Annotated in this window: 55 protein-coding genes, 2 pseudogenes and 1 riboswitch; of the genes and pseudogenes, 35 read left to right on the top strand and 22 right to left on the bottom strand. The window is 63.2% G+C overall.

What is annotated here, in order from left to right:
• Nucleotides 1-152 precede the first annotated feature (152 nt).
• Entirely contained in the window at nucleotides 153-1268 is a 1116-nt protein-coding gene (gene aroC, locus FJW08_RS17750) for a chorismate synthase (protein ID WP_140811679.1), read from the top strand.
• 91 nt (nucleotides 1269-1359) lie between these two features.
• Entirely contained in the window at nucleotides 1360-2460 is a 1101-nt protein-coding gene (gene ribB, locus FJW08_RS17745) for a 3,4-dihydroxy-2-butanone-4-phosphate synthase (RefSeq protein ID WP_140661422.1), read from the top strand.
• A 19-nt stretch (nucleotides 2461-2479) separates the two neighbouring features.
• Here the strand turns inward: ribB and FJW08_RS17740 are convergent, their stop codons facing one another.
• Entirely contained in the window at nucleotides 2480-3700 is a 1221-nt protein-coding gene (locus FJW08_RS17740) for an MFS transporter (protein ID WP_140811678.1), read from the bottom strand.
• Between the two features lie 119 nt (nucleotides 3701-3819).
• Between FJW08_RS17740 and FJW08_RS17735 the strand changes: the two genes are divergently transcribed.
• Both FJW08_RS17735 and FJW08_RS17730 read left to right on the top strand, forming a co-directional pair.
• The gene (locus FJW08_RS17735) at nucleotides 3820-4428 is read left to right on the top strand and encodes a TetR/AcrR family transcriptional regulator (protein ID WP_140811677.1); all 609 of its coding nucleotides are present in this window, start codon (nucleotides 3820-3822) and stop codon (nucleotides 4426-4428) included.
• Between the two features lie 90 nt (nucleotides 4429-4518).
• On the top strand, nucleotides 4519-5502 hold the full coding sequence (locus FJW08_RS17730; RefSeq protein WP_246682405.1) for a hypothetical protein: 984 nt from the start codon (nucleotides 4519-4521) through the stop codon (nucleotides 5500-5502).
• A gap of 167 nt (nucleotides 5503-5669) precedes the next feature.
• On the opposite strand, the pseudogene bluB reads toward FJW08_RS17730, so the two are convergent.
• Nucleotides 5670-6176: pseudogene (bluB, locus tag FJW08_RS32950) on the bottom strand (5,6-dimethylbenzimidazole synthase); the annotation flags it as partial.
• Nucleotides 6177-6347: 171 nt separating this feature from the next.
• Nucleotides 6348-6527: riboswitch (cobalamin riboswitch) on the bottom strand.
• A gap of 122 nt (nucleotides 6528-6649) precedes the next feature.
• Between bluB and FJW08_RS17720 the strand changes: the two are divergent.
• From FJW08_RS17720 to FJW08_RS17695, 6 genes are all read left to right on the top strand, one after another.
• Entirely contained in the window at nucleotides 6650-7576 is a 927-nt protein-coding gene (locus tag FJW08_RS17720) for a histone deacetylase family protein (protein WP_140811675.1), read from the top strand.
• A gap of 3 nt (nucleotides 7577-7579) precedes the next feature.
• A complete protein-coding gene (locus FJW08_RS17715; RefSeq protein WP_140760076.1) occupies nucleotides 7580-7831 on the top strand; it encodes an exodeoxyribonuclease VII small subunit in 252 nt (83 codons plus the stop codon).
• A 92-nt stretch (nucleotides 7832-7923) separates the two neighbouring features.
• Complete coding sequence (locus tag FJW08_RS17710) at nucleotides 7924-8190, top strand: DUF2277 domain-containing protein (RefSeq protein ID WP_140760044.1); 267 nt, start codon at nucleotides 7924-7926, stop codon at nucleotides 8188-8190.
• Between the two features lie 40 nt (nucleotides 8191-8230).
• A complete protein-coding gene (locus FJW08_RS17705; protein ID WP_140760047.1) occupies nucleotides 8231-9151 on the top strand; it encodes a pirin family protein in 921 nt (306 codons plus the stop codon).
• A gap of 94 nt (nucleotides 9152-9245) precedes the next feature.
• A complete protein-coding gene (gene dxs, locus FJW08_RS17700; RefSeq protein WP_140811674.1) occupies nucleotides 9246-11159 on the top strand; it encodes a 1-deoxy-D-xylulose-5-phosphate synthase in 1914 nt (637 codons plus the stop codon).
• Nucleotides 11160-11307: 148 nt separating this feature from the next.
• Entirely contained in the window at nucleotides 11308-11601 is a 294-nt protein-coding gene (locus tag FJW08_RS17695) for a hypothetical protein (RefSeq protein WP_140811673.1), read from the top strand.
• Between the two features lie 84 nt (nucleotides 11602-11685).
• On the opposite strand, the gene FJW08_RS17690 is transcribed toward FJW08_RS17695, so the two are convergent.
• The gene (locus FJW08_RS17690) at nucleotides 11686-12087 is read right to left on the bottom strand and encodes a GFA family protein (RefSeq protein WP_140811672.1); all 402 of its coding nucleotides are present in this window, start codon (nucleotides 12085-12087) and stop codon (nucleotides 11686-11688) included.
• Between the two features lie 173 nt (nucleotides 12088-12260).
• On the opposite strand from FJW08_RS17690, the gene FJW08_RS17685 reads away from it, so the two are divergent.
• The 3 genes from FJW08_RS17685 to FJW08_RS17675 all read left to right on the top strand — a co-directional run bounded on the left by FJW08_RS17685 (nucleotide 12261) and on the right by FJW08_RS17675 (nucleotide 16938).
• A complete protein-coding gene (locus FJW08_RS17685) occupies nucleotides 12261-13025 on the top strand; it encodes a TlyA family RNA methyltransferase (RefSeq protein WP_140811671.1) in 765 nt (254 codons plus the stop codon).
• Nucleotides 13022-14263, top strand: coding sequence for a class I SAM-dependent RNA methyltransferase (locus FJW08_RS17680; RefSeq protein WP_140811670.1), 1242 nt, complete (start codon nucleotides 13022-13024; stop codon nucleotides 14261-14263). Before FJW08_RS17685 ends, FJW08_RS17680 begins: the two co-directional genes overlap by 4 nt.
• A gap of 158 nt (nucleotides 14264-14421) precedes the next feature.
• The gene (locus tag FJW08_RS17675; RefSeq protein WP_140811669.1) at nucleotides 14422-16938 is read left to right on the top strand and encodes a caspase domain-containing protein; all 2517 of its coding nucleotides are present in this window, start codon (nucleotides 14422-14424) and stop codon (nucleotides 16936-16938) included.
• A gap of 202 nt (nucleotides 16939-17140) precedes the next feature.
• On the opposite strand, the gene FJW08_RS17670 is transcribed toward FJW08_RS17675, so the two are convergent.
• From FJW08_RS17670 to FJW08_RS17660, 3 genes are all read right to left on the bottom strand, one after another.
• A complete protein-coding gene (locus tag FJW08_RS17670) occupies nucleotides 17141-17812 on the bottom strand; it encodes a transglutaminase-like cysteine peptidase (RefSeq protein ID WP_181182953.1) in 672 nt (223 codons plus the stop codon).
• A gap of 220 nt (nucleotides 17813-18032) precedes the next feature.
• The gene (gene tldD, locus FJW08_RS17665) at nucleotides 18033-19445 is read right to left on the bottom strand and encodes a metalloprotease TldD (protein ID WP_140811668.1); all 1413 of its coding nucleotides are present in this window, start codon (nucleotides 19443-19445) and stop codon (nucleotides 18033-18035) included.
• A 171-nt stretch (nucleotides 19446-19616) separates the two neighbouring features.
• Entirely contained in the window at nucleotides 19617-20177 is a 561-nt protein-coding gene (locus FJW08_RS17660; RefSeq protein WP_140761112.1) for an invasion associated locus B family protein, read from the bottom strand.
• 259 nt (nucleotides 20178-20436) lie between these two features.
• Here FJW08_RS17660 and coxB point away from each other — a divergent pair, with 259 nt between their 5' ends.
• The 15 genes from coxB (at nucleotide 20437) to FJW08_RS17590 (ending at nucleotide 31230) form a co-directional block, all read left to right on the top strand.
• Complete coding sequence (gene coxB / locus FJW08_RS17655) at nucleotides 20437-21453, top strand: cytochrome c oxidase subunit II (RefSeq protein ID WP_181178702.1); 1017 nt, start codon at nucleotides 20437-20439, stop codon at nucleotides 21451-21453.
• Nucleotides 21454-21491: 38 nt separating this feature from the next.
• Nucleotides 21492-23144: a cytochrome c oxidase subunit I gene (gene ctaD / locus FJW08_RS17650; RefSeq protein WP_140761108.1), complete on the top strand. Its 1653-nt coding sequence runs from the start codon at nucleotides 21492-21494 to the stop codon at nucleotides 23142-23144.
• A gap of 75 nt (nucleotides 23145-23219) precedes the next feature.
• On the top strand, nucleotides 23220-24164 hold the full coding sequence (locus FJW08_RS17645; protein WP_140811667.1) for a heme o synthase: 945 nt from the start codon (nucleotides 23220-23222) through the stop codon (nucleotides 24162-24164).
• Nucleotides 24161-24328 (top strand): hypothetical protein, encoded by a 168-nt coding sequence (locus FJW08_RS17640; protein ID WP_181178701.1) that lies wholly within the window; start codon nucleotides 24161-24163, stop codon nucleotides 24326-24328. The genes FJW08_RS17645 and FJW08_RS17640 overlap by 4 nt, the downstream gene beginning before the upstream one ends.
• Entirely contained in the window at nucleotides 24328-24960 is a 633-nt protein-coding gene (locus tag FJW08_RS17635; RefSeq protein ID WP_140761104.1) for a cytochrome c oxidase assembly protein, read from the top strand. The genes FJW08_RS17640 and FJW08_RS17635 overlap by 1 nt, the downstream gene beginning before the upstream one ends.
• 1 nt (nucleotide 24961) lies before the next feature.
• Complete coding sequence (locus FJW08_RS17630; protein ID WP_140761102.1) at nucleotides 24962-25843, top strand: cytochrome c oxidase subunit 3; 882 nt, start codon at nucleotides 24962-24964, stop codon at nucleotides 25841-25843.
• Between the two features lie 168 nt (nucleotides 25844-26011).
• Nucleotides 26012-26161 (top strand): hypothetical protein, encoded by a 150-nt coding sequence (locus FJW08_RS32405; protein WP_181182961.1) that lies wholly within the window; start codon nucleotides 26012-26014, stop codon nucleotides 26159-26161.
• An 18-nt stretch (nucleotides 26162-26179) separates the two neighbouring features.
• A complete protein-coding gene (locus FJW08_RS17625) occupies nucleotides 26180-26566 on the top strand; it encodes a DUF983 domain-containing protein (protein WP_140761098.1) in 387 nt (128 codons plus the stop codon).
• Complete coding sequence (locus tag FJW08_RS17620) at nucleotides 26563-27318, top strand: SURF1 family protein (RefSeq protein WP_181178700.1); 756 nt, start codon at nucleotides 26563-26565, stop codon at nucleotides 27316-27318. The genes FJW08_RS17625 and FJW08_RS17620 overlap by 4 nt, the downstream gene beginning before the upstream one ends.
• Nucleotides 27319-27388: 70 nt before the next feature.
• Entirely contained in the window at nucleotides 27389-28399 is a 1011-nt protein-coding gene (gene ispH, locus FJW08_RS17615) for a 4-hydroxy-3-methylbut-2-enyl diphosphate reductase (RefSeq protein ID WP_140761096.1), read from the top strand.
• A 6-nt stretch (nucleotides 28400-28405) separates the two neighbouring features.
• Nucleotides 28406-29383 (top strand): homoserine kinase, encoded by a 978-nt coding sequence (locus FJW08_RS17610; protein WP_140811666.1) that lies wholly within the window; start codon nucleotides 28406-28408, stop codon nucleotides 29381-29383.
• Nucleotides 29380-29913 carry a ribonuclease HI gene (rnhA, locus tag FJW08_RS17605; RefSeq protein ID WP_140811665.1) on the top strand — a complete coding sequence of 178 codons (534 nt, stop codon included), beginning with the start codon at nucleotides 29380-29382 and terminating at the stop codon, nucleotides 29911-29913. The genes FJW08_RS17610 and rnhA overlap by 4 nt, the downstream gene beginning before the upstream one ends.
• A 38-nt stretch (nucleotides 29914-29951) precedes the next feature.
• Complete coding sequence (locus FJW08_RS17600) at nucleotides 29952-30530, top strand: histidine phosphatase family protein (protein WP_140811664.1); 579 nt, start codon at nucleotides 29952-29954, stop codon at nucleotides 30528-30530.
• 117 nt (nucleotides 30531-30647) lie between these two features.
• Complete coding sequence (locus FJW08_RS17595; RefSeq protein ID WP_140761120.1) at nucleotides 30648-30929, top strand: type II toxin-antitoxin system ParD family antitoxin; 282 nt, start codon at nucleotides 30648-30650, stop codon at nucleotides 30927-30929.
• Nucleotides 30919-31230 (top strand): type II toxin-antitoxin system RelE/ParE family toxin, encoded by a 312-nt coding sequence (locus FJW08_RS17590; RefSeq protein ID WP_140811663.1) that lies wholly within the window; start codon nucleotides 30919-30921, stop codon nucleotides 31228-31230. The genes FJW08_RS17595 and FJW08_RS17590 overlap by 11 nt, the downstream gene beginning before the upstream one ends.
• Before the next feature lie 107 nt (nucleotides 31231-31337).
• On the opposite strand, the pseudogene FJW08_RS17585 reads toward FJW08_RS17590, so the two are convergent.
• The 3 genes and pseudogenes from FJW08_RS17585 to FJW08_RS17575 form a co-directional block, all read right to left on the bottom strand.
• Nucleotides 31338-31815, bottom strand: a pseudogene (locus FJW08_RS17585) (DUF2938 domain-containing protein).
• Between the two features lie 93 nt (nucleotides 31816-31908).
• Nucleotides 31909-32391 carry a peroxiredoxin gene (locus FJW08_RS17580; RefSeq protein WP_140761083.1) on the bottom strand — a complete coding sequence of 161 codons (483 nt, stop codon included), beginning with the start codon at nucleotides 32389-32391 and terminating at the stop codon, nucleotides 31909-31911.
• Between the two features lie 97 nt (nucleotides 32392-32488).
• A complete protein-coding gene (locus FJW08_RS17575) occupies nucleotides 32489-33295 on the bottom strand; it encodes a protein-disulfide reductase DsbD domain-containing protein (RefSeq protein ID WP_140811662.1) in 807 nt (268 codons plus the stop codon).
• A 172-nt stretch (nucleotides 33296-33467) separates the two neighbouring features.
• Here FJW08_RS17575 and FJW08_RS17570 point away from each other — a divergent pair, with 172 nt between their 5' ends.
• Nucleotides 33468-34076 (top strand): YqgE/AlgH family protein, encoded by a 609-nt coding sequence (locus tag FJW08_RS17570; RefSeq protein ID WP_140761079.1) that lies wholly within the window; start codon nucleotides 33468-33470, stop codon nucleotides 34074-34076.
• A gap of 8 nt (nucleotides 34077-34084) precedes the next feature.
• On the opposite strand, the gene FJW08_RS17565 is transcribed toward FJW08_RS17570, so the two are convergent.
• The 4 genes from FJW08_RS17565 to thrC are packed head-to-tail and all read right to left on the bottom strand — an operon-like array spanning nucleotide 34085 to nucleotide 40290.
• Nucleotides 34085-36973, bottom strand: a complete 2889-nt coding sequence (locus FJW08_RS17565) for an EAL domain-containing protein (RefSeq protein ID WP_127873126.1) — start codon at nucleotides 36971-36973, stop codon at nucleotides 34085-34087.
• 3 nt (nucleotides 36974-36976) lie between these two features.
• Nucleotides 36977-37573, bottom strand: a complete 597-nt coding sequence (locus tag FJW08_RS17560) for a GNAT family protein (RefSeq protein ID WP_140761077.1) — start codon at nucleotides 37571-37573, stop codon at nucleotides 36977-36979.
• Between the two features lie 12 nt (nucleotides 37574-37585).
• Entirely contained in the window at nucleotides 37586-38878 is a 1293-nt protein-coding gene (locus FJW08_RS17555; protein WP_140761074.1) for a pitrilysin family protein, read from the bottom strand.
• 14 nt (nucleotides 38879-38892) lie between these two features.
• Nucleotides 38893-40290 (bottom strand): threonine synthase, encoded by a 1398-nt coding sequence (gene thrC / locus FJW08_RS17550; protein WP_140811661.1) that lies wholly within the window; start codon nucleotides 40288-40290, stop codon nucleotides 38893-38895.
• A gap of 130 nt (nucleotides 40291-40420) precedes the next feature.
• Here thrC and FJW08_RS17545 point away from each other — a divergent pair, with 130 nt between their 5' ends.
• Nucleotides 40421-41140, top strand: coding sequence for a hypothetical protein (locus tag FJW08_RS17545; protein ID WP_140761070.1), 720 nt, complete (start codon nucleotides 40421-40423; stop codon nucleotides 41138-41140).
• A 105-nt stretch (nucleotides 41141-41245) separates the two neighbouring features.
• Here the strand turns inward: FJW08_RS17545 and FJW08_RS17540 are convergent, their stop codons facing one another.
• A complete protein-coding gene (locus FJW08_RS17540) occupies nucleotides 41246-42808 on the bottom strand; it encodes a winged helix-turn-helix domain-containing tetratricopeptide repeat protein (protein WP_140811660.1) in 1563 nt (520 codons plus the stop codon).
• A 109-nt stretch (nucleotides 42809-42917) separates the two neighbouring features.
• Here FJW08_RS17540 and FJW08_RS17535 point away from each other — a divergent pair, with 109 nt between their 5' ends.
• On the top strand, nucleotides 42918-43379 hold the full coding sequence (locus FJW08_RS17535) for a cupin domain-containing protein (RefSeq protein ID WP_140761066.1): 462 nt from the start codon (nucleotides 42918-42920) through the stop codon (nucleotides 43377-43379).
• Nucleotides 43380-43643: 264 nt separating this feature from the next.
• Here the strand turns inward: FJW08_RS17535 and FJW08_RS17530 are convergent, their stop codons facing one another.
• Nucleotides 43644-44333, bottom strand: coding sequence for an HAD family phosphatase (locus FJW08_RS17530; RefSeq protein WP_140761118.1), 690 nt, complete (start codon nucleotides 44331-44333; stop codon nucleotides 43644-43646).
• Between the two features lie 176 nt (nucleotides 44334-44509).
• Here FJW08_RS17530 and FJW08_RS17525 point away from each other — a divergent pair, with 176 nt between their 5' ends.
• Nucleotides 44510-45643, top strand: coding sequence for a site-specific DNA-methyltransferase (locus tag FJW08_RS17525; protein ID WP_127278140.1), 1134 nt, complete (start codon nucleotides 44510-44512; stop codon nucleotides 45641-45643).
• Between the two features lie 66 nt (nucleotides 45644-45709).
• On the opposite strand, the gene FJW08_RS17520 is transcribed toward FJW08_RS17525, so the two are convergent.
• Together FJW08_RS17520 and mutY are read right to left on the bottom strand one after the other, a co-directional pair.
• Entirely contained in the window at nucleotides 45710-46321 is a 612-nt protein-coding gene (locus FJW08_RS17520; protein WP_140811659.1) for an HAD family phosphatase, read from the bottom strand.
• Nucleotides 46314-47453 carry an A/G-specific adenine glycosylase gene (gene mutY / locus FJW08_RS17515; RefSeq protein ID WP_140811658.1) on the bottom strand — a complete coding sequence of 380 codons (1140 nt, stop codon included), beginning with the start codon at nucleotides 47451-47453 and terminating at the stop codon, nucleotides 46314-46316. The genes FJW08_RS17520 and mutY overlap by 8 nt, the downstream gene beginning before the upstream one ends.
• 53 nt (nucleotides 47454-47506) lie before the next feature.
• Here mutY and FJW08_RS17510 point away from each other — a divergent pair, with 53 nt between their 5' ends.
• The 3 genes from FJW08_RS17510 to smc all read left to right on the top strand — a co-directional run bounded on the left by FJW08_RS17510 (nucleotide 47507) and on the right by smc (nucleotide 52496).
• Nucleotides 47507-48007 carry a DUF721 domain-containing protein gene (locus tag FJW08_RS17510; protein ID WP_140811657.1) on the top strand — a complete coding sequence of 167 codons (501 nt, stop codon included), beginning with the start codon at nucleotides 47507-47509 and terminating at the stop codon, nucleotides 48005-48007.
• 163 nt (nucleotides 48008-48170) lie between these two features.
• Nucleotides 48171-48914, top strand: coding sequence for a DsbA family protein (locus FJW08_RS17505; RefSeq protein WP_140811656.1), 744 nt, complete (start codon nucleotides 48171-48173; stop codon nucleotides 48912-48914).
• 123 nt (nucleotides 48915-49037) lie between these two features.
• Complete coding sequence (smc, locus tag FJW08_RS17500) at nucleotides 49038-52496, top strand: chromosome segregation protein SMC (RefSeq protein WP_140811655.1); 3459 nt, start codon at nucleotides 49038-49040, stop codon at nucleotides 52494-52496.
• 151 nt (nucleotides 52497-52647) lie between these two features.
• Here smc and FJW08_RS17495 read toward each other — a convergent pair whose 3' ends face one another.
• The 5 genes from FJW08_RS17495 to FJW08_RS17475 all read right to left on the bottom strand — a co-directional run.
• Nucleotides 52648-53499 carry a GGDEF domain-containing protein gene (locus FJW08_RS17495; protein ID WP_246682403.1) on the bottom strand — a complete coding sequence of 284 codons (852 nt, stop codon included), beginning with the start codon at nucleotides 53497-53499 and terminating at the stop codon, nucleotides 52648-52650.
• 51 nt (nucleotides 53500-53550) lie between these two features.
• The gene (locus FJW08_RS17490) at nucleotides 53551-54213 is read right to left on the bottom strand and encodes a thermonuclease family protein (RefSeq protein ID WP_140811654.1); all 663 of its coding nucleotides are present in this window, start codon (nucleotides 54211-54213) and stop codon (nucleotides 53551-53553) included.
• A 45-nt stretch (nucleotides 54214-54258) separates the two neighbouring features.
• A complete protein-coding gene (locus tag FJW08_RS17485; protein WP_348642685.1) occupies nucleotides 54259-55398 on the bottom strand; it encodes an ABC transporter substrate-binding protein in 1140 nt (379 codons plus the stop codon).
• A gap of 89 nt (nucleotides 55399-55487) precedes the next feature.
• Nucleotides 55488-55856, bottom strand: a complete 369-nt coding sequence (locus tag FJW08_RS17480) for a hypothetical protein (protein ID WP_140811653.1) — start codon at nucleotides 55854-55856, stop codon at nucleotides 55488-55490.
• Between the two features lie 73 nt (nucleotides 55857-55929).
• Nucleotides 55930-56416: type I secretion C-terminal target domain-containing protein (locus FJW08_RS17475; protein WP_140811652.1), on the bottom strand; the 487-nt coding region annotated here is incomplete at its 5' end.

Below are 56416 nucleotides of genomic sequence, written 5' to 3'. Positions count from 1 at the left end.
GGTGGCGGCGGATCCTCAACGGCGAATGGAGCAGAGCAGAAACCAACCGAATGTGTCAAAACTAAATCCGCCAGATCACAGTTTGACCACTGTGGAAAACGCCAATAGAAGGCTGGCTTCAGCCGGTTTCGATGCCGGGCAGGGCACTTTCCATGTCTCACAACACGTTCGGTCATCTTTTCCGTGTCACCACCTGGGGCGAGAGCCACGGCGCGGCGCTCGGCTGCGTGGTCGATGGCTGTCCGCCGGGTATCCGTTTCACGCGCGATGAAATCCAGGCCGAACTCGACAAGCGCCGCCCGGGCCAGTCGCGCTTCGTCACCCAGCGCCGCGAGCCGGACGAAGTGAAGATCCTCTCGGGCTTCGTCCTCGACGAGGACGGTGCGACGATGATCACCACCGGCACGCCGGTGTCGATGCTGATCGAGAATGTCGATCAGCGCTCGAAGGACTATGGCGAGATTGCCCGCCAGTTCCGGCCGGGCCATGCCGACTACACCTATGACGTCAAATACGGCATGCGCGACTATCGCGGCGGCGGCCGCTCTTCGGCGCGCGAGACGGCGGCCAGGGTCGCCGCCGGCGCGCTAGCCCGCAAGGTGGTGCCGGGCATGGTGGTGCGCGGCGCGCTCGTGTCTATGGGCGAAAAGTCGATCAACCGCGCCAATTGGAACTGGAATTTCATCGGCGACGCGGAAAATCCGTTCTTCACCCCCGACCCCGCTTCGGTTCCCGTCTTCACGCAATATCTCGACGGCATTCGCAAGGCCGGCTCCTCGGTCGGCGCGGTGATCGAGATCGTCGCCGATGGCGTTCCTCCCGGCCTCGGCGCGCCGATCTATGCCAAGCTCGACCAAGACATTGCCTCCGGCCTGATGTCGATCAACGCCGTCAAGGGCGTCGAGATTGGCAATGGTTTCGAGGCCGCCCGCATTACCGGCGAACAGAATGCCGACGAAATGCGCATGGGCAATGATGGCAAGCCGGTGTTCCTGTCCAACAATGCCGGCGGCATCCTCGGCGGCATCTCCACCGGCCAGGCGATCGTCGCGCGCTTTGCCGTCAAGCCGACCTCGTCGATCCTGACGCCGCGCAAATCGATCGACAAGGACGGCAACGACGTGGAGGTGATGACCAAGGGTCGCCACGACCCTTGCGTGGGAATCCGAGCCGTGCCGATCGGCGAAGCCATGGTTGCCTGCGCCATTGCCGACCACTATCTGCGGCATCGAGGACAGACAGGAAAGGGAATAGGCAGTAGGGATTAGGCAGGAGGCCAGTCTGCCCGCCCGAAAGAGCCAAAATTTCCTTTTCCCTACTGCCTATTGCCTATTCCCTGCGAGCGAAGCGAGCATTTCCATGCCTTACGACCAGAAGAAGATCGTCGAAGCAATCCGGGCTTTCGAACGCGGCGAGATCGTCGTCGTCATGGACGATGACGGGCGTGAGAACGAGGGCGACCTGATCGTCGCCGCCGTTCACTGTACGCCGGAGAAGATGGCCTTCATCGTGCGCAACACGTCGGGCATCGTCTGTACACCAATGCCGCGCGAGGAAGCCAAGCGGCTGAACCTCGCTCCGATGGTGGCCGACAATGATTCGGCCCACACGACCGCCTTCACCGTCAGCGTCGACTTCAAGCATGGCACGACGACAGGCATTTCGGCCGACGACCGCACTCTGACGGTGCGCAACCTTGCCAACGGCAATGTCGGCGCCTCCGATTTCGTCCGCCCTGGCCACATCTTCCCACTGATCGCGCGCGAGGGCGGCGTCTTGATGCGCTCGGGCCATACCGAGGCGGCCGTCGACCTCTGCAAGCTCGCCGGCCTGCCGCCGATCGGTGTCATTTCCGAACTGGTCAATGATGACGGCACCGTCAAGCGCGGCCCGCAAGTCGCGGCCTTCGCCGAGGAGCACGGCCTCAAGCAGGTTTCGGTCGCCGATCTAATCGCCTACCGGCAGCGCAAGGAAACGCTGGTCGAGCGCGTCGCCTGCTCCGACATCGAAACGCTGGGTGGCAAGGCGCAGGTCTTCACCTACACGCTGCCCTGGGACACGATGCATCACGTCGCCATCGTCTTTGGCGACATTCGCGACGGCGAGGAGGTGCCGGTGCGGCTGCATTCGGAGGATGTGGTGACCGACGTGTTCGGCACCAGCCACCGGCTCGATGGCATCATGAAGGCGATGGGCGAGCGCAAGCGCGGTGTCATCGTCTATCTGCGCGAGGGCTCGGTCGGCGTCGCTCACCAGGAGCGCAACCGGCCGGCGCCGGGCGATCGCGAGGATCATGAAGAGGCGCGCCGGCGCGAGAGCGAATGGCGTGAGATCGGCCTTGGTGCACAGATCCTGAAGGATCTCGGCATTTCCTCGATCAATCTGATCGCCTCGCGCGAACGCCATTATGTCGGCCTCGAAGGGTTTGGCATTCACATCGCCAAGACCGAGATTATCTGAGCTCGACAAATCCTGGCTGTCATTCGGCCGGGATTGCCGCCTCGCATCCTTCCAGCTCGCATCCGTGGGTGGCGAGGCTGCGCTGGCCGAGCAGCACCGTGATCAGTGCGATAACGCCTGACGCCACCGAAACCCAGAACCCGCTCTGGGCGCCGAACGCGTCTACCACCGCACCGGCGGCGAAAGAGCCCAGCGCCATACCGATGCCGATGCCGGTCATCACCCAGGTGATGCCTTCGGTCAGCATCGTTTCAGGGACATGCCGTTCGATCAGGCCGAAGGCGGTGATGAAGGTCGGCGAGATCGCCACGCCGCTGATGAAGACAGTCAGCGCGAGCGCAGGCACGGTGCCGGCGGTAAGCGGCAGCAGCGTGCCGAGCGTGACCAAAGCGACCGCGATGGCGAGCTGGCGCTGCAGCGGTGCTTTCAGGTTGAGCGCGCCGATGATGATGCCGAGCACGAAGGACCCCAGCGCATAGACGCCGATGACGAGACTTGCGGCGCCCGGCTGGCCGAATTCCTTGGTGATCGCCACCGTGCTCACCTCCGTCGTCGCGAAAGTCGCGCCGATGAAGATCATGGCGAAGGTGATGATTTGAACCGGCCCCCGGCGGATTGCCGAGCCCGTTGAGCCATGGTCCACCGGTCGCACTTGCGGTTCGGTCGAACGCTGCAGGATGAAGGCTGTCGAGCCAAGGGCGAGGAACAGCGTGCTGACGAGCACGCCCGCTTCCGGGAACAGCGCGGCACTGAGGCCCACCGACAGCGATGCGCCGGCGATATAGACCAGTTCATCCGCCGCCGACTCGAAGGCGAAGGCGGTATTCATCTCGGGCCGGCCCCGGAAAATCTCGGTCCAGCGCGCCCGCACCATGGCCGGCATGCTTGGCATTGCCGCCGCCAGCAGTGCCGACACGAACAGCGTCCATACCGGCCAGTCCCGGTTGGCCGATGCGATCAGGGCCGCGAATGCGAGCACGGAGATGATGGTGGTGGGTACGACAACCCGCGTCTGGCCGAGGCGGTCGACCAACCTCGATATCTGCGGCGCCAGGAAAGCATTGGCCAAGGCGAATGTCGCGGAAACCGCACCCGCCAGCCAGTATTCGCCACGCGTCTGCGACAACATCGCCACGATGCCGATCGGCGCCATGGCGATCGGCAGGCGCGCCATGAAGCCGGCGGCGGCAAAGTCCTTGGCTCCGGGAGTGCGAAAAATTTCCGAATAGGGGTTTTGCATGATCCTGTTCCTCGACAAGGAGCGATTCGACGATTACATACGAGACGTATGAGTGTTAAATAGACCATACGCCCCGTATGTCAATTGGCATACGGGGCGTATGTAGATAAGGCCAGGACATGCATCGACCACGCAAGGAGATGATCGCGGAGACACGCGCCAAGCTGATCGCCGCGGCACGCCAAGCCTTTGGCACCATCGGGTACGCCGAAGCGTCGATGGACGATTTCACCGCGTCGGCCGGACTGACGCGCGGCGCCCTCTATCATCACTTCGGCGACAAGAAGGGACTGCTCGAGGCGGTTGTCGCGCAAATCGATGCTGAAATGGCGGCGCGGGTGAACGAGGTCGCGTCGAGGGCGCCGACCCGCTGGCAGCATTTCGTCGACGAATGCACCACCTATATCGAGATGGCGCTCGAGCCGGAAATCCAGCGCATCATGTTCCGGGACGGTCCGGCGGTGCTGGGCGATCCGGCACAGTGGTCGAATGCCAATGCCTGCGTCGGTTCAATGACCGATCATCTGACCGTGCTGCAAGAGGAGGGGATGGTCGTGCCGGGCCTCGATCCCGAGACCGCGGCGCGGCTGATCAATGGGGCGAGCAGCCAGGCCGCGCAGCGGATCGCCAACTCGAACGATCCCGAAGCGACGTCGAGGAAGGTGGTGGCAGCCTTCAAGCAATTGCTTGAAGGCCTGCTCGAGAAGCCGGAAGCGCGGCCAAACTGAGCCACCGTGGCGCCTCCCGCCGCCGCCTGCAATTGACAATAGCCGGTTTGAGCGCATCCTCCACAGCCATCTCTGAGGGGAGATTCGGGCATGTGGGATTTCGATATCGGCAGGTCGGTGTCCATCATGATGCGGACCTGGCCCTTCATTGTCTTTCGCATGATCGTCTATTTCGGCATCACGCTGGCCTACATCATGGCCACCGGCACGGGCGCCTCCGTCGGCTATGGCATCGGCCATATCTCCACCGATCCTGATGGACCGTTGTCCATCGCCATGTGGGGTGGCGTGGTCGGTTTCGGCCTCGTCTCGATCGCCGTCTATTGGATCCGCGAATATATCCTTTACGTCGTCAAGGCGGGTCACATCGCCGTCATGGTTCATCTGATCGACGGCCATGACGTTCCCGACGGCCAGAACCAGATCGCCTACGCAAGAGAGATTGTGACCGAGCGTTTTGCCGAGGCGAACATCCTTTTCGTCGTCGACCAACTAGTCAAGGGCGCTATCCGCGCCATCACCGGCCTGCTCGGCGGCATCGCGGCTTTCCTGCCCATTCCGGGCCTGAGCGGCCTGGTCTCGTTCCTCAACACGGTGATCCGCCTGTCGCTGACCTATGTCGATGAGATCATTCTCGGCTACAACATCCGCATCAATTCGTCCTCGCCCTTCGAGACCGCGCGGCAAGGCATCGTGCTCTACGCCCAGAACGGCAAGACCATGGTCAAGAACGCCATCTGGCTGGCGGTGATCATGTGGAGCGTCTCCTTCGTCATCTTCCTGCTGATGCTGGCGCCGGCAGCCGCTATTCTTTACGTCATGCCCGGTCAGCTCGCCGGTTGGGCCTTCGTTCTGGCCATCGTCTTTGCCTGGGCTTTCAAGGCGGCCTTCATCGAGCCGTTCGCCATTGCCTGCCTGATGCAGGTCTATTTCAAGACCATCGAGGGCCAGGTCCCCGATGCCGCCTGGGACGCCCGGCTCGCCGAAGCCTCGTCAAAGTTCCGGGAACTCAAGGACAAGGCGCTCTCCACCTTCGACGGTTCGCGCTGGGGTACGGCCGGCGCGACGCGCTGATCGGCGGGGTTTGCCGGCGCAGCGGCGACGGTGTTGAGGCGGGCCACCGTGGATTTGAGCGAGGCCTCACCCTGGCCGCAAAACGTCTCGCTCATGATCAGGTCGGGCAGCGGCAGCCGTCGGCCCCAGCCATGCGTTTCGAGGTCGGGTTTGGGCGCGAACTCGGAAACACGGCCAACGCAGAGATAGGCGATCGGCGTCACGTGGCCGGGGATGGATAGCAGGCTTTTCAGCGCTTGCGTCTCGATGATGCTGACCCAGCCGACTCCAACGCCCTCGGCGCGTGCCGCCAGCCAGAAATTCTGCACCGCGCAGACCGTGCTGTAGAGATCCATTTCCGGATTGTGCCAGCGCCCTAGCGGCGAGCCTTTCGAGCGCTCGCGGTCGCAGGTGATGCAGATGTTCAGCGCGCTTTCGCAGATGCCTTCGAGCTTGAGCTTGCGGTAGAGCGCCCGCCGGTCTGCCTCGATTGCCGGCAGTTCCTGTTCGCGGGCGGCCAAGAACAGGTCGCGCACCTCCCCCCGTCGCGCGGCATCGCGAATGACGATGAAATTCCAGGGCTGCATGAAGCCGACCGACGGCGCGTGATGGGCGGCAAGCAGCAGCCGCGCGAGCACCTCGTCGTCGATCGTCTCCGATGTAAAATGGCTACGCACGTCGCGCCGCGTGAACATGGCGCGGTAAACCGCGTCGCGCGCAATCTGGTCAAATCCATCGCCCATTGCAGCGGTCATGTCTTCCGGCATCGCTTGTCCCCTTGCGATTGCAGCAGTTCAAATTCTCAGAGCGTACTTTGTGCGTCCAAGAAGGCGCACGCCGCTCTGATATCATCCGCCTGACCATGCGGATGACGATGCCTGCCAGGCCGGTCTTCTGGCTCGGAATCAACCCACGTCCGGTGCCTTCCCGTCATCGACAGTGGCACTTACCGGCGCAGTCCCCCTCACAGCGTTGGGCACGCCACGGTATCAAACCGTGTTCCCGATTCTCCCGCTTTCGCGGGCACCAGGCAGTAGCAGCAGTCTTACGCCGAATGGCCGGCGACGCCAATGCCCGCAGCGACATGAATGGACGCAGGTTCGATTTTCCCCAGCGATCAGGCCGCAACGCATGGCCATCGCCGCGCCGGGGCACTAGATAGAGGGACATGGCCACTCGTCTCTACACGCACCCGATCTTTCTCGAACACATCACCCCGCCCGGTCACCCCGAGCGGCCCGACCGCCTGCGCGCCATCGAACGTGTGCTCGACGACGAAGCTTTCGCCGCGCTCGACCGCGTCGAGGCACCGCAAGGCGACGAGGCGACCATCCTTTACGCGCATCCCGCCGATTTCGTCGCGCGTGTCCGCGCCGCCATCCCCGACGAAGGCATTGCCCGCATCGATGCCGACACCACCGCCAGCCCGAAGAGCTGGCAGGCCGCGACCACGGCGATCGGCGCCGCCAACGCCGCCGTCGACGACGTCTTTGCGGGCCGCGCCGACAATGTTTTCGTCGCCGCCCGGCCACCTGGGCACCATGCGGAAAAGACCACGGCCATGGGCTTCTGCTTCTTCAATACGGCGGCAATCGCTGCCCGCTATGCACAGAAGAAGCATGGCGCCGAGCGTGTCGCCGTCGTCGACTGGGACGTGCATCACGGCAACGGCACGCAGGATATTTTCTGGGACGATCCCTCGGTGCTCTATTGCTCGACGCACCAGATGCCGCTCTATCCCGGCACCGGCGCGAAGAGCGAGACCGGCGCCGGCAACATCGTCAACGCGCCGCTGGCGCCGCAGACCGGCAGCGAGGTGTTTCGCGATGCCTTCCTGTCGCGCGTGCTGCCGGCACTCGACAATTTCGCGCCCGACCTGATCATCATTTCGGCTGGCTTCGACGCGCACCATCGCGACCCGCTGGCGGAAATCAATCTGACCGAGGACGATTTCGACTGGGCGACCGGCCAGCTGATGCAGCGCGCCGCACGCCATGGCGGCAACCGGCTCGTCAGCCTGCTCGAGGGCGGCTACGATCTGCAGGGATTGGCATTTTCGGTCGCCGCCCATGTCGGGCGACTGATGAAAGGATGAATGATGACTGGTGAGATCAACGAAGACGTCAAGGCGATGAGCTTCGAACAGGCACTCGACGCTCTGGAGAAGATCGTCGATGATCTGGAGCGTGGCGACGTGCCGCTCGACCAGTCGATCCGGATCTACGAGCGCGGCGAGGCGCTGAAGATGCATTGCGACCGGTTGCTGAAGGCCGCTGAGGACAAGGTCGAGAAGATCAGGCTGTCGCGCGACGGCAAGCCGGTTGGAACCGAGCCGCTCGACGCGGACTAGGGAGCCGAGCAGCTTTACCGATTTTTGGACACGATCATGATCGAGGATACAGTTCGTCCCGATTGAAACGGACAAGAGGAGATACGGAAGCGATGTGCAGAAACATCAAGACCCTGTTCAATTTTGATCCGCCGGCAACCAATGACGAAGTCCGCGACGCGGCACTCCAGTTTGTCCGCAAGCTGAGCGGTACGACGCGGCCTTCCGCCAAGAACCAGCATGCATTTGATCACGCGGTCGACGCCATCGCGGCATCGGCACGCGAGCTTCTCGATTCGCTCGAAACCCACCAGCATCCGCGCAATCGCGAAGAGGTGGCGGCTAAACTAAGAGCAAAGGCGGCGATCCGGTTCGCCTGATATGCCCAAAGCGCCCACTGACCGCTGACCAGGAGAGTTCATGAGCTTCTTCCCGGGGAAAGACCCTGAGGCCGGCGATGCCTTCGCCAGCGACCAGATCGAGCTGATGGTCATCCCGAACGCCAAGGATATTGGCGGCTTCGAGGTGCGCCGCGCCTTGCCGACCGCCAAGCGGCGCCTGGTCGGGCCGTTCATCTTCTTCGATCGAATGGGTCCCGCCATCATGCGCGCCGGCCAGGCGCTCGATGTCCGTCCGCACCCGCATATCGGCCTGTCGACCGTGACCTATCTGTTCGACGGCAAGATCAGGCACCGCGATTCGCTCGGCACCGAAATGGTGATCGAGCCCGGCGACGTGAACCTGATGACCGCAGGCCGCGGCATCGTCCACTCCGAGCGCACGCCGCAGGAATTGCGCGGCGCGCCGATGTCGATCTCCGGCCTGCAGACCTGGTTGGCTCTGCCGGACGGCAAGGAAGAGGTTGCGCCGGTATTCGAGAACACAGCTGCGCTGCGGCTTCCAGAGATCGATGCCGAGGGTGTTAGCGGCCGTGTCGTCATCGGCGATTTCCAAGGATTGCGGTCTCCGGTGCGGGCGGATTCCGAAACGCTCTACGCTGATTTGCGGCTTGCGCCCGGTGCCAGCGTCAAGATCCCGGCCGATGCGGAAGAGCGCGCCATCTACACGCTGGAGGGCGAGGTCTCGATTTCAGGCGACGTCTTTCCGGCGGAACGGCTGCTGGTGTTCCGTCCCGGCGACGAGATCGTCATATCGTCGCCGACGGGTGCGCATTTCATGCTATTCGGCGGTGCCTCGCTCGGTTCGAAGCGCTACATCTGGTGGAATTTCGTCTCCTCGTCCAAGGAGCGCATCGAGCAGGCCAAGCAGGAATGGAAGACCGGCCGCTTCGATATCGTCCCCGGCGATGAGAAAGAATTCATTCCGCTGCCGGAAGGCTGAGCGGTGAGGGACTGACTATCCGCGTTACCGACACGCATTTACTTTCGCCGGCCGGCGGCCTATCCCGCCGAAGAAAAGAAAGTCTGGGCCCAACGTGAACGCAACGCCGCATACGCCGCTTCTCGACAAGGTTCGCGTCCCGGCCGACCTGCGCACGCTGGCCGAGAGCGAATTGCCACAGCTGGCATCCGAGCTTCGGGCCGAACTGGTCGACGCCGTTTCCCGCACCGGGGGCCATCTCGGTGCCGGCCTTGGCGTGGTCGAACTGACGGTGGCGCTGCATTATGTCTTCAACACACCCGATGACCGGCTGATCTGGGATGTCGGCCATCAGGCCTATCCGCACAAGATCCTGACCGGACGCCGGGACCGCATCCGCACCTTGCGCCAGGAAGGCGGCTTGTCGGGCTTCACCCGTCGGGCCGAGAGCGAATACGACCCGTTCGGCGCCGCCCACTCCTCGACATCGATATCGGCGGGTCTCGGCATGGCCGCCGCCCGCGACCTTTCGGGTGGTCGCAACAATGTCATTTCAGTCATCGGCGACGGCGCCATGTCGGCCGGCATGGCCTATGAGGCGATGAACAATGCTGGCGCGCTCGATGCCCGCCTCATCGTCATCCTCAACGACAACGACATGTCGATCGCGCCGCCGACCGGCGCGATGAGCGCCTATCTGGCGCGCCTGGCTTCCGGCAAGGCCTATATCGGCTTGCGCGACTTCGGCAAGAAACTGACCTCCTATCTCGGCAAGCGGGCCGATCGAGCCATCACCCGCGCGGTCGAGCACGCGCGCGGCTACGTCACCGGCGGCACTTTGTTCGAGGAACTCGGCTTCTATCACATTGGCCCCATCGACGGTCACAATCTGGAGCATCTGATTCCGGTCCTGAAAAATGTCCGCGATAACGGCAAGGGTCCGGTGCTGATCCACGTCGTCACCCAGAAGGGCAAAGGCTATGCGCCGGCGGAAGCAGCCGCAGACAAATACCATGGCGTCAACAAATTCGACGTCATCACCGGCGCGCAGGCCAAGGCGCCGGCCAACGCGCCGGCCTATACCAAGGTGTTCGCCGAAAGCCTGATCCAGGAAGGCCGCGAGGACGACCGCATCGTTGCCGTCACCGCCGCCATGCCGAGCGGCACCGGCCTCGACCTCTTCGGCGAGGTGTTCCCTTCGAGGACCTTCGATGTCGGCATCGCCGAGCAGCATGCGGTGACCTTCGCCGCCGGCCTGGCGACGGAGGGCTACAAGCCGTTCGCGGCGATCTATTCGACTTTCCTGCAACGCGCCTACGATCAGGTCGTCCATGACGTCGCGATCCAGAAACTGCCGGTGCGTTTCCCCATCGATCGCGCCGGCTTCGTCGGCGCCGACGGTGCCACCCATTGCGGCGCCTTCGACACCACTTTCCTGGCAAGCCTGCCGGGCTTTGTCGTGATGGCTGCGGCCGACGAAGCGGAACTGCGTCACATGGTGCGCACCGCCGCCAGCTATGACGATGGGCCGATCGCCTTCCGCTATCCGCGCGGCAACGGAGTCGGCGTCGACATGCCCGAGCGCGGCTCGGTTCTCGAGATCGGCAAAGGCCGCATCGTCCGGGAAGGCAGCAAGGTTGCCCTGCTGTCCTTCGGCACGAGGTTGCAGGATTGCCTTGCCGCCGCCGAGGAACTCGGCGCGGCCGGGCTTTCCACCACGGTCGCCGATGCCCGTTTCGCCAAGCCGCTCGACCAGGATCTGATCCGGCGGCTGGCCCGCTCGCACGAGGTTCTGGTGACGGTGGAGGAGGGCGCTATCGGCGGCTTCGCCAGCCATGTGCTGCAGTTCCTTGCCCATGAAGGATTGCTGGAGAGCGGCCTCAAGGTACGCCCGCTGGTTCTGCCCGACGCCTTCACCGACCACGCCAAGCCGGAGAAGATGTATGCCGATGCCGGTCTCGACGCCGCCGGCATCGTGCGCACCGTTTTCACGGCACTCGGTCATACGGTCCGCGCCCAGCGCGCCTGAATCAAAACCTCAACAGCCTGAATCAGTTTGCCGGCTTGATGCCGTAACGCACTGTTAACACTGCCGTTTGGCGTTTTGCTTACCGTGTCCCTTGGCCGTTTTTCAACGGCGCCCTGCTAGATCACTGCCAGGCAGGGAGACAACAACAATGAAGACGCTTCTGTGCGGCGCGGCCCTTTTGGCCGTGATGGTCGTGTCGGCTGCCGCCGAAACGCGCTATGACCGCAATCTCGAAAAGGCGGTGGTCCGCATTGTCGCCGGCAAGATCGGCGATATCCGCGGCGGCTTTTCCTACAGGCAGGTGCCGCAGCTCGTGATGCTGCCGGACCCTTCACCTCAGCCCGCTGTTGCGACCGAGCATCCGCGTCAGCAAGCGTCAGAGGATGGGGACGACGGTTTGTCTCCAGCCGTCGAGCGCCAAGTGTCCCGCACGATCTTCTAGAGAAATTCCAGGAAAAGTGCGTAGCGGTTTTCCCGGGAAAAGCGCGCAGCGCTTTCCCTAGGGAATTGCGTGAAAACAAAGAGTCTAGAACCACATATCGCGCACGCAGCGGCCATCGCGTGGCAGCTCGTCGTAAGAGTCGAGACCGTCGAAATGGTCGATCGGCAAGTCGGCAACGGCTTCGGGCGGCGCCAGCCGCACATTGACGGCGATGCGTATTCGGCCAGAATCGCTGGCGCGCATGCCGCGCCATGCCAGCACGCAGGCGCAGATCGGGCAAAACAGGATTTCAAGCGACGGTTTGTCCTTTTCAGCGCGCGTATAGCTGGCCGTCGGCCCCGAAACGCGAATGCGCTCGTCGACATAATCATAAGCCCAGAGCGCGCCATAGCGACGGCAAAGCGTGCAGTTGCAGGCCGTCACCGGGCCGGGATCGCCTTCCAGCGTCCAGTGGGCTGCACCACAGTGGCAGGTTCCCGTCAGCATGCGTTCTCCCCGGTTCCGACTATGGAGGCTCTACTCGACGACCATTTTGCCGGACCCGATGCGATGCGCGCAAGCTGCGGCTTGGCTCGCTACACCAGCCGCTCACGCACGACGTCACCTTTGTTCCGTGTAATGTCCTTGCCTTCACCGCGGGCTTTCGCCAGAGAAGGCCGATGAATTCGCCTCTGCCAGCCAGCACACGCCAGCGGCTCGACGACCTGCTCGTCCAGCGCGGGCTGTTTGCCAGCCGTTCGCGCGCCCGCGACGCGGTCGAGCGCGGCACGGTGATGGTTGACGGCGCCATTGCCCGCAAGCCCGGCCAGAACGTTTCGCCGCAATGCCTCGTTGTCATCGACGATCCGGCGCGAGGCTATGTTTCGCGCGCGGCGCTCAAACTGATCGGCGGACTGGACCATTTCGGCCTCGATCCCGCCAGCCGCGAAGCCCTCGACCTCGGCGCCTCGACAGGCGGGTTCACCCAGGTGTTGCTCGAACGCGGCGCGTCCCATGTCACGGCCATCGATGTCGGCCACGGCCAGATGCATCCCGATGTCGGCGGCGATCCGCGCGTAACCGTGATCGAAGGCTTGAATGCGCGCGATCTCACGACCGCCGATCTTGCCGGCCGCAGTCCGGATTTCATCGTTTCCGACGTCAGTTTCATCTCGCTTAAACTGGCGCTGCCGCCGGCGCTTGCTCTTGCCAAGCCCGGTGCCGGCGCGGTCTTTCTGGTCAAACCGCAATTCGAGGCCGGTCGCGAGGCGATCGGCAAGGGCGGTCTGTTGAAGGATCCCTTCGATGCCGCCCGTGTCGCGGGCCTGCTACAGGATTGGCTGGATGCCGTTCCCGGCTGGCGCTCGCTCGGCCTGCATCTGTCGCCGATCGAAGGTGGCGACGGCAATCGCGAATTCCTGCTCGGTGGGATCAAGGACCGATGAGCACACGCTTCACGATACGAAAGCTCGGATCGCAGGGTGACGGCATCGCCGAAACCGAAAGCGGCGATCTGTTCATTCCCTTCACGCTGCCGGGCGAGACCGTCACTGCCGCGCGCGAACGGGATCGCGCCACGCTGATGGCGGTGCTGGAGGCCTCGCCGGTGCGCATCGAAGCCGCCTGCCGTCATTTCACCGAATGCGGCGGCTGCGCCCTCCAGCATTTCGAGGCCGAAGCCTATCGCCAGTGGAAACGCGAAAAGGTGGTGCACGCCCTGAAGGGCAAGGGGATCGAGTGCGAAATCGGAGAGTTGGTTGCCTGTGCGCCGCAGTCGCGCCGCCGTGTCGTGCTTGCCGCCCGGCGCACCGAAACAGGCATGTTGCTCGGCTTCAATCGCCATCTGTCGCCGGAAATCATCTCAATATCCGAATGCCCGATCTCGCTGCCCGAGATCGTCGCGGCACTCGGCCAGCTGAGGGCGCTGGCCGAACTGATATGCGCCACCACCAAATCGTTCCGGATGGCGGTCACCGTTACGGGTTCCGGTCTCGACATCGCGGTGCATGACTCCGGCAAGCTCGGCGAACACCAGCGCCGTATCGCCTCCAATTTTGTCATTGCGCAGGGCTTTGCCAGACTGTCCATCGATGACGAGATCGTCATCGAGCCGAGGAAGCCCGTCGTGATGTTCGGCAGCGTCGCTGTCGCCGTGCCGCCGGGCGCCTTCCTGCAGGCGACCGAGGCTGCCGAACGGTCCATGGCCGAGATTGTCGGCGGACATCTGAAGCGCGCCAAGAAGATCGCCGATCTTTTCGCAGGCTGCGGCAGCTTTGCGCTCCGGCTTGCGGCTAAGTCGGAAGTCCACGCGGTCGAAGGCGATGCGGCCGCACTTTCGGCGCTCGACCGGGGATCCCGCTTCGCGACAGGCATCAAGCGGGTGACGGGCGAGCGGCGCGACCTGTTTCGCCGGCCACTGACGTTCAAGGAGTTGAACGCCTTCGACGGCCTGGTCTTCGATCCGCCGCGCGCCGGCGCAGAGGATCAGTCGAAGCAGATCGCCCGCTCGGATGTTCCATTCGTTGCCGCGGTGTCCTGCAACCCGGTGACGCTGGCTCGCGACCTGCGCATCCTCATCGACGGCGGATATGCGTTGAAAAGCGTGACGCCGATCGACCAGTTCCTGTGGTCATCCCATGTCGAGGCCGTCGCGCTGCTGGAGAAGCCGAAGCGGCGGCGGTAGTTCACGACCGCCGGTTCGCAGGAAATTTCTGAAGCCTCTGTTCTTTCGACGAAATTGCGCCCCAAAAGCCGCCTTTGTGCGGGCTCCTAATTTCGCATCTTTGGGAAACATTTCGGCCCATTCGTCGTTACTAATATAAACCGATGGCGACAACGGACATGCAGATGCTTCAGAAATTCACAGGCCTCATAGTCGTTCTTGTCTTTTTCGCGGTCAGCTCCGCGACCGGAGCCCTCGCGCAAGGTGAAAAGCGCTTGGCGTTCGTCATCGGCAATGGCGCGTATCAGTCCGGCGAGCTCGCGACCGCCGCCAATGATGCGGGCCTGATCGCGCAGACGTTGCAGGCGGCCGGGTTCGATGTGGTCGGGGCGCGCGATGTCGATCAGGAATCGCTGCGCGGCGCATTGCGCGATTTCCTCGGCAAGGTCTCCGCCGCCGGCCCAGACGCGATTGTCTTCGTCTATCTTGCCGGCCACGGCGTGCAGTTCGAAGGTGAGAACTATTTCTTGCCGGTCGACGCCCAGATCGCCAGTCCAGCCGACGTGCCGCTGCAGGCCATGCGCCTCTCCGATATCACTAAGTCCCTGGCCGGACTGCCGGCGAAGGTCAATATCGTCGTCCTCGATGCGGCCCGGCCGAATGCCTTCCCAAAAATGAGCCAGCCGCTGGCCGGCGGTCTCGCGCTGGTCGATCCCGACCAGAACATGCTGATTGCGTTCAATGCGGCTCCGGGAACAGTCGCGCCGGAAGGCAAAGGCCCGTACGGCGCCTATGCTCAGGCGCTCGCCGAGATGATACGCGAAGGCGGATTGTCGCTTGACGACGTGTTCGATCGCACACGACTGCGTGTCAACGCGGTGACGCAAGGTGCGGAAGTGCCGTGGAACGCCTCGAAAATCATCACGCCGTTCGTCTTCTTCGACCGTGCTGCGGATGCGCCCGCGCCCAAGGTTTCGGAGGCCGAATCCCGGTCCAATCGGACCAGGGCGATCCGCGATTTCAACGCTCATGACGCCTATGTCGCGGCTCTCGACCGCGACACGATGCGCGGCTACGAGGATTTCCTCGTCACTTATCCACACGATCCGATGGCCAAGCGCGTGCGCGCCATGATAGCCGCGCGGCGCGAGGCGATCACCTGGCGCGAGACCTGGCTGCAGGACACGCCGGAAGCTTACTGGTCTTATCTGCGGCGCTATCCGCATGGTCCGCATGCTTGGGACGGGCGCCGGCGGCTCGAACATTTCGACGCTGCCCTGGAACCCCCGGAGGAGTTCACCGCCTATGAGTATGATTTGCCGCCGCCGCCGGAGGAGGAAATCGTCTACGTCGACAGGCCGGTGCTCTATTTCGACGATCCCGATTTCGACTTCGAGCCGCCACCGCCGATCGCGGTGATCTTCCTGCCGCCGCCGCCGCCGGATTTCGTCGTGCTGGCGGCGCCGCCGCCGCCGGTCGACGTCTTCGTCCTGCCGACGCCGGTGTTCGTGCCGATACCTGCGTTCATCAACCCGCCGCGTCACATCGTGCCGCCGCCGAACGACATCATCTTCAACAACATCCACAACACGACCGTCATCAACAACATCAACAATACGACGATCAACGAGACCGCCAATCAGGCCGGGCAGCCAAGCGGCGGTCTCACCACCGGGCAGAAGATGGCCGTTGGTGCGGGCGCGGCCGCGCTCGCGGCCAAGGTGGCGCTGCCGCCTCTGCTGCAGAAAAAGGCCGTGCTGTCGAAGCAGAGTCAGGGCGGCCAGCCTCTGAAGCCCGGCCAGGCTGCCACGCAAGGCCAGCAGCCGGGTGCGACGCCACAGTCGAAGACGGGCAAGCGCTCTACCGACCACGCCTTGCCGGGGGCCAATGGCAAGAGGCTGCCGCTCGTCAACGGCAAGCCGGTGCTCAACGGCCAGAACGCGCCAAACCGGAAAGTGCCGGGCAAGCAAGGCACGGTGAGCGGCAACCAGCAGCCTACCGGAAATGCCGGTGCCGCCGTTACCGGCAATGGCCAGCAGAACGGAGCTGTCAACGGTCAGGGCAAGAATGGCAAGTTCCGCAAGCCGCCGACCGTCAATGGCGCGCAGGGCGAGAACGGGCAGAACGCCCAGCAGAGGCTCAGGAAGAACAACCCGAATGCGTTGTCCGGCCAGAACGGAGGCAGGCCGAAGAAGCTGACCCGCAAGGATCTTTCGGCAGGCCAGACGGCTGTCGGATCCAGCGATCAAGGCTCGGCCAACGGAAGCGAAAGGGGCAAGAAGCTCCGCAAGCTGCCGACCGTCAATGGCGCGCCGGCCGACAACCGGCCGAGCGCGCAGGAGCGGCTCAGGAAGAACAATCCGAACGCGTTCTCCGGCCAGAATCAGGGTTCGGCCAATGGGAACAGGAGGTTCCGCCGGTTACCGAACGGTCAAGATGGTTCCGCCGGTGCGAGCACCAACGTCCAGCGCAACTTCAAGCAGCAAAGGCCGAACGTGCAGGTGCTGAGGCCGCAAAGACCGGAGTTCCAGGCGCAGCCGAAGCCTCAGGTGCAAGAGAGACGCCTGCAGCAACAGCCGAGGCCTCAGCCTCAGGAGCAGCAACGACGCCTGCCGCAGCAACCCAGGGAGCAGCCGCCACAGGGAAACAAAAAGCCGACCTGCGGGCATCCTGGGGAGCCGCCCTGCAAGCAATAGCCCGGCAGGCTTGCTCGGCCGAGGGCGGCAACGCCCCGTTCATGGGCCGGATTTTCCGGCCCGTGAACTTGCGAGGTAGAGGCATCAGGTTGATGAAGCGTCAGGCGGTCGAAGAAGACCGCTCCGGTCCCGGCGAGAGCAATTCCGGGAAACCGGCGACTTCGCCCTGGCCGCCATTCGCAATTTAAGCAAGCTCCAGCCTTTACGAGTCGGGCAATATTCGCTTCGCGGTGCCGCCTCGCTGGTTGACCGACAGCCAGATATTCGGATTCTGCTGCGATTGACGTTTCAGGAAATAATAGCCGGTCGCGTTCCAGGGCCTGATTTCGTCGACCATATTGTCGAGGATGAGATCGCCCTTGTCCGTCTTCACCGTCAGGATGGTGTGGCCCTCATTGTTCAGATCGCGCACCACCGTCATCAGCAGCGCCTGCCGGGGAAATCCAGCCTCCTGAAGGAGCTTGCGCTTGTAGAGCGCGTAGATCTTGCAGTCGCCCTTGCCGTCCACCGGATAGTCCCAGTGGTCCATCATCGTGCCCCAGTGCTCGTAATTGCTCACGGGTTTGATGGAACTGTTCGCCTTCTGATTTATCCGTTTGAGGATGCGGAGGGTCCGCGCTGTCAGCTTGACGTTCACGGCCGGCAGAGCAGGCACCTTGCATTCTTTTGGTCGGCGATGACAGAAATCGATCCAACCATAGGGGACGCTGGTGCTTCCACCCACGGAGGCCGAGCGCAACCCGTCCATGGCATATTGTGTCGATCGCGACCTGAACAATGTCGACTGCGCCGACGCCGGGCTGGCTAGCAGCGATGTCGCGCCAATCAACGAAACAAGGCCAAGCTGGAGAGCCAGGACAGGGGAGTACCGCATTGCCAAAACCACCACCGCAACGAGGAACTGGTGCTGCGTTCGTGCGCCAAAGGCAGCCCAGGCAGTCAAAGACCTAATAATTTGTTAATGGGATTGTGTTCACTTCAAGGTCCGGCCGCCGAAATGCCCGCACCTGTCAGGACGACGATGGGCATGGTCGAGGGCGCCTGCGTCCGGAAACATCACTCAGCGGGTGATGATACCGGAGCGGCACCGAGCCTCAAACCCGCGTGCCGCCGACCGTCATCTGGTTCATCCTCAGATGCGGCTGGCCGACGCCGACAGGTATGCCCTGGCCGGCCTTGCCGCACATGCCGATGCCATTGTCGAGCTTCATGTCGTTGCCGACCATCGTGACGCGGTGCATGGCGTCAGGCCCGTTGCCGATCAGCATGGCGCCCTTGATCGGCTGCGTCACCTTGCCGTTCTCGATCATGTAGGCCTCGGTGCAGCCGAAGACGAATTTGCCCGACGTGATGTCGACCTGGCCGCCGCCGAAGGAGACGGCGTAGATGCCGTTCTTGACGGAAGCGATGATCTCGTCCGGCTCCATGTCGCCCGAGGTCATGTAGGTGTTGGTCATGCGCGGCATCGGCTGGTGCGCATAGCCTTCGCGCCGGCCGTTGCCGGTGGCTTTCATGCCCATCAGCCGGGCATTCTGCCGGTCCTGCATGTAGCCGACCAGCTTGCCGTCCTCGATCAGCACGTTGCGGGCCGAAGGCGTGCCTTCGTCGTCGACGGTCAGCGACCCTCGCCGTTCGGGGATGGTGCCGTCGTCGACGACCGTAACGCCCTTGGCGGCCACCTGCTGCCCCATCAGGCCGGCGAAGGCCGATGTCTTCTTGCGGTTGAAATCGCCTTCCAGTCCGTGCCCGACGGCTTCGTGCAGCATGACGCCCGGCCAGCCGCTGGACAGCACGATGTCGAAAGTACCGGCCGGGGCCGGGATCGCCTCCAAATTGACCAGCGCCTGCCTGAGTGCCTCCCTGGCGGCGTGCTTCCAGCTATCCTCGATAAGGAAGTCGCCGAACGCCTTGCGTCCGCCCATGCCATAGGAGCCGCTCTCCTGGCGGTCGCCGTCGCCGACGACGACCGAGACGTTGACGCGGACCAGCGGCCTGATATCGCGCACCACCTGGCCGTCGGCGCGAACGATCTCGACATGCTGCCAGGACGCGGCGATCGAGGCCGTCACCTGGCGCACGCGCTGATCCTCGGCGCGCAGCCAGGCGTCGATTTCCTGCAGCAGCTTCGCCTTGGCCTCGAAGGAAGGCGAGGGGATCGGGTTCTCGTCGCCGTAGAGGTGGCGGTTGGTTCGGGCGGGGGCTGCGGCAAGCGTACCGGAATAGCCACCCTTGACTGTCGACACGGCTTCGGCCGCGCGCAGCAGCGATGCCTCGGACAGGTCGCTGGAATGGGCGTAGCCGCTGGCTTCGCCCGCGACCGCACGCAGGCCAAAGCCTTGGTCGGTGTTGAAATTGGCGGTCTTGAGCCGGCCGTTGTCGAACATCAGCGCTTCGCTCTCGCTGTATTCGAGGAAAAGCTCGCCGTCGTCGGCGCCCTTGATGGTGTCGGCGACGATCTGCTTGATGCGGTCGTCTGAAATGTCGAATTGGCCGATCAGGCTGTTCATGGCGCGTCCGTCCGTGGGATGATTGCTTTACCCCGATGTAGGCGTGAAGCCGCGCCCGCACAATCGGCAATGAAGATTGGCGCCGACGAATGACACCGTCCGCTGGATGCAAGGCATGCGTCTGGGGTCGGCAAAAGCCGCGTCCAGGTCTGGTTCAGCGCGAAGCCGCGATCAGGGCAGGGCGGCGAAACCCTCGGCGAAACCCTTGAGGTCGACCGGGATGCCGATGCCTTCCTCAGGCGTCTGGAAGACGATGAACGTTGCCGACGTGCCGGTCTTCAGCGTGTCGAGCAGCGGCTTTTCGAGAATGACCTCGGCATAACAGCCGTCCTGGAAGCAGCGCACGAAATAGGCGCGGCCGATGTCCTTGCCGTCGACGTTGAGGCCGAGGCCGTTCGGCAACAGCACGCCGAGCGGCGCCAGCACGCGCAGGATCTCGGCCTTGTTGTCGGCGGTGCGCAGCACGACGACCGAAAGCCCCATCTCCGGACGGTCCTCGGCGACGACGTTCTGCATCATCACGCATTGTTCCGAGGTGGCTCCGGCCGGCGTGTCGCAGATGATCGACCAGGCGCCATGCGTCGACTTGACCGTGCCACTCGGCTGGGCGGCATCGGCTTGACCAGCGACGAACAGACCGGCCGCGGACAGGACGGCGAGAAACACGGCGTTCGCCAGGGTTCTCGAGAGGCCCGGTCGCGTATGCCTCAGTCTCGAAAGCCAAGAGTTCATGACGGCTCCATTGCGAATCACGGCACTTTAAGCCGCGCCAATGCCAAGTAAAGGACGAGACCGCGGCCGGACTGTCCCGAAACAGGCAATGCAGCGCTTTTCCCTGCCAAATTCGCCTGAATTACGACGCTTTGCCCGCGTCGCCGGCATGGGACGGACAGCCCGCCGAACATACGCGATTCGCCACCATGGCCATTGCCCCGCAAGAGCCGCGTCAGCTCGCGCGCAAAAATGCCGCACGGTTTCGACCGCTCCTTTCTTGCGGAGGGAAAAAGAGTATGGTTTGAACCACCTTGAGACTGTCGGGATTCCCGTCCCGGCATTGTTCGTTATTCTCGTTGGCAAGGCCGCGAGGAACTGGGAGACGAAGAGGGCGATGAGAAATTTCCTAGCTGGCGCCAGGTTTCTAGCAAGTGCCAAGTTTCTGAGTGCTTGTGCCGCCGCCACGATTTTTGCCGGCACATCCGCCCATGCCGATCAGCCCGTGGAGTGGGAGACCACCTTCCAGGCTCCGGCGACCGACATGATGCGGCAGATCGAGTGGTTCGGAAACTACACGATGTGGTTCATCGTTCCGATCACCATCCTGGTGCTCCTTCTCCTCGCCTACTGCATCGTGAGGTTTCGCGCGAGCGCGAACCCGGTTCCCTCCAAGACCAGCCACAACACGCTGATAGAGGTGATCTGGACCGTCGGCCCGGTCGTCGTCCTGCTCTGCCTTGCCATTCCCTCGTTCCAGCTCTTGACCGCGCAATACACGCCGCCGGAGGAGGCCAAGCTGACAGTCAAGGCGACCGGCAACCAGTGGAACTGGGACTACGAGTACCAGACCGACAACACGCTCGCCTTCAACTCCGCGATCCTTCAGGACGGTGACCGCGCCGCCGCCGGCAAGGAAGACCGCAAGGTCTATCCGCGCCTGCTCGCTGTCGACAATGAGCTGGTGGTGCCGGTCAACACCATGACCCGCGTGCTCGTCACCGCGACCGACGTGATCCACTCCTTCGCCATGCCGTCTTTCGGCATCAAGATCGACGCCATTCCGGGCCGTACCAACGAGACCTGGTTCAAGGCGGAGAAGGAAGGCCTTTATTATGGTCAGTGCTCGCAGCTCTGCGGCAAGGACCACGCCTTCATGCCGATCGCCATCCGTGTCGTCTCGGATGCGCAGTTCAAGACCTGGCTGGCGGCAGCCAAGACCAATCTGCCGGGCGCCAACAAGACGCTCATGGCCGAGGTCGATGGCCAGAACAAGGTAGCGGCCGCCGGCAATTGATGCCGCGGGTTAGCAAGATTTAGGGAACGGAGCGGAACATGGCAGACGCTGCAGCTCACGACGGGCATGACCACAAGCCGTATCATGGCTGGGTGCGGTGGGTCTATTCGACCAACCACAAGGACATCGGTACGCTCTACCTGATCTTCGCGATCATGGCCGGTATCATCGGCGGCGCGCTGTCGGTCGCCATCCGCATGGAGCTGCAGGAGCCTGGCATCCAGATCTTCAGCGGCCTGGCGCAGATGGTCTACGGCATGAACGGTGACGCCGCGGTCGATGGCGGCAAGAGCATGTACAATGCCTTCGCCACCGCGCACGCCCTGATCATGATCTTCTTCATGGTCATGCCGGCGCTGATCGGCGGTTTTGCCAACTGGATGGTGCCGATCATGATCGGCGCTCCGGACATGGCGTTCCCGCGCATGAACAACATCTCGTTCTGGCTTCTGCCGCCGGCCTTCATCCTGCTGCTCACCTCGATGTTCATGCCAAGCGCACCAGGTGCTTACGGTGTTGGTGGTGGTTGGACGCTCTACCCACCACTCTCGACTTCGGGGCAGCCCGGACCGGCGATGGATCTGGCGATCCTGTCGATCCACATCGCCGGTGCGTCCTCGATCCTGGGCGCCATCAACTTCATCACCACCATCTTCAACATGCGCGCCCCGGGCATGACGCTGCATAAGATGCCGCTGTTTGCCTGGTCGGTGCTGGTCACCGCGTTCCTGCTCTTGCTGTCCCTGCCGGTTCTGGCCGGCGGCATCACCATGCTGCTCACCGACCGCAATTTCGGCACCACCTTCTTCGCTCCCGATGGCGGCGGCGATCCGCTGCTGTTCCAGCACCTGTTCTGGTTCTTCGGCCATCCGGAAGTGTACATCCTGATCCTGCCGGGCTTCGGCATCATCAGCCACGTCATCTCGACCTTCTCGCGCAAGCCGGTGTTCGGTTATCTCGGTATGGCCTACGCCATGGTCGCGATCGGCGCCGTCGGTTTCATCGTCTGGGCGCACCATATGTACACGACCGGCCTGTCGCTCGACACGCAGCGTTATTTTGTCTTCGCTACCATGGTCATCGCGGTGCCGACGGGCGTGAAGATCTTCTCCTGGATCGCTACGATGTGGGGCGGGTCGATCTCGTTCAAGACGCCGATGCTGTGGGCGCTGGGCTTCATCTTCCTGTTCACCATCGGCGGCGTCACCGGCGTCCAACTGGCCAATGCCGGCCTCGACCGTTCGCTGCATGACACCTATTTCGTCATCGCGCACTTCCACTACGTGCTGTCGCTGGGCGCGGTGTTCGCCATCTTCGCCGGCTGGTATTATTGGTTCCCGAAGATGACCGGCTACATGTATTCGCCTGTCATCGCCAACACCCACTTCTGGGTCACCTTCGTCGGCGTCAACCTGATCTTCTTCCCGCAGCACTTCCTCGGCCTCGCCGGCATGCCGCGCCGCACCATCGACTATCCCGACGCGTTTGCGGGCTGGAACTATGTGTCGTCCATCGGCTCTTATATCTCGGCCGTCGGCGTCCTGATCTTCCTCTACTGCGTGTTCGAAGCCTTCCAGAAGAAGCGGGTGGCCGGCGCCAACCCATGGGGCGAGGGCGCAACGACTCTCGAATGGCAGCTGCCTTCGCCGCCGCCCTTCCACCAGTGGGAGCAGCTGCCGAAGATCAAGTAAGGCGGCTCCCACTCGAATGCGAAACCGCCGGTCCGCCGGCGGTTTTGGCCAACGGAATAATGGACTTGAGTACGCATGGCCCTAGTCGACAAAACCAGCATTGACGAAGCGGGCTTCCGCATGTCGGAAGCGACGGCGGGCGATTTCTTCGCCCTCCTGAAGCCGCGCGTCATGTCGCTGGTGGTGTTCACCGCCTTTGTCGGGCTGGTCGCGGCACCGGTGACCATCAATCCGCTGCTGGCGGTGATAGCCATCCTGGCTATTGCGATCGGGGCTGGCGCCTCGGGTGCCCTCAACATGTGGTACGACGCCGACATCGACGCGGTGATGACCAGGACAGCCAGCCGCCCGGTTCCGTCCGGTCGTATACAGCCGCACGAGGCGCTTAGCTTCGGCCTGGTGCTTTCGGTCCTGTCGGTGATGACCCTCGGCGTGCTGGTCAACTGGCTGGCCGCTACGCTGCTGGCCTTCACCATCTTCTTCTATGCCGTCGTGTACACGATGTGGCTGAAACGCTCGACGCCGCAGAACATCGTCATCGGCGGTGCCGCGGGCGCCATCCCGCCGGTTATCGGCTGGGCCGCGGCGACCGGGTCGGTCAGCCTCGAAAGCATCATCCTGTTCCTGATCATCTTCCTGTGGACGCCGCCGCATTTCTGGGCGCTAGCGCTGTTCAAGTCCGAGGACTATGGCCGCGCCGGCATCCCGATGATGCCGAACGTCGCCGGCCATGCATCGACCCGCCGTCAGATTTTTGCCTACGCACTGGTGCTGGCCCCGGTCGGCGTGCTGCCCTGGCTGCTCGGCTACACGACGCCATTCTATGGCGTGGCCGCTCTGCTGCTGGGCGTTGGTTTCGTCTGGTATGCCTGGAAAGTGCTTGGTATGGCCGATGACGACCGCGCCATGAAGCCGGCCAAGGCCCTGTTCGCCTATTCGCTGCTCTATCTCTTCGCCATCTTCGCTGCCTATCTGGCCGACTGTGTCGTCGAACGCGCGCTTGCCATGGGTGGGGCATGACCATGGTCGAGAAAGAACTCGAGACGGTCACCTTGACCGATCGTCAGAAGAAGGCCCAGCGCAGCCGTTCGATTGCGATGGGCGTAGCGCTGGCTCTGCTGGTCGTGATTTTCTACATCGCGACGATCGTGAAGTTCGGCCACAATTTGTCGGGCAAGATGTGATGAGCGTCGAGACGCCCAGAAAGACGGCCGGCAAAACCGGCAACCTCGTCGTCGCGGCTGTTTGCCTCGCGTTCTTCACCGGCATGATCGGCATGGCCTACGCAGCCGTGCCGCTCTACAAGATGTTCTGCCAGGCGACCGGTTATGGCGGCACGACGCAACGTGTCGAGAAGCAGTATGCCGGCCACGTGCTTGACCGCGAGATCACGGTCCGCTTCGACGCCAACATTGCCGGCGTGCCTTGGGAGTTCCAGCCGGTCCAGCGCTCGATGACCATGAAGATTGGCCAGACCGTGCAGGCGCATTACCAGGCGACCAACAAGTTCGATCGCGTCGTCACCGGCCGCGCCACCTTCAATGTGCAGCCGGAACTGGCGGGCCCGTACTTCAACAAGGTCGAATGCTTCTGCTTTACCGATACGACGCTGAAGCCCGGGGAGACGCTGGATATGCCGGTCCTGTTCTATGTGGACCCCGATATCGTGAATGTGCCGGAACTGAAGGACATCAAGACGATCACGCTGTCCTATACGATGTTCCCGGTCGAGAAGAACAAGCCGGTCGCCTCCTCGGAGCCGGCCAAGGGCAATAGCAAGACAGTTTCAGATACCGAAGGAAATCTCGGGGGTTGATATGGCAGACGCGCACGCAAAACCACACCATGACTACCATCTCGTCGACCCGAGCCCGTGGCCTTTCCTGGGATCGGTCGGAGCGCTTGTCACCGCTTTTGGCGGTGTCTGCCTCATGGAATATTTGAAGGGCGGTTCCTTCCCGATCTTCGGCTTCAACATCGCCAATCCCTGGCTGTTCTTCATCGGCATCGTGATCGTGTTGTACACCATGTTCGCCTGGTGGTCGGACACGATCAAGGAAGCGCATGAGGGTCATCACACACGCGTCGTGTCGCTGCACCTGCGCTATGGCATGATCATGTTCATCGCCTCGGAGGTGATGTTCTTCGTCGCCTGGTTTTGGGCCTATTTCGATGCCAGCCTTTTTGCCGGTGAGGTGCAGAACTACGCACGCCACACGTTCACCGGTGGTGTCTGGCCGCCGAAGGGCATGGAGGTTCTCGATCCCTTCCACCTGCCGCTCTACAACACCGTCATCCTGCTGCTGTCGGGCACCACGGTCACCTGGGCGCATCACTCGCTCATCCATGGCGACCGCAAGGGCCTGATCAACGGCCTGGTGCTGACCGTCGGCCTCGGCATGCTGTTCACCATGGTGCAGGCCTACGAGTACATACACGCGCCGTTCGGCTTCAAGGATTCCATCTATGGCGCCACCTTCTTCATGGCGACCGGCTTCCATGGCTTCCATGTCATCATCGGCACCATCTTCCTGCTGGTCTGCCTGATCCGCGCGATGAAAGGCGACTTCACTCCCAAGCAGCATTTCGGCTTCGAGGCGGCCGCCTGGTACTGGCATTTCGTCGACGTGGTCTGGCTGTTCCTGTTCGCCTCGATCTACGTCTGGGGGTCGGCCGGCGCGGTGATCGAAGGTCACTGATCCCACCTTTGGGATTTCGATTTTAGAGAAGGCGGCCGCGGCGACGTGGCCGCCTTCTTCTTTTCGGCGCAATGATCGTCGATCGATGACGATGCGGCTGACTTCGGCAGTTTGCGCATTTGTCGTCTTGGCATTCCGGCTCTTGCCGCTGAGAAGATGATCTGGTGCGTGTCCGCAAGGCCGAACGGCTTCGGCTGGTGGGGTTGGCTGCTTCAATTGGTCGACTGGACCGATGGCCGCATTGCGGTTACGGACTCCGACAAGGACGAAATCTGGGCAATGGTGGCCGATGGGACACCGATCGACATCGAGCAATGACCATGAATGAAGACAACCATGAGTGAAGATAGGGCGATCTGGCCTCCGATCGATCCGATTTCGGCCGGCCTGCACGGCCGTTGTCCGCGTTGCGGCGAGGGGCGGCTGTTTTCCGGCTTTCTCACAGTCGGCAAGCGTTGCGTCAATTGCGGCCTCGACTATTCGTACGCCGATGCCGGTGACGGGCCGGCGGTCTTCGTCATCCTGATCATCGGCTTCATCATCGTCGGCCTGGCGCTCTGGGTCGAGGTGACGCTGAGCCCGCCGCTCTGGCTGCATCTGATGATATGGATTCCGCTGGCCCTGGTGCTGTGCCTGACGGCGCTCCGGTTGATCAAGGGCGTGCTGCTCACCCTGCAATACCGCAACAAAGCGGCCGAGGGCCGGCTGGACCGCGGCGAATGATCGAGGCTTCCGTCAGGGCCGGCGGCCGTTCGCGGCCGAGATCGGCGCTGTTGCTCGCCCTTGGCCTTGTGCTGTTCTTGGTCCTGCTGGCGCTCGGCACCTGGCAGGTCCAGCGCCTGCATTGGAAGGAAGGCCTGCTGCAGACCATCGACCAGCGCACGCATTCGGCGCCGCTGCCGCTGGCCGAGGTCGAGAAGGAATTCGACTCGACCGGTGACGTCGACTACACGCCGGTCACGGTTACCGGCACTTTCCTGCATTCCGGCGAACGGCATTTCTACGCGACCTGGGAAGGGGATGCTGGCTTCAATGTCTACACGCCGCTGGCCCTCGACGATGGCCGGTTCGTCCTGGTCAACCGTGGCTTTGTGCCCTACGACCTCAAGGACGCCGCCAAGCGCGCCAAGGGACAGGTAACGGGCAAGGTCACGGTCACCGGGCTTGCCCGCAACCCGCTGCCGGCAAAACCCTCGATGATGCTTCCCGACAATGATGTGGGGAAGAACATCTTCTACTGGAAGGATCGCGACGTCATGGCCGCGAGCGCCGGCCTACCGGCCGGGTTCACGCTGGTGCCGATCTTCATCGATGCCGACAAGACGCCAAATCCTGGCGGCCTGCCGGTCGGTGGCGTCACCATCATCGACCTGCCGAACAGCCATCTGCAATACGCTGTCACCTGGTATGGGCTTGCCGCGGCGCTTGCCGCCGTACTCATCCTACGGCTTCGCCGGCCGGCGAAAGAGGACTGAACGCGAGCGATACCCTTGACAGGGCAGGGGTGGGCACCTCATTTCGGCGCTGACGAACCGGCAGGATTTAATGCTTCACACAATCGCCAAGCCTCCTCTGACGATCCGGCTCTGCCAGCCGCGCGGTTTTTGCGCGGGCGTCGACCGTGCCATCCAGATTGTAGTGCTGGCACTGAAGAAATATGGCGCGCCGGTCTATGTCCGCCACGAGATCGTGCACAACCGCTATGTCGTCGAGGGGCTGCAAAGCCTCGGCGCCGTCTTCATCGAGGAACTTTCCGAAATCCCGGCCGAACATCGGCAGTCGCCGGTCGTCTTCTCGGCACATGGCGTGCCCAAGTCGGTGCCGGCGGACGCGCAGGCCCGCAACCTTTTCTATCTCGACGCAACCTGTCCGCTGGTCTCCAAGGTCCACAAACAGGCGATGCGTCACCAGCGGCTTGGCCGCCACGTTCTGCTGATCGGCCACGCAGGGCACCCCGAGGTGATCGGCACCATGGGACAGTTGCCGGAAGGCGCGGTAACGCTGATCGAGACCGAAGCCGATGCCGCCCGGCTTGCGCCAGCCGATCCCAAGGCACTCGGTTTCGTCACCCAGACCACGCTCTCGGTCGAGGATACCGCCGGCATTATCCGCGCGCTGCAGGAGCGCTTTCCGGACCTGCAGGCGCCGGCGGCGGAATCGATCTGCTACGCCACCACAAACCGTCAGGAAGCGGTCAAGGACACAGCCCCGGGTGCCGACCTCTATCTGATCGTCGGCGCCCCCAATTCCTCGAATTCGCGCCGCCTCGTCGAAGTTGCGGAACGCGCCGGCGCCGCCATGTCGCTTCTCGTGCAGCGAGCCGCCGAAATTCCGTGGAATGACATCGGCGGCATTTCGACCCTCGGCCTGTCGGCGGGGGCATCGGCGCCGGAGATCATCGTCGATGAGATCATCGACGCGTTCCGCCAGCGTTTCGATGTGACCATCGACCTGGCCATCACGGCCACCGAAACAGAGGATTTTCCGGTCATGCGGGTATTGCGCGATGTCGAACTGACACCGGCCGACATGGCCTTCGTCAACGGGGCCGCGTGAACGGCCATGGCGGTCTATACAGACGTCGCGGAGGGCGAACTCGGCGCTTTCCTGAAGCACTATCCGGTCGGCAATCTCCTGTCCTACAAGGGCATCGCCGAAGGCACCGAGAATTCGAACTTCCTGCTGCACACCTCCAGCGGCTCCTACATCCTGACGCTCTATGAAAAGCGGGTCGAGAAGGCGGATCTGCCGTTTTTTCTCGGATTGATGGGTCATCTCGCAAACAAGGGGGTGTCCTGCCCGCTGCCGGTGACCGCGCATGACGGCAGCGTCATCGGCACGCTGGCCGGCCGGCCAGCGGTCGTCATCACCTTCCTTGAAGGGCTTTCGCTGCGGCGACCGGCCGCAACGCATTGCGCCGAGGTTGGCAAGGCGCTGGCGGCGCTGCACCTGGCCGGCGCCGATTTTTCGATGAGGCGCCCGAACGCGCTCGCACTCGACGGCTGGCGCAAGCTTTGGGATGCGTCTCGCGGCCGCGCCGACGAGGTCGAGCCGGGCCTTGCGGCCGAGGTCGACGCCGACTTCGCCGATTTCGAGCAGAACTGGCCCAAGGGCCTCCCCGAGGGCATCATCCATGCCGATCTTTTCCCGGACAATGTCTTTTTCCTCGGCGAGAAGCTTTCGGGTCTGATCGATTTCTATTTCGCCTGTGATGATCTCTACGCCTACGATGTCGCGACCTGTCTCAACGCCTGGTGCTTCGAGAAGGATTTTTCCTTCAACCTTACCAAGGGCAAGGCATTGCTTGCCGGTTACCAGAGCGTGCGCCCCCTGAGCACCGAGGAGAAGGCGGCGCTGCCGATGTTGGCGCGCGGCTCGGCGCTGCGCTTCATGCTGACCCGGCTCTACGACTGGCTGACCGTGCCCGATGGCGGCCTGGTGATGAAACGCGACCCGACCGAATACATCAGAAGGATGCGGTTCCATCGGGCGATCAGGTCTCCTTCGGAATATGGATTGGCCGAAAATGGGGCATCATGAGCAAGCAGGTCGAAATCTTTACCGATGGCGCCTGTTCAGGCAATCCCGGCCCCGGCGGCTGGGGCGCCATCCTGCGCTTCAACGGCACCATCAAGGAGCTTTCCGGCGGTGAGGCCGAAACCACCAACAACCGCATGGAATTGCTGGCGGCCATTTCGGCGCTGAACGCGTTGAAGGAGCCTTGCACGGTCGAGCTTCATACCGACAGCAAATACGTCATGGACGGCATTTCCAAATGGATCCACGGCTGGAAGAAGAATGGCTGGAAGACCGCCGACAAGAAGCCGGTCAAGAACGGTGAGCTCTGGCAGGCGCTGGACGAGGCCAACCGGCGCCACAAGGTCACCTGGAACTGGGTGAAGGGCCATGCAGGCCATACCGAGAACGAGCGTGCCGACGAACTGGCAAGGGAAGGCATGGCGCCGTTCAAGAAAGGGCCTTTCAGGCCGGCGGCGGCAGCGCCAAAACCTGATGCCCAGGCAAAACAACCGCTGGCCTCGAAGGCTCGTCGTTCGACCCAGAGCTATTGAGCTCCCGTTTCGCGGCGGCCGGCTGGAGAGTTTCTGTCATGCCGATCGCCTACTACATCACCCATCCCCAGGTTCAGATCGACGCCACCATTCCGGTACCGGATTGGGGCCTGTCCGACGTCGGCCGGGCCAGGGCATACGCAATGCTGGACCAGCCGTGGATCGCATCGATCGGGCGTGTGGTGTCGTCGGGCGAGCGCAAGGCCATCGAAACCGCCGAGGTGCTCGGGCGGCATCTAAATCTTGCCGTGCAGGTCAGGCAGCGGATGCATGAGAACGACCGGTCGGCGACGGGTTTCCTGCCGCCTCCGGAGTTCGAGGCGGTCGCCGATCAGTTCTTCGCCAATCCACACGAAAGCGTTCGCGGCTGGGAGCGGGCCATCGATGCGCAACAGCGCATCGTGAGCGAGGTCGAAGCCGTGCTCGACGTCAACGACGCCGGCAACATTGCTTTCGTCGGACATGGAGGCGTGGGAACGCTCCTGCTGCTATCGCTGAGCGACAGGCAGATCAGCCGCGAAGCGGATCAACCGGCGGGCGGCGGCAACTATTTCGCTTACGATCTCGGCGCGCGCCGCCTCATCCATGGATGGCGGCCGATCGACAGGCTGTCTTGACCGGGCGCTCGGCAGCGTAGGCATGGCGCACAGGCTCTTCTTGTGGCGTAGCAGTTGCTCAAGGATATGGATGGGAGTAATATTTCCTACTATGGAGCAATGCAGGAAGGACGCAGCGTGGCAAACGTTGAAAAAATGAGCGTGGCTGTGACCCCGCAACAGGCAGCCCTGATGCGCGAGGCTGTGGAAGCAGGCGAGTATGCCACCGCAAGCGAGATTGTGCGTGAAGCGGTGCGGGATTGGCTGGCCAAGCGCGAACTGCGGCATGACGATACCCGCCGGCTGAGACAGCTGTGGGATGAAGGCAAGGCAAGCGGGAGATCTGAGCCTGTGGATTTCGATATGTTGCGAAAGGAAGCTCGGCGAAAGCTGACGGAAGCCTCGCCGAATGGCCGTTAGGCTGGTCTGGTCACCCGCAGCCACGGCTGACCTCATCGATATCTACATCATGATAGGCAGCGAAAACATACGGGCGGCCGATCGTTATTATGATCAGTTGGAAGCGCGGGCTCGGCAACTGGCGGACCAGCCGCGCATGGGTGTCAGGCGACCGGATATCAGGCCCTCCGCACGAATGCTGGTGGAGGCGCCGTTTGTACTGCTCTACGAAACCATTCCGGACACGGACGATGGCCCAGTCGACTGGGTTGAAATCGTCCGTGTGGTGGACGGGCGTCGGGATCTGAACCGTCTGTTCTAATGCATGTCGCCCGGAAGTGTCCTCGGTTCCGGGATAACGACATGCATAAAATCAGAAGCTTACAGCAGGTCGGGCGAATCCTATTCGCCGCGACATGCTGTAGCTGTCTAGCGGATCAGCAGCGCCGTGCCCCAAAGCCCGAGCGCGAACACCCGTGTGCGAAACGAGGTTGAGGGCGCGGATCCGCATCGGGTTCGGCCGCTTTGAAGCCGCCCAGCCGGCGCCCATGCCTGGCGCCAGCAGAAACCAGCCGGCCCCGACGGTGACGATGCCGAGGATGAAGGCGGGCAAGAATGTCGGCGCGGCCAGCCAGCCTGCGCCAGCCAGCACTACGAGGATGATGCCGTAGACGATGCCGACGAAGTAATGGAAAGCCCAGCCCAGCGCCTTCTCGTGGGCATAGGGCGCCGCATCGCCGATGTCGTCGTGAAACACCTTGTCGCCGAGATGCCAGACCCAGCGCCCGACCGGCCCCCAGTTCGGCCGTGGCTGGCCGAACGCCTTGTGCAGGAAGAAGGCCCAGATATCCATCAGGACAGTGGCGCCGACGCCGATCGCGATAGCGCGCCAGAAGATGTCAGACATCATTGATCCCCCGGGGAGCCGGCAGTTCTGGAGCGCAGCCGCTTGTCAAGCGAGGCTGGCCGTTGCGGCCTCGCCCTGACTGGCCGTCGAACTTCAGAGCTGGCCGAGAATATGAGCCGCACCGGACTCGTCGACGCCGGGTTTGGTCTCGACATTGAGCGCGGTGACCTTGCCGTCGTCGACAATCATCGAAAACCGCTTTGAGCGCAGGCCCATGCCGCCACCGGACAAGTCCGCGTCAAGACCGACCGCCTTGGCGAAATCGCCATTGCCGTCAGCGAGGAACAGGATCTTGCCTTCGCCGCCGGTGAAGCGCGCCCAGGCGCCCATGACGTGGACGTCGTTGACCGAAACGACGGCGATGGTGTCGACGCCGCGCGCCAGGATCGCGTCATGGTTCTCGAGATAGCCGGGCAGATGGTTGTTGCTGCAAGTCGGCGTGAAAGCGCCGGGAACGCCGAACAGCACCACCTTCTTGCCCGGGAAAATCTCGGCCGACGTGATCGGCTTGGCGCCATCGGCTGTCATGGTCTTGAAGGTCGTCTCGGGCAGCTTGTCGCCAACGGAGATGGTCATGAGTTCCTCGCTTGGGATTGGGGAAGGACGCGTTTTGCGCTAGCGAAACGTGCCTGTTTCCGCAACTGGCCAGCAGCCGGTATCAAGATGGCCAAGATCAAGGGAAAGGCAGCAGCCCTTCGACCGCGCCCGCCGAACTCGTCAGCGTGTAGTGGAGCCCACCGTCCGTCGGCGTCGTCGAGGGGCGATCGAGGATCGGCACGGTGAAGATCAACTTGCCGTCCTTTTCCGCGCGGGAAGGACTGCCGAACATATAATCGCGCTCGCCGGCGACGAAGAAATCCGTTGCCTGCGGATCGCCAGGAAAACTCGCCTCGACCACCAGCGTCTCGTGATCGCCCGGGAGCACCTTGACGCCGAAGTCAGGTTTTGCAGCCGCCGGCAATGCAGTGACACTCGCCTTTACCAATGCCGCGTCGTCGGCATTGTCGGGATCGGAAGCGGGATCGACGCTCAGCCGTGTCTGCACCGGGATGCAGATGGTTTCACAAATGCCGAGAAAGATGTCGGCATCGATAACAGCCGGCTGGTTTGGCGTCGCCAGCGTGAACGTCACCGGCAGCGAAACCGGGTGGTTGTAGCCGGCCCATTTGCCATAGCCATCGTCGTGGCGCTGCGGCGCGGGAAAGGACAGTGTGGCATCGGCAATATTGGTACTGGCCGATATGTCGAGCTGCGGCGGCACACCTGCGTCCCCCGGGTCGCGCCAGTAGGTCTTCCAGCCGGGTTTGAGCGCGATATCGAGAACACCCTGGATACGGCCGGCATTGTCCGGCTTGCCTGATGTCACCAGCCGCACCTTGCCGCCTTCACTGGTGTACCAGGCGGATGACGAGGCGGTGGCGGGGAGCGCTGTTGCCAATCCGATGGCGGCGCCGAGCAACAGGATCTTCAAGCTTTGCATGGCGGTGATTTGATCGTCCGTTCGTGGCCGCGCAATGATTTCATGGCCTTGCTGATATCATATTTGCGTGACCTTCGCGGGCAAGCCAAGACCGGCCTAGCAATATGGGCTTTGGTCGAATCCGGTACGGCGCATCTTTTCGACGCCCGGGAAACACGGTACCCTGCCTGGCATGGATTTGTTGCGCCACAAGAAGACAGCCGCCGGCGGCGGCTTTCTCGACGATCAGTTCCTGATTGCCATGCCTGGCATGAAGGATGATCGTTTCACGCGCTCGGTCATCTATATCTGCGCCCACAGCGATGAAGGCGCGATGGGCCTGATCATCAACCAGACACAGCAGATGCTGTTTCCGGACCTTCTGGTGCAGCTCGGCATCATGAACGAGCTGGAGGCGATCCGCCTTCCGGCGCAGGCGCGCGATTTCGTCGTGCGCAACGGCGGGCCTGTCGACCGCAGCCGGGGCTTCGTCCTCCATTCGGGCGACTACCGCGTGGACTCCTCGCTCACCGTTTCCGACGACATCTGCCTGACCGCGACCGTCGACATATTGCGGGCGATATCGTCAGGGCGCGGGCCGCGCCGCGCGCTGATGGCGCTCGGCTATTCCGGTTGGGGCGCCGGCCAACTGGAAACCGAGATCGCCGAGAATGGCTGGCTGACCTGCCCGGCGACGCCGGAATTGCTGTTCGACGCCGACATCGAGCGCAAATACGACCGGATTCTCGCCTCGATCGGCATCGATCTCGCCCATCTCAGCATGGCCGCCGGACACGCCTGAGATTCTTCTCAAGCCTGGGTTAGCGGATACTGCTCCTTCAGCGTCTTCAGCACCTGGTCGCCCGGCATCGGCGCGCCGAACATGAAGCTCTGCACATATTCGCAGCCCATCTGGCGCAGCTCCAGCGCATCGCGCTCGTCCGATATGCCCTCGGCGACCACCGACAGGCCGAGTTCATGCGCCATGTTGACCATGGATTTGAGCAGCACCGCGCGTTTGGGCGTGCTGTCGTCGACGAAGCTCTTGTCGATCTTGATGGTGTCGAACGGGAACCGCGTCAGATAGGCGAGCGATGAATAGCCGGTGCCGAAATCGTCCAGCGACAGGCCGATGCCGAGCTGCTTCAGCTTGGTCAATACATGGGCCGTCTGCTCGGGATTGTCCATGACCAGGGATTCGGTGAGTTCGAGCCGGAAGCAGCGCGGCTTCAAATTGGCGCGTGCGATCACGGAACGCACATCGCTGACGAGGTCGCGGCGGATGAGCTGGCGGCTGGACAGGTTGACCGAGACCGACAGCGGCGCATCGCCGATCTGCTTTTGCCATCCTGCGAGATCCTCGGCCGCCTGCTGCATGGCAAACAGCCCAAGCTGCACGATCAGTCCGCAGCTTTCGGCGACCGGGATGAAATCGGCCGGCGGAATCATGCCGCGGCGTGGATGGTCCCAGCGCAGCAACGCCTCGAAGCCGGCGACGCTGCCGTCTTCCAGGCGCACGATCGGCTGGTAGGCCAGCGTGAACTCGCGCCGCTCGATGGCGCGCCGCAGGTCGGATTCGAACTGCAGACGGTCGGTGCCGACGGTGCGGAACGCAGGGCGAAACGGCTCGATCCTGTCGCCGCCGAAGCGCTTGGCCTGATGCATGGCGAGTTCGGCGTCCTTGACCATGTCCTCGGCCGAGGTCTGCGCCGAGGTCCAGGTGATCAGGCCGATAGAGGCGGTCAGCACGATCTCGCGCTTGGCAAAGGTGATCGGGTTGTTGATCGCGTGCTTGATCGCATCGGCCACGCCGGCGATGCGGGCGGGATCCTGCTCGGAAAGCAGCATCAGCGCGAACTGGTCGCCGGCGAAGCGCGACAGAGAATCCTTCGGCTTCAACAGCCGATGCAGGCGGCGCGCGATGGTGAGCAGAATGGTGTCGCCGGCCGAGATGCCGAGCCCGTCATTGACCTGCTTGAAGCGGTCGATGTCGATGACGAAGACGGTCGGCCGCACCTTCTCTTCGGTGCGGGCGATCGAGATGATCGCCTCCAGCCGGTTCATGAACAACTCGCGGTTCGGCAGGCCGGTCAGATTGTCGTGCACGGCGTCGTGCAGCAGTCGCTCCTCGGATTTCTTCTGTTCGGTGACGTCGACCATGGTGCCGACGCAGCGAATGACCTCGCCGTCCGAGCCGATGACCGGGCGCGCGCGCAGGGCAAACCAGTGATAGTGCCCGTCGGCTCCACGCAGGCGGAAATTCTGCGCCACCTTGCCACGGCGATGCTCCAGAACGACGTCGAGCGTCGTGCGGAACGTGTCGCGGTCATCGGCGTGCAGCACCGGCAGCCAGTTGCGCGCGGCCCCGCCCAGGCTGTTGGGGGCCAGGCCGAGCTGGATGCTGACATCGGGTTTGGTCACCACGCGGTCGCGCAGCACGTCCCAGTCCCACACCGTATCGCCCGACCCCGCGACGGCCAGCGCCTGTCGCTCGAGATCGGAGAACAGCCCCTGATGCAGCGCACCGCCTGCAAAGGCGTGCTGCATGACGGTGAAGCCGATCAACAGGATGATCAGGATCAACCCGCCGCCAAGTGCCGGCTGGGCGATGTCGTTGTCGAGCATGCCGGTGATCGCCATCCACGACCCGCACAGCCACAACAGCACCATGACCCAACTGGGCACCAGCATGATGGCTCGGTCATAACCACGAATACCGAGGAAGATGATCAGGCCGAGCCCGGTCAGCGCCGTGGCGGCAAACGAGATGCGGGCGATGCCGGCGGCGACGGCCGGATCGACGATGGCGACGCCGGCGATCAGCAGCAGGCCCAGAATCCAGACAAGGGCGCCATAGCTGAAATGGCCGTGCCATCGGTTGAGGTTGAGATAAGCGAACAGGAAGACCACGAAGGTCGCCGCCAGCGCCACCTCCGTTCCGGCCCGCCACATCTGTTCGTTGCCGGGCGAGATCTCGATGACTTTGTTGAGGAAGCCGAAATCGACGCAGATATAGGCAAGCACCGCCCAGGCAAGGGCCGCCGTCGCCGGGAACATCGACGTCCCCTTGACGACGAACAGGATGGTCAGGAACAGCGCCAGAAGGCCGGCGATGCCGATGACGATGCCGCGAAACAGCGTGTAGGAATTGACCGAATCCTTGTAGGATTCCGGATCCCACAGGTAGACCTGCGGCAGCTTCGGCGAAGCGAGTTCGGCGATGAAGGTGATCACCGTGCCGGGATTCAGCGTCACCCGGAACACGTCGGCATCGGGGCTGGTCTGGCGGTCGAGCGCGAAGCCTTCGCTGGGTGTGATGGCGGCGATGCGCGTCGAGCCCAGATCCGGCCAGAAGATGCCGGAATTGACCAGCCGGAAATGCGGCGCGACGATCAGCCTGTCGAGCTGCTGGTCGGTGGTGTTGGCGAGCGCGAAGACAGCCCAGTCGCCGGTCGAGCGGGCATCGTTGGCTTCGACCTCGATGCGCCGTACGATGCCGTCCGGCCCGGGCGCGGTCGACACCTGGAAGTTCTCACCCTGGTTGCGGTAGATCTCGACGGCGCGCGACAGGTCGAGCGCGACATCGTCGCGGGCGATCTTGATGGGTTCGACGGCAAAGGCCGACGAAGCCGCGCACAGCGTCAGCATCGTCGCCAGCAGAAAGGCGAACAGCGGCCCGTTTCGCAGGAAATTCGTCAAAAATCAGTCCTTCGTTCCAGCGCCCGGCGGATCGTCGGCGATCCGGGCGTAGAGGTAGTGGTCCTGCCAGATGCCGTTGATCCTGAGATAGGATCGCAGAAGTCCTTCGCGCCGGAATCCGGCTTTTTCAAGCACGCGGATCGACCGGATATTGTCGGGAATACAGGCGGCTTCGATCCGGTGCAACCTCAGCGTATCGAAGGCGAAGCGGGTCACCACCTTGACCGCGTCGGTCATCAGGCCACGGCCGCCGAAGCGCTCGCCGATCCAGTAGCCGACATGGCCGCTTTGCGAGACGCCATGGCGTATGTTGCCGAGCGTAATGCCGCCCGCGAGCTTGCCGCTCGACTGCTCGAAGATGAAGAAGGCGATCGCTGTTCCTTGCGCATAGTCCTCGCGGTAGCGGCTGATGCGCAGGCGCCATGCCGTGCGGTCGAGTTCGTCGGGGGTCCAGCGCGGCTCCCAGGGCTCCAGGAACGCCCGGCTTTCGCCGCGCACCGTCGACCACTCGCGGTAGTCGTTGGTGAACGGCACGCGCAGCGTGACGAGGTTGCCCTTCAGTGCCGGCAGGTCACGGCGAAAGAAAGGGAGCGCGAACACGGCGCTTGGGACTTAGACGGCGAGCCTGCGGGCCGTGGCCTGCGTGCCCGGAAGCGAATCGAGGATCGCCTCGTATGGTGCCAGCGTACCCACGGGCCCGACAGCGGTAAGCGTCGGCTTGGTCGAGAACATCCGCGACGACAGATCGGTCAAGCGCTCGACCGTCAGTGCCGCCAGCCGCTCCATCAGCTCTTCCTTTGCGATCGGACGGCCGAACAGGAGCAGTTGCCGCGCGATCTGCGAGGCGCGGCTGGCCGGGCTTTCGGCGGACATGATTAGCCCGGCGCGATACTGGGCGCGCGCGCGGTCGAGTTCTTCCTGCAGGATGCTCTCGCCGGCCTTCTGCAACTCGTCGACGATGACGGGCACCAGCTTGGCGATGTCGCTCTGTCCCGTGGCGGCATGGACGCCGAATATGCCCGTGTCGGAAAAGCCCCAGTGGAAGGCATAGACCGAGTAGCACAGGCCGCGCTTTTCGCGGACTTCCTGGAACAGACGCGATGACATGCCGCCGCCGAGAATCATCGACAGCACCTGAGAGGCGTAGAAATCGCGCACATGGTAGGCGCGGCCCTCGAAACCCAGCACGATCTGCGCGTCCATCAGGTCGCGGTCCTCGCGGAAATCGCCGCCGACATATTGCGCGTATTGCGGAATGGTGCTGTCGGCCTTGCTGCGGAAACCGCCGAGCCGGTTTTCGACCTCGCGCACGAACTTGTCGTGCTTGATGTCGCCGGCGGCCACGATCACCATCCGCTCGGCGCCGTATTGGCGTTCGATGAAATCGTGCAACTGCTTGGAGGTGAAGGATTTTACCGTCTCGGGCGTGCCCAGGATAGAGCGGCCGATGGTCTGGTGGCGGAAGGCCGTCTCGGTGAAACGGTCGAACACGATGTCGTCGGGCGTGTCGTGCGCGGCGCCGATCTCCTGCAGGATGACATGCTGCTCGCGCTCGAGTTCCTGCGGGTCGAATTCGGACTCCTGCAGTATGTCGGACAGGATGTCGACGGCCAGCGGCACATCGTCGGAGAGCACCCTGGCGTAGTAGGATGTGGTCTCGACGCTGGTGGCGGCATTGATCTCGCCGCCGACGTCCTCGATTTCCGAGGCGATCTCGAAGGCGCTTCGCCGCTTCGTCCCCTTGAACGCCATGTGCTCGAGCAGATGGGCCATGCCATGCTCTTCTTCGCGTTCATTGCGGGCACCCGACTTGACCCAGGCACCCAAGGCAACCGATTCGATACTTGGAAGGGTTTCGGTGGCGACTGTCAGGCCGTTCGACAGACGGCTTACCTCAACACCCATATGGCTCGTACTCCTTAACGCGCCGCCCGCGCGCGGCGGCTGACGTAATCTTCCACCATTTTGAGGTCGGATGGAAGTACCGTGTATTTTTCCTCAAATGTCATCAATCCCCCTAGCCATGCGGGCAGGGCGGGCGAGACCCCGCTGGCGGCTTCGACGGCGGCAGGAAATTTCGCAGGGTGGGCGGTGCCCAGCACCACCATCGGCACGGCGCCCGCGGCCCTGCCCGCCGCCACGTGCATGGCTGCCGCCGTATGCGGATCGAGCAGGTAGTTGCTGTTTGCCAGCGTCGAGCGGATGGTGGCGGCGACCTCGTCCATATCGGCCCGGCCGGCGTCGAATTCGGACCTCATCCCGGCGATTTCCGCGGCTTCGATGGTGAAAGAACCCGATTGCTTCAGGCCGGCCATGTAGCGCCGCACCGTTGCCGCATCGCGATTTGAGGCCTCGAACAGCAGGCGTTCGAAGTTCGACGAAACCTGGATGTCCATCGACGGCGAGGTGGTCGCGAAGACCCCCTTGGTCCGGTATTCGCCGGTCGCGAAAGTACGTGCCAATATGTCGTTGTCATTGGTGGCGATGACCAGCCGTTCGATCGGCAGGCCCATCTTCTTGGCGGCATAGCCGGCGAAGATATCGCCGAAATTGCCGGTCGGCACCGTGAACGACACCGGCCTGTCCGGTGCGCCGAGCGAGAGTGCCGAGGAGAAATAATAGACGATCTGGGCCATGATCCGTGCCCAGTTGATCGAATTGACCCCCGACAGCGACACCTGGTCGCGAAAGCCGTGGTCGTTGAACATATCCTTCAGCAGGCCCTGACAGTCGTCGAAATTGCCCTCTATCGCCAGCGCATGGACATTTTCAGCCGTCGATGTGGTCATCTGCCGCTGCTGCACCGGCGAGACGCGGCCATGCGGAAAAAGGATGAAGATGTCGGTGCGGCTGCGCCCGGCAAAGGCGTCGATGGCCGCGCCACCGGTATCGCCCGACGTGGCGCCGACGATGGTCGCGTGCTGGCCGCGTTCGGCAAGCACATGGTCCATCAGCCGGGCAAGCAACTGCATCGCCACGTCCTTGAACGCCAGCGTCGGCCCATGAAAGAGTTCGAGGACAAAAGTGTTGGCGCCGGTCTGCACCAACGGGCAGACGGCCTCATGGCGGAAGGTGGCATAGGCTTCGCGGACGAGGCGCTCGAAGACTGGCGCGGCGATCTCGCCGCCGAGAAACGGCGTCAATACGCGTATGGCGAGGTCGGGATAGGCAAGGCCGCGCATGGCGCGGATGTCGGCCTGCGAGAAGTGCGGCCATTCGCGCGGCACATAGAGCCCGCCATCGCGCGCCAGCCCAGTCAGGATGGCGTCGGAAAATCCAAGCGCGGGGGCTTCCCCGCGGGTACTCACATAATGCATGTCACAGATCCGTTTGCCGCCTGATTTTTCCGTTCACCACAAGGTGGTTAATTTCTGCACCGGCTCTAGTCGCATTTTTGCCGCGCGGTTGATATACGTCACCAGCTTTGCGAGAGGGAAGTGCAGTTTCATGGCGTTTCGTATATCAAGTGGTCGCTTTTTGGCGGGTCTTGCGCTCACGGGCTTTATGCTTGCCGCCGCCGGCTGCCAATCAGGCGACAATGGCATCCTGAACCTCGGTTTCGGCAAGAAGGACCCGACGGCGCCTCCGCCGCCACAGGATCCCAAGGTGCTTGCCAGCCAGCTGAACGCCTATTGCCCTAGGGTGACGGTGCGCGATGGCACCGCCTTCTTCAACACCTATGTCAACGAGGTCCAGAAGCCAAAACCGAAGCTCAAGAAGACCGGCGACGCGGCCGCGGATGCCGCGGCCCAGGCCGCGGCTGACGCCGCTGCTGCTACGCCGCCCGACGATTCGGCGAGGATCATTTATCAGGCGTCGATCAGCGACGTGACCCGCGATTGCAGCCGTGCCGACGGACAACTGACGATGAAGATAGCGGTTGCCGGCAAAATCGTACCGGGACCGAAGTTCACGCCGGGCACCATCACCATGCCGATCCGCACGGCGGTAATGCATGGCACCGACGTACTTTATTCGCAGATCCACCAGTACCAGGTTCAGGTGACCGATCCCTCGGTCGCCACCCAGTTTGTCTTCACCGATTCCAATGTCGTCATACCAGCGCCAACGGCCGCGGACTATCAGGCCTATGCCGGTTATGATGAAACCGCGCCCAAGGCGACGACCGACAAGCCGAAGCGCAAGAAGAAGAAAGCAACGAACTGAACGAAGCCCAGGTGCCTCGCGGCGAGTTTGCCGAGGCGCATCGTCACATGCAGGGGACAACGGCGGCATCGCTGGCCGACCAAGACCCCCACGCAGTCAACCGAGCTACTCGGGCAGTCCCGCGCGTCGTAGTGCGCTTCCAAGAGCCTCCGCGAGCGCGGGCGCGCAATTCACGCCTGCGAACTGGCGGCTGTAGCGAAAGCCAGGCTGAAGCTCGAGCACGCGAGCGGCGGCCACCTTCGCTTCATCCAATCGGCCAAGGTTGGCCAGCGCGGCAGCCAATTGCACATAAGTGATACTATGCGCCGGGTTGGCTTGAACGGACTTGTAGGCCGCACGGCAAGCTTCTTCGTAACGACCGCGCAGCAAATGGCTCATTGCTTGAGCGTCAAATGCCGCCCAAGTCCACGAATCGAACGGGCTTAGCCGCATACCCTGCTCGCTCCATTCTATCGCGCGCTCGGCTTCGCCGCTCCATCCGAGGATGACGCTGCCAAGAATGTAGGTCAGCGCCGATGACGGACTGATGGCGAGCGCGGCCTCCAATGCAGTAAATGCAGCGGCGCGATCGTGGGCATCCATTCCGATGGAAAAGCCGGCCCAAGTCAGAGCGAGCGCGTCGTCCTGTCCATGGACAATGGCAGACCGGGCGTGACGGATCGAAGACGCACGGTTGATCTCCTGCAACCCGGCGCGAAGAAACAGGCAATGGTGGCACATCGCGGCATTGCCATGTGCCAGCGCATAAGTCGGCTCGAGTGCGATAGCGCGGTCAAGAAGCAGCAGCGCTCTGGTCACTTGCCTCGGCATGCCTGAATCGACGTCGGGCTGGGCTTGCAGCACGAGATCGTAGGCATCGAGGCTGTCAGGCCGCGTCCGCCTGACACGTTCGATTTCGGCTTTCCGCACGCTGGGCGCAATTGCGCCCACTGCCGACAGCGCGATCTCGTCTTGAAGCGCAAATATGTCTTCGGAGCTTCGGTCGTAGCGCTCGGCCCATACATGCGCACCGGTCGATGCATCGATCATCTGCCCGGTAACACGCACATTACCGCCGGCCTTGCGCACACTGCCTTCGAGGACGTAGCGAACGCCGAGCTCCCGACCGACCTGCTTCACGTCCACGACGCGACCCTTGTAGGTGAAGGTCGAGTTTCGTGCGATGACAAACAGCCACTTGATGCGTGCCAGGCCTGTGATGATGTCGTCCACCATTCCATCGGCAAAGTACTCCTGCTGCGGATCGCCGCTCAAGTTGGAGAACGGCAGGACTGCGACGGAAGGCTTCCCGGGCAAGGTCGGTGCCGACGCGGCGCGGACGGCGGCCGAGGCATCAGGAACATTCCTGGTGACAGCCGGTCCGACATAGCGATAGCCGCGGCGCGGCAATGTTTCGATCCAGCTGTCGACATTCGCCGTGTCGGCCAGGACGCGGCGCAAGGCTGCGATCTGAACCGTCAAATTGTTATCGGCAACCGCCAATCCGCCCCATCCGGCCTCGATCAGCGCGTCCTTGGATACGGGAACGCCCGCATTCTGGATCAGCAGGCGTAGCAGCGCGACGGCGCGTTGCCCAAGTATGGTCGGCTCACCCCAGCAAAAGAGAATGCCCACCTCCGGATCGAGGCGGAACGGGCCGAACTGGTAGAGGTCGCCCCTTACGGTCATCAGAGTCTTTTAGCAAATTTTTGGGAACGGATTCACGACTTTCAGCCACGAACGGCCGATGTTGCACAAATGCTTGTTAAAAGCATGCGCCCAGCCAAAGGAGGGTCATATGAGCGCCAATGCCTTCATCCGCAGGCCCGATGAGAAGAAAGGCGTCATGCTGCGTGGTCATCCCATGGCTTTCCTCGTAACCGGCGAGAATACCAAGCACACCAGCATGTTCGATTGGACGATCCCGCCACAGTTCGCCACCGGGCGGCATGTGCACCGGGTGCAGGAGGAGACCTTCTACCTGCTCGACGGCGAGTGTGAGTGGCATTTCGGCGACGAGACGATCCGCGCGACGCCTGGAACCTTTCTGTTCATCCCGCCGGGGGTGCCGCACAACATCACCAATGTCAGCGAGAAACCGGCTCGCGTGCTGATGACCGTTTCTCCGCCTGGCCATGAGCATTATTTCGAAGAGCTCGCCAGCCTCGCGGCGCAGGGGGCGCCGGATCCAAAAGCCCTCGCCGATCTGCGAAATCGCTACGACACCGACCAGCTCTCGACTTTGACGACACGCGCGTAGGCTCGTCACCAGACTTCGATGGCCGCTCCGGGCTTTTCTGAGTTCGGACCTTTCTTCCGCGAGCCGCCGGACGCGCTTCGGGAACGACACTGGCTAAGCAAGGGTCGGACGCGCTGGAAATCTTCGCGAGCAGAGTTTCCAGCGAGCCGCCCTAGAGCCGGATGATTTCAGGTCGAGTCGACCTGAAATCCGAACCGTCTCTAAATCAAAGAGATAGAGCATGATGTCGTCCGAAAACCGCTTCACACTTTTCGGCATCATGCTCTAGGCGTCTTCCGACCATTCCGACAGCGCCGCGATCACGCTTTTCAGCTCCGCCCAGCGGCGGATCACCGTTTCGGCGCCGGCCTCCGTCAGGGCATCGGCGTGGCCGGGATAGCTGTGGCTGGCGCCCGTAAAACCGATCACGCGCATGCCGGCGGCCTTGGCGCCGGTGACGCCATGCACGGAATCCTCGATGACGAAGGTGTTCGCCGGGTTGGCGGCGAGCTTTTCGGCGGCATGCAGGAACACGTCCGGAGCCGGCTTGGTCTTGCCGGTCGGCGTCTCCATCGCCGAGAAGATGCGCCCGGCGAAGAATGGCAGCAGATGCACCTTCTCCAGCATGAACTCGATCCGCTCCGAACGTGAATTGGAGCAGATGCAGCGCTGCGCCGTGACCGAGGCGACCGCTTCGCGCACACCCTCGATGGCACGCACGTCGCTGCGCAGTTTGCGGTCGACCAGTTCCTCGGCGCGATCGATCAGCGACACCTGGAACGGGATCTTGGACTTCTCCTCGATCCGCATCAGTATGTCCTTGAAGGTCAGGCCGGCGTAGGTCTCGGCAATTTCCTCCGCCGAGATTTCATATCCGGCCAGGGTGATCAATTCGGCCTCGACCCGCGCGGCGATGATTTCGGAATCGACGAGCACGCCGTCGCAATCGAAGATGACAAGGTCTGGCTGGGGCATGGTGATCCGGACGATGGAGGATGGAGGGATGGCCACTCAGGGTCCAAGCGGCGCGGCATACACCAATGACCGGGCCTTCGCAAATCTGGTGGCCATCCGCGCGCCTTCACCGAATATTTACGCTGATCGGTAACCATAACGGGGAGTAAACAGTAACGCGTGCATTGGGTGTAAAAATGTCAGCCGTGCGTCTTCTCGACGAGCTCTCCCACGCTCCTCAGCAATCCGAATGGCTGGACACCATCCTGAAAGGCGATTGCGTCGCGGCTCTTGACCGCCTGCCCGAAAAATCGATCGACGTTATTTTTGCCGATCCGCCCTACAATCTGCAGCTCGACGGCGATCTGCACCGTCCCGACCAGTCCAAGGTCGATGCGGTCGACGACGACTGGGACCAGTTCGAGAGTTTTGAAGCCTATGACGCCTTCACCCGCGCCTGGCTGCTGGCGGCGCGCCGCGTGCTGAAGCCCAATGGCACGATCTGGGTCATCGGCTCCTACCACAACATCTTCCGGGTCGGCGCCAAGATGCAGGATCTCGGCTTCTGGATTCTCAATGACGTGGTCTGGCGCAAGACCAACCCGATGCCGAATTTCCGCGGCCGCCGCTTCCAGAACGCGCATGAGACGATGATCTGGGCCTCGCGCGACCAGAAGGGCAAGGGCTATACCTTCAACTATGAAGCGTTGAAGGCATCGAACGACGATATCCAGATGCGCTCCGACTGGCTGTTTCCGATCTGCACCGGCGGCGAGCGCCTGAAGAACGACAATGGCGATAAGCTGCATCCGACGCAGAAGCCCGAGGCATTGCTCGCCCGCATCATGATGGCCTCGACCAAGCCGGGTGACGTCGTGCTCGACCCGTTCTTCGGCTCCGGCACGACGGGTGCCGTGGCCAAGCGCCTCGGCCGTCACTTCGTCGGCATCGAGCGCGAGCAGGCCTATATCGACGCCGCCAATGAGCGCATCGATGCCGTGCGGCCGCTCGACGAAGCGGATCTCACCGTGCTTACAGGCAAACGCGCCGAGCCGCGCGTCGCCTTCGTCAGCCTGATCGACACCGGGCTGGTGACGCCCGGCGCCACGCTCTATGACGCCAAGAAGCGCTGGGCCGCTAAGGTTCGCGCCGATGGCACCGTTGCGATCGGCGACAGCGCCGGCTCGATCCACAAGATCGGCGCCGAGGTGCAGGGGCTGGACGCCTGCAACGGCTGGACCTTCTGGCATTATGAGCGCAGCGGCGGGCTGACCCCGATCGACGAGTTGCGCCGCATTGCCCGTCTCGGCATGGAGCGGGCAGGGGGCTGACCCCCCTGCCGCTTCCCTCATATTCGTTGGTTCAAAATCTCAACGGATCGCCGCAACCGATAGAGATCACGCCTTGATTCCAAAGCGTTGAAGATCTGCTTGCAGCGTCCCGGCATCGGTGAACAGCACCGCTTGCCAGCCGGCGGCCTTGGCGCCGTCGACATTCTTCTGGCTGTCGTCGATGAACAGCGTCGCGGACGGCTCGAGGCCGAACGCAGCCACGTGATGGTCGTAAATGCCGCGGTCCGGCTTGATCTTGCCGATCTCGCCGGAGATAGTGACGCCGCGCGGGCGATCCAGAAAATCGAAGCGTTCGCGCGCTTCGGCAAGCGTGTCGGAGGCAAAGTTGGTCAGCATGGTGACATCATGGCCGCTTTCGATCAGGCCGAGCATGATGGCGACGCTGTCGTCATAGGCGTGCGGAACCATCTCGTGCCAGTGGCGGCGGAAATTGCGGATGTTTTCGGCGTGCTCGGGGTGCTCCGAGACCAGCAGCGCCTCGGCCTCTTCCCATGTCCGGCCGCGATCCTGTTCGATGTTCCAGTCATGCGTGCAGACATTGTCGAAGAACCATTTTCGCTCTTCGGCATCGGGAATGAGGCGGCTGAACGGAATGTTCGGATCGTAGTGGATCAGCACGCGGCCGATGTCGAAAACGATGTGGCGGATTTCAGTCATGGGGCCTCTTCGCACTCAATGGGGACGGCTTTTTCGTCGCGCCGGGTATCGCAGCCTCGATTGCCTTTTTCATGACAGTGGGCAGCGCCTCGCCTGAAATCTCACGGGCGGGCGACCAGAAATATCCTGCCAGTGCATCACCTTCGATGTGGGCGCGAAAGACTTCGAGTTCGAGAGCGAAATGGGTGAAGACATGCGTGATGGTTCCAGCGTGCCGCCAGTCGCCGGGAAAAGGCGCCGCGGCTTGTGTCGTGGCTCCGTCGACCCGCGCTGTCCAGGCGGTGGTCGGCACTTCCGTCATGCCGCCGAGCAGCCCCTTTTCCGGTCGCTTGCGCAAAAGAATGGCGCCGTCCTCGCGCGTGGCCACGAAAGCCGCGCCGCGCCGCAGCGGTTTGTCGGCTTTTGGCAGCCGCACCGGGAAGTTCTCGGGATCGCCTGTAATGACGGCGCTGCAGTCCTCGCGCAGCGGGCACAGCATACAGCGCGGCCGGCGTGGCGTGCAGATCGTGGCGCCGAGATCCATCACCGCCTGGGCGAAGTCGCCGGGCCTTGTCGCCGGCACCATGCGCTCGACATGGGCCCGTATCTCGGCCTTGGCTTCGCTCAGCGGCGTCGTGATCGAAAACAGTCGTGAGATGACGCGTTCGACATTGCCGTCGACAACGGCGGAGGGACGGTCGAAGGCGATTGCCGTGATGGCCGCCGACGTATAGGCGCCGATCCCCGGCAATTCCCGGAGTCCGGTCTCGGTGTCGGGAAACCGGCCGCCGCGCGCCGCCACCAGATCGGCACAGGCCTTGAGATTGCGGGCGCGGGAGTAATAGCCGAGCCCCGCCCAGGCTTTCATCACATCCTCGGTCGGCGCCGCGGCCAGCGCTTCGACGTCGGGCCATTTCTCGACAAAGGCACGGAAATAGGATTTCACCGCTTCGACGGTGGTCTGCTGCAGCATCACCTCGGACAGCCAGATACGGTACGGGTCGGGCCGCACACCGCGTGCATGCTCGCGCGGGGTGATGCGCCACGGCAATTCGCGATGATGCGTGTCGTACCAGGCGAGCAGGTGTGACGCCGTATCGTCTGAGATGGCTTTGCTTGTCGGGGCCTTGCGGGTCTGGTCTGCTGGTGCCATTGATCTTGCGTTGGCCTGGCCGGTATCTGCTGGGTCGTGGCTGGAGAACGCACATGGCAGGGAAAAGGCCCTTCGGCAATCCCGTTCCGGTGAGCGATCTCGCCACCGAGATCCTCGACCCGGTGCTGCGCAGGCGGGCAGGCATATCGATCGGTCTCGTCCAGTCCTGGGAAGAGATTGCCGGACCGCGCCTGGCCATCCACTCGCGGCCCGAAAAGATCCAGTGGCCGCGCCGCCTGCACGAGGATGATCCGTTCGAGCCGGCCGTGCTGGTCATCGCCTGCGAAGGCATGGCCGCGCTTCATCTGCAGCACGAGACCGGCGAGATCATCAACCGGGTCAACGCCTTCCTCGGCTTTACCGCGATAGGCCGCATCAGGATCGTGCAGAAGCCGGTAAGCTCCGGAAAGGCCCGGCCCAGACCTGCCCTCAGGCCACTGAGCGCGGCGGAAAAGGCGAAATTGGCCGATACTGTCGGGCTGATCGAGGATGACGGGCTGCGCGCCTCGCTGGAAAGGCTGGGTGCGACCATTTTGGGCGGAAGGAAAGCCTAGTTCCGACTGGAAACAGTCATAGGTTTGTCGTTAATCTCGCGCTTTCGTGATCACCCTTGTCAGGTTTCGCGATTGGATTGGGGACAGGGATGCCTTAATTCGCGCCAACTCTCGCTTTTTCGTGCCATTGCATTGCAAAATTAACCCTTATCAGGTGATTCGTATGAGCCGTTCCCCGTTTGGTCAAAGCTTCTCTCGCAGAAACGTCCTGACTTCGCTGGCCGCCGTCCCGGCGGTGGCTCTGCTCGCCGCCTGCAGCGATTCCGGCGAACAGGCCAAGGCTGCGGATGTCAAGCCCGCGGACCCGGCAACGGCCGCAAAGCCGGCCAGCCCCGCCGCGGTCCAGGTGCCGGAGGCGCAAGGCACGGTGGATATGGCCGAATTGCTGAAGCCGGGTGCGCTGCCCGACAAGCAGCTCGGCAAGGATGACGCCAAGGTCACCATCGTCGAATACGCCTCGATGACCTGCCCGCACTGCGCGCATTTCGCCGAGACCACCTTCCCGGAATTGAAGAAGAAGTACATCGATACCGGCAAGGCCCGCTACATCCTGCGCGAATTCCCGTTCGATCCGAGCGCAGAAGCCGGTTTCATGCTGGCGCGCTGCGCCAAGGACAACTATTTCCCGATGGTCGATGTCCTGTTCAGGCAGCAGGCGAACTGGGTTGGCGTCTCCAACACCAAGGAGGCCCTGCTGCAAATCTCCAAGCTGGCCGGTTTTACACAGGAGTCCTTCGAGGCCTGCTTGACGGACCAGAAACTTCTGGACGATGTGAGATCGGTCCAGAAGCGTGGCGCCAATGAATTCAAGGTCGACTCGACACCGACCTTCTTCATCAACGGTAAGACCTACAAAGGGGCGATGTCGATTGAGGAAATGTCGGCCATCATCGACCCTCTGCTCTGACATCGGCTCAGCGGCGAAGCGGCAGCGCTCCGGCGCTGCTTGCCTCTCTATCTGTTCACGCGCCATGCGCCCTGTCGCAAAACTTCGGTACAGTTTTGCGGAGCGGGTGTATGAGGCGCGTGAATGAAGTTTTCGCGCCTCCGCCTTCTTGGTTTCAAGTCCTTCGTCGAACCCGGCGAGTTCGTCATCGAACGCGGCCTGACCGGCATTGTCGGGCCGAACGGGTGCGGCAAGTCGAACCTCGTCGAGGCGCTGCGCTGGGTGATGGGCGAAAGCTCCTACAAGAACATGCGCGCGTCCGGCATGGACGACGTGATCTTTTCCGGTTCGGGCACGCGTCCCGCCCGCAACACCGCCGAAGTCACGCTGTTCCTCGACAACAGCGACCGCTCGGCTCCATCAGCCTTCAACGATGCCGACGAACTGCAGGTGTCGCGCCGCATCGAACGCGAGGCCGGCTCGCTCTATCGCATCAACGGCAAGGAAGCGCGCGCCAAGGACGTGCAGCTTCTGTTTGCCGACCAGTCGACCGGCGCGCGCTCGCCCTCGATGGTCGGGCAGGGCCGTATCGGCGAACTGATCCAGGCCAAGCCGCAGGCGCGCCGCGCGCTTCTCGAAGAGGCCGCCGGCATTTCCGGCCTGCACACCCGCCGCCACGAGGCGGAACTGCGGCTCAAGGCGGCCGAGCAGAACCTCGAACGCCTGGACGATGTCGTCGGAGAGCTGGAAAGCCAGATCGAAAGCCTGAAGCGCCAGGCGCGACAGGCTTCCCGCTTCAAGAACCTGTCCGCCGACATCCGCAAGGCCGAAGCCACGCTCTTGCATCTGCGCTGGACGCTGGCCAAGACGCAGGAAGGCGAGGCGCGTTCGGCGCTGGCTACGGCCACGGCGCTCGTCGGCGACCGCGCCGCCACGCAGATGAACGCGGCCAAGGAGCAGGGCATCTCCGCCCACCGCTTGCCCGACCTGCGCGACGCGGAAGCCGCGGCTGCCGCGGCCTTCCAGCGGCTGTCGATCGCCAGGTCGCAGATCGAGGAAGAAGCCGGCCGCATCCGCACCCGTCAGGCCGAACTCGAGCGCCGGTTGCAGCAGCTCGACGGCGATATCGCCCGCGAAGAGCGGATGGTGCGCGACAACGCCGACGTTCTCGAGCGCCTGCGCGCAGAAGAGGCCGCGCTGAACTCCGAAAACGCAGGCGCCGCGGAGCGCGAGGCCACGACCCGCGCGGCATTCGAACAGGCCGCCTCGACGCTTGCGCAAAGCGAAGCCAGGCTCGCCGCGCTGACCGCCGAGCGCGCCGAGGCTGCCGCCTCGCGCCATCAGATCGAACGGACTTTGCGCGAGACCGCGGAGCGGCGCGATCGCTTCGCCCGCCAGCTCGCCGATGTCGACCGCGAATTGTCGGACATCCTCGCAAAGGTGGCCGGCCTGCCGGATCCGGCCGAGAAACGGATCCTGGTCGAACAGGCGCTGGCATTGCTGGAAGAATCCGAGGCCGCGGTGGCGCAGGCCGAGCAGTCGGTCATCGACGCTCGTGGCGCCGAAAGCGCCGCTCGTCCCCCGCTTCAGGACGCCAGGGCGGGACTGGCCGGGATCGAGACCGAAGCGCGTACGCTGGCCAAGATCCTGAACGCGGCCAGCGGTGATCTTTTCCCTTCCGTGCTGGAGCAGATCAGCGTCGAGCGCGGCTTCGAGACGGCTCTGGGAGCGGCCCTGGGCGAAGATCTCGACGTGCCGCTCGACCGCAGCGCACCGGCGCATTGGGGCGAAAGCGAAATCCAGCCCGGCGACGCCGCGCTTCCGGAAGGGATCAAGAGCCTGGCCAGCGTGGTACGCGCGCCGGCACAACTTGCCCGCCGTCTGGCGCAGATCGGTATCGTCGAGGCCGTTGACGGCCGCCGGTTGCAGGGGCTTCTGGCGCCCGGCCAGCGCCTGGTCAGTCGCGGGGGCGCGCTGTGGCGCTGGGACGGCCTGACCGCCAGCGCCGATGCACCGACCGCCGCGGCACAAAGGCTGGCGCAGAAGAACCGGCTTGCCGAACTCGACGCCGAAGCGGTGCAGGCGACGCTCGTCCTGCGCCAGGCCGAGGAAGCGTTGGCGCAGGCCGAGCAGGCGCTGCGCCAGGCAAGCGAAGCGGAGCGAACCACGCGCCAGGCCGGACGCGAGGCCCAGCACCGGCTGGACGCCGCCCGCAATGCGCTGGCCGAGGCCGAAAAGGCCGGGGGTGAACTGTCGAGCCGGCGTGCCGCGCTGGACGAGGCGCGCGCCCGCATCGTCGACAGCCACGAGGAGACGTCGGCGGCTTTCGTCGAAGCCGAGATGCTGCTGCAGGACGCGCCGGATCTCGGCGACCTGCAATTGCAGCTCGAACAGTCCTCGGCCAATGTCTCTCGCGACCGCGCCGCACTGGCTGACGCGCGCGCCGTCCATGAAGGCTTGCGGCGCGAAGCCGAGACCCGCACGCGGCGGCTGGACGCGATCGGCGCCGAGCGCAGCAACTGGCTTGTGCGCGCCGAAAACGCCTCGACACAGATCGCCTCGCTCGGCGAACGCAAGGCCGAGGCCGAGGCCGAGCGCGAACGGCTGGCCGACGCGCCCGACGAGATCGACGCCAAGCGTCGTGCGCTGCTGTCGCAGCTCACCGAGGCCGAGACCTTGCGCAAGGCGGCCGCCGACCGGCTGCAGGAGGCGGAGACCAGGCAGGCCGAACTGGATAAGGCGGCCACATCAGCCATCCAGTCGCTGGCCGAGGCGCGCGAAACCCGCGCCCGCGCCGAGGAACGGCTGACGGCGGCGGACGAACGCCGGCTGGAGGTCGAGGCGCGCATCCAGGAAACGCTGAACACGCCGCCGCATCTGGTCATCCGCCACACCGGCCTGGAAGCCGACGATCCGATGCCCGAGATGCCCGAGATCGAACGCCAGTTGGATCGGCTGAAGATCGAGCGCGAACGGCTCGGCGCCGTCAATTTGCGCGCCGAGGAAGAGCAGAAGGAGCTTTCCGATCGCCTGGAGACCATCGTCTCCGAGCGCGAGGACATCATCGAGGCGATCCGCAAGCTCAGACAAGCGATCCAGAGCCTCAACCGCGAAGGCCGCGAGCGGCTGCTGGCCGCATTCGATGTGGTGAACAGCCATTTCCAGCGGCTGTTCTCGCATCTGTTCGGTGGCGGCACGGCGGAATTGCAGCTGATCGAATCCGAGGATCCGCTGGAGGCGGGGCTTGAAATCCTGGCCCGTCCGCCCGGCAAGAAGCCGCAGACCATGACGCTGCTGTCGGGCGGCGAGCAGGCGCTGACGGCGATGTCGCTGATCTTTGCCGTGTTCCTGACCAATCCGGCGCCGATCTGCGTGCTCGACGAAGTCGACGCGCCGCTCGACGATCACAATGTCGAGCGCTTCTGCAATCTCATGGACGAGATGGCCAAGACCACCGAGACACGTTTCGTCATCATCACCCACAATCCCATCACCATGGCGCGCATGGACCGGCTGTTCGGCGTGACCATGGCCGAGCAGGGCGTCAGCCAGTTGGTCTCCGTCGACTTGCAGGCTGCGGAAGCGATGCGCGAGGCGAGCTGACGCCGAAAGCGCCGCGGCCCGTAGGATCTACGCGTTCGCCGTTGCGAAGGATCGTAGCGAAGGGATCGCGGGCGATAGGCCACGCATACAGGCATCGACTTTCCCGACTATCGCAAAAGTCGCGGCAAAACCGAACCAGTCTTGGAAGGCGTCAGGCTGAAGCGGGTTGAATACGCGACAGTGCAAAGCCGCCTTTGCCCGACAAGCTCTCTTCCGCCGGCCGGAACATGTCCTCGAAGTCGAGGTCCTCCTCGAAAACCACGCCCCCGACGGTCACGGCCAGGATCTCCTCGGCGCCCTGAGGGGCAAAATAGACCTGCGAGACACTGGCGCGGATACGCTCGCCAACCGTCCTGGCTTCGGCCTCGCTCGTTCCGGGAAGGAAGACGCCGAACATGGACGCGCCTATGCGGCCGACGACGTCTTGCGAGCGCACGCCGGACCGGATGGTCGAGGCTATGAGCCGCAAGGCTTCGTCGCCCCAGCTCAGGCCGAAGCGCAAGTTGATGGCGTTCAGATGTTCAGGATGAATGACTAGGAAGGCGCCAGATCGCTCGCCTGGAACGGAAGGCTTGACTGCCCGTCTCTCGATCAGCGACGTGAAGACCCTGCCGTTCAGGCAACCGGTCAGCGTATCGAAAGTCGCGGCCCTGTTGAGTTCCCGCCTGTAGCGACGGATCTCGGCCAGTTTCAGGCCTATGAACACAAAAAGCGGCAAGCAGATTACCAGAGGCAAAACCGTTGCTGTGATCATGCTGCGCCCGAAAGGCGTCAGCATCTCGCTGAACAACATCAGGTAGTTCAGGGTCAGGGAGACGCACAGGCTGCCTATGGTTCCAAGGAACGCCAACCAGGCGACGTTCTTCCATTCGTGATGGGGCGGGACATCAGCTGCTGCGTTGCTCATCGTCGATCTCCATTCGAACGCCAAGCATAAGACCGGCAAGTTACGATTTCGGTTTCGAAGAACAATACAATTTGACGCTTCGGGATAGATCGCCAAGCTTTCTGAACAGAGGATGCGGCCCTTTGTGGCGAATCCGGTTGCTGCCGCCTATGGGGGGCCGAAGATTCCCATCTCCGCCGTTCTGGCTGTTGCTTCGGCCTTGCCATAGACGCCGCGCGGCAAGGCCAGCGCCCAGCCATTCGATACGAGCCAGGCGCCGACATCCTGTCTGCCCAGCCTGCATGTCGCCGCGACAGGGAAGCGGTCGACCGCCGGAGGCACGAAACAGGTCAGCGCCCGCCCGCGCATCCAGTTGTTGAAAGCCGCGCGCGCCCGCTGCCCGCAAGGCCAAGCACTATCGTGAAACAGGCAGACCCTGTCGGCCTCGACGCTCTGGGTTCCGCTGATGAACAATTTCCGCCCCATGGAGTCGAAACCAGCCGACGACGTGGCCACCGGACGGTACAGCGGTGTTTCCGGCCAATCCTTGGGCATCGATGGCTTGGGCTGTGAGGCGAGGCCGAGGTCGCCAAGGGGCAGACGAGGTTCCACCCGCTCCATGTCGGATCCCTCGATCTGCGGCGGTGCGATGAGATCCTCGGCAATCTTGCGGGCTGAATTGACGACCGATCGAACCGGGTGTTGCGCGGCTTCATCGCTGACGCCCGGGGCCGGGTCGGCGACGGTCCGTTCGACAGGGAACAGGCTCGCTGCCTTGACCAGCAGCAGGATGCCGACGAGAAGCTCGAGGCTTGCGACCGCGACCATCATGCGAAGGCGCGCCGCTTGTCCCATCAGGCCGACGCGCTCAATTCGCTAGAAGCTGGATGTCGATTTGGCAACCGGTTTGAGCGCACCTTTTTCAATCCGGTAAAACGGCATCGAGCGTTCGCTGGATCCATCCGCGCGAAACCTGAACAAGCCGGTCGATCCGCGAAATCCACTCCGGTTCTCGAAAACCTGCCTGTTGAAACCGTTGGGTCCGGCGGCGCTCGCGATCCCCGCGGTCAGGGCAACCATGTCATAGGCATAAGCGACATTGGTGTCGGCCTGGTAGTTGAAGGTTGCCTTGAAACGATCCGCAATCGGACCTGTTTCGTGTTGGTCGAGCGTCGCGATATAGGCGCCTTCGAAAAGTGGACTGGTCGGGTGCTCCAGCCAGCGGTTCGTGCCAACCACGGAGGTCGATTTTCCAGGAATGCCCTTTGCCTTCAGGGCGATCAGGATTGGCGACGGATTGCTGTCGCCGCTGGCAACGACCACGGCATCGGGCGCGTCCACCAGCGAACCCATGTCCGCCACCGCCTTTGCCGCGCTGTCGGCGCTCGTATAGGGTATGGTGATCGCCAGTGCGGCGCCATACACGCTGAGGCTGTTGGCGACCCGCTTCTCGACGACATCGGCACCCGCGCCCGCTGGCACCAGCAGGACGAACTTCTTGCCGCCCTTGGCCGCGATCGCGCCAGCTCCCGCGGCCGCGCTGTCCGCCTCGCTGAGGCATACCGCATAGACGCCCGGGCCACCGGCAAAATTGTCCGCAAGAGCCAGAACCACCGGCCGGTTCGAGCCCGACAATTTCGCGACATGCTGCGCCGCCGCCAGTTCGGTCGGACCGATGACCACTTTCGCTCCCGACGTTATGGCCTTTACCGCAAGTTGCTGGGAGTAGGTCGCGTCTCCCCTCGTGTCCTCGATGGTAAGCGTCAGCAGCGGGTTGCCGAGGTCCGTCATCGCGAGCTTGGCGGCGTCGAGCATCTTTCTGCCGTTTTCCCCCTCGGATCCGGAGGCGGACAGCGGCAGCAGCATGGCGACTTTTGTGGGGCCGGTGCCGAGAGACTGCGTTGCCATGCTTGCGTTGGCGACAGCAACCGCAGCGGGCTGATTGGGGGCCTGGATGGCCGCGGGATCGAGCGCGTCGGACACCGCGCCTTTCGACTGGCAGCCGAGCAACGACATAGCCAGCACGGAAGCGACCACGCACGTTCGCAAGCTGTGGACCTGCCGGTCAGATTCCATTTTCTGCCAGCGCGCTTTGGCTCTTGCGGTCAGTTCATGTACTCGACCATGCGGTCGTGAAAACACTCGCACTTGTTGAGCGTGTCTTCGTCCTTGTAGTTGGTCTTCAGGTAGCCGTAAGCCATGCCGCAGGCGACCTTGGCTTCCGAAGCCCAGACGAAGACCGGCCGGGATGAATGGATCCATTCCGGGCTGTTGGCGACGGCGACCGACTCGTCCATCAGCTTCACGACCTGTTTCGTGAGGTCGACCGTGTTGTCGGTCAGCACGAGGTTGGACGTTCCAACGGTACGGCAATAATCGGCCGTCGGACCTTCGATGATGTCGGCGGCAAAGCCGGTCGATCCAGCCAACAGCAGCGCCGTGGCCGAAATCAGCAATCTTGAACGAATTTCCATGTAAGCCCCTCTCTCCAGTCCCCAATTCATCTCTTGCTAACGCATAGCATGGGAGCACGAGCCCGCATAAGTGCTAAATCGTGACCGTATGTTGCGTATGCGTGGTGTCATCATAAAGGATGTTGATGGTGCCGGCTGCGGGTGCGTTCTGCAGTACCGCCACGTCCACGAAGTTGGCACCGCCGGACGTACCGTTGGTGTCAACACTCAGTGTTTTCGTGCCCGCGTCATAGTGCACATAGTCGGCGATATTTCCTCCCGTCGGCGTTTCGAAGAGCGAGGTCAGGTCGATCTTGTCGCCCTGGCCGCCGGCGCCACTGAAGTCAGTTATCAAATCCTTGATATCGAGGTGGTCGAGTTTGAACGTGTCGGCGCCAGCGCCGCCGGTCATATTGTTTGTTCCGCCGCCGCCGTAGAGTATATCGTTGCCGTCACCGCCGATAAGAGTGTCGTTGCCGCTGCCGCCGACAATAACGACGCCGTCATTTCCGTCGACGGGAGCAAACGCCGAGTTATGAGCGTCGAGCGTTTGCCCAGAGGTCGTCGCGATTGTCAGGGGA

The organism is Mesorhizobium sp. B3-2-1, from assembly GCF_006439515.1.
Taxonomy (GTDB): Bacteria; Pseudomonadota; Alphaproteobacteria; order Rhizobiales; family Rhizobiaceae; genus Mesorhizobium.
The sequence above is the reverse complement of the archived record's forward strand: the minus strand, read 5'-3'. Positions and strand labels throughout refer to the sequence as shown.

Coding starts and splice junctions, on each gene's coding strand:
- aroC (WP_140811679.1), top strand. CDS start 153: ATGTCTCACAACACGTTCGGTCATCTTTTCCGTGTCACCACCTGGGGC.
- ribB (WP_140661422.1), top strand. CDS start 1,360: ATGCCTTACGACCAGAAGAAGATCGTCGAAGCAATCCGGGCTTTCGAA.
- FJW08_RS17740 (WP_140811678.1), bottom strand. CDS start 3,700: ATGCAAAACCCCTATTCGGAAATTTTTCGCACTCCCGGAGCCAAGGAC.
- FJW08_RS17735 (WP_140811677.1), top strand. CDS start 3,820: ATGCATCGACCACGCAAGGAGATGATCGCGGAGACACGCGCCAAGCTG.
- FJW08_RS17730 (WP_246682405.1), top strand. CDS start 4,519: ATGTGGGATTTCGATATCGGCAGGTCGGTGTCCATCATGATGCGGACC.
- FJW08_RS17720 (WP_140811675.1), top strand. CDS start 6,650: ATGGCCACTCGTCTCTACACGCACCCGATCTTTCTCGAACACATCACC.
- FJW08_RS17715 (WP_140760076.1), top strand. CDS start 7,580: ATGACTGGTGAGATCAACGAAGACGTCAAGGCGATGAGCTTCGAACAG.
- FJW08_RS17710 (WP_140760044.1), top strand. CDS start 7,924: ATGTGCAGAAACATCAAGACCCTGTTCAATTTTGATCCGCCGGCAACC.
- FJW08_RS17705 (WP_140760047.1), top strand. CDS start 8,231: ATGAGCTTCTTCCCGGGGAAAGACCCTGAGGCCGGCGATGCCTTCGCC.
- FJW08_RS17695 (WP_140811673.1), top strand. CDS start 11,308: ATGAAGACGCTTCTGTGCGGCGCGGCCCTTTTGGCCGTGATGGTCGTG.
- FJW08_RS17690 (WP_140811672.1), bottom strand. CDS start 12,087: ATGCTGACGGGAACCTGCCACTGTGGTGCAGCCCACTGGACGCTGGAA.
- FJW08_RS17685 (WP_140811671.1), top strand. CDS start 12,261: ATGAATTCGCCTCTGCCAGCCAGCACACGCCAGCGGCTCGACGACCTG.
- FJW08_RS17680 (WP_140811670.1), top strand. CDS start 13,022: ATGAGCACACGCTTCACGATACGAAAGCTCGGATCGCAGGGTGACGGC.
- FJW08_RS17675 (WP_140811669.1), top strand. CDS start 14,422: ATGCAGATGCTTCAGAAATTCACAGGCCTCATAGTCGTTCTTGTCTTT.
- FJW08_RS17670 (WP_181182953.1), bottom strand. CDS start 17,812: ATGCGGTACTCCCCTGTCCTGGCTCTCCAGCTTGGCCTTGTTTCGTTG.
- tldD (WP_140811668.1), bottom strand. CDS start 19,445: ATGAACAGCCTGATCGGCCAATTCGACATTTCAGACGACCGCATCAAG.
- FJW08_RS17660 (WP_140761112.1), bottom strand. CDS start 20,177: ATGAACTCTTGGCTTTCGAGACTGAGGCATACGCGACCGGGCCTCTCG.
- ctaD (WP_140761108.1), top strand. CDS start 21,492: ATGGCAGACGCTGCAGCTCACGACGGGCATGACCACAAGCCGTATCAT.
- FJW08_RS17645 (WP_140811667.1), top strand. CDS start 23,220: ATGGCCCTAGTCGACAAAACCAGCATTGACGAAGCGGGCTTCCGCATG.
- FJW08_RS17640 (WP_181178701.1), top strand. CDS start 24,161: ATGACCATGGTCGAGAAAGAACTCGAGACGGTCACCTTGACCGATCGT.
- FJW08_RS17635 (WP_140761104.1), top strand. CDS start 24,328: ATGAGCGTCGAGACGCCCAGAAAGACGGCCGGCAAAACCGGCAACCTC.
- FJW08_RS17630 (WP_140761102.1), top strand. CDS start 24,962: ATGGCAGACGCGCACGCAAAACCACACCATGACTACCATCTCGTCGAC.
- FJW08_RS17625 (WP_140761098.1), top strand. CDS start 26,180: ATGAGTGAAGATAGGGCGATCTGGCCTCCGATCGATCCGATTTCGGCC.
- FJW08_RS17620 (WP_181178700.1), top strand. CDS start 26,563: ATGATCGAGGCTTCCGTCAGGGCCGGCGGCCGTTCGCGGCCGAGATCG.
- ispH (WP_140761096.1), top strand. CDS start 27,389: ATGCTTCACACAATCGCCAAGCCTCCTCTGACGATCCGGCTCTGCCAG.
- FJW08_RS17610 (WP_140811666.1), top strand. CDS start 28,406: ATGGCGGTCTATACAGACGTCGCGGAGGGCGAACTCGGCGCTTTCCTG.
- rnhA (WP_140811665.1), top strand. CDS start 29,380: ATGAGCAAGCAGGTCGAAATCTTTACCGATGGCGCCTGTTCAGGCAAT.
- FJW08_RS17600 (WP_140811664.1), top strand. CDS start 29,952: ATGCCGATCGCCTACTACATCACCCATCCCCAGGTTCAGATCGACGCC.
- FJW08_RS17590 (WP_140811663.1), top strand. CDS start 30,919: ATGGCCGTTAGGCTGGTCTGGTCACCCGCAGCCACGGCTGACCTCATC.
- FJW08_RS17580 (WP_140761083.1), bottom strand. CDS start 32,391: ATGACCATCTCCGTTGGCGACAAGCTGCCCGAGACGACCTTCAAGACC.
- FJW08_RS17575 (WP_140811662.1), bottom strand. CDS start 33,295: ATGCAAAGCTTGAAGATCCTGTTGCTCGGCGCCGCCATCGGATTGGCA.
- FJW08_RS17570 (WP_140761079.1), top strand. CDS start 33,468: ATGGATTTGTTGCGCCACAAGAAGACAGCCGCCGGCGGCGGCTTTCTC.
- FJW08_RS17555 (WP_140761074.1), bottom strand. CDS start 38,878: ATGGGTGTTGAGGTAAGCCGTCTGTCGAACGGCCTGACAGTCGCCACC.
- thrC (WP_140811661.1), bottom strand. CDS start 40,290: ATGCATTATGTGAGTACCCGCGGGGAAGCCCCCGCGCTTGGATTTTCC.
- FJW08_RS17545 (WP_140761070.1), top strand. CDS start 40,421: ATGGCGTTTCGTATATCAAGTGGTCGCTTTTTGGCGGGTCTTGCGCTC.
- FJW08_RS17540 (WP_140811660.1), bottom strand. CDS start 42,808: ATGACCGTAAGGGGCGACCTCTACCAGTTCGGCCCGTTCCGCCTCGAT.
- FJW08_RS17535 (WP_140761066.1), top strand. CDS start 42,918: ATGAGCGCCAATGCCTTCATCCGCAGGCCCGATGAGAAGAAAGGCGTC.
- FJW08_RS17530 (WP_140761118.1), bottom strand. CDS start 44,333: ATGCCCCAGCCAGACCTTGTCATCTTCGATTGCGACGGCGTGCTCGTC.
- FJW08_RS17525 (WP_127278140.1), top strand. CDS start 44,510: ATGTCAGCCGTGCGTCTTCTCGACGAGCTCTCCCACGCTCCTCAGCAA.
- FJW08_RS17520 (WP_140811659.1), bottom strand. CDS start 46,321: ATGACTGAAATCCGCCACATCGTTTTCGACATCGGCCGCGTGCTGATC.
- mutY (WP_140811658.1), bottom strand. CDS start 47,453: ATGGCACCAGCAGACCAGACCCGCAAGGCCCCGACAAGCAAAGCCATC.
- FJW08_RS17510 (WP_140811657.1), top strand. CDS start 47,507: ATGGCAGGGAAAAGGCCCTTCGGCAATCCCGTTCCGGTGAGCGATCTC.
- FJW08_RS17505 (WP_140811656.1), top strand. CDS start 48,171: ATGAGCCGTTCCCCGTTTGGTCAAAGCTTCTCTCGCAGAAACGTCCTG.
- smc (WP_140811655.1), top strand. CDS start 49,038: ATGAAGTTTTCGCGCCTCCGCCTTCTTGGTTTCAAGTCCTTCGTCGAA.
- FJW08_RS17490 (WP_140811654.1), bottom strand. CDS start 54,213: ATGATGGTCGCGGTCGCAAGCCTCGAGCTTCTCGTCGGCATCCTGCTG.
- FJW08_RS17485 (WP_348642685.1), bottom strand. CDS start 55,398: ATGTCGTTGCTCGGCTGCCAGTCGAAAGGCGCGGTGTCCGACGCGCTC.
- FJW08_RS17480 (WP_140811653.1), bottom strand. CDS start 55,856: ATGGAAATTCGTTCAAGATTGCTGATTTCGGCCACGGCGCTGCTGTTG.